Raw genomic sequence first — 56875 nt, 5'->3', positions numbered from 1 at the left:
ACGCCGCGCAGATTGATCCGCTCGTCGACATAGCGATGACCGAGCCTGACCTGGCGCACCGCCTTCGGCAGCTCGTCCGGCGCCGAGTCCTTCAGCAGATATCCGATGGCTCCCGCCTTGATTGCGGACGCGACGATGCTTGCGTCCGCATGCATGCTGAAAACCAGCACGCGCGCGAGCGGTGCATCCGAGGAGATCCGATGCAGTAGGTCGACGCCGCCCAGTGCTTCTCCGGGAAAGGTCAGATCCAGGATGACGACTCCGGGCCGGTGCTCCAGGAATGCCTGATAGCCGCTCGGCACATCACGCGCAGCGACGACGTCCTCGACGTCGCCCAGCACGACGCGGCACGCTTCTGCGATGATTGGATGATCATCGACGACGAGTATCGGGCTCAAATGGAACTCTCTGGTCTGCATCGCGCCTGATTGATGCAACGTTAGGCTTGAAACCATCTCCGCCGGCTGCGGCAATGCCTGCCGCAGCCGTGTCGCCGCGTCACTTCTTCGGCCGTATCGCGTCGGCCGTGCCCTGGATGAAAGCCTGAATCTTCACGACATCGGCTTCCGTCAGCTTGCCCGTGAAGTCGGGCATGCCCTTGTCGCGGAACGGTCCCTTGAAGACGATGTTCTTCAGGTTGGCGATCTCCTCCGCCGGCACGTAGCCGAGATTGCGGACGTTGCCGCCCTTGTCGACACCGGGCACGCCATGGCAGGTGGCGCAGGCGGCGACATAGAGCGCGGTTCCTTCCGGCACGTCCTTCGGATCGTACTTCACGCCCTGGAGCAGGCCTTCGGTCTGGTACTTCACGAATTCCGGCAGCGGCGCCTTGCCGTTGAGCGCGAAGGTGTAGACCGTTCCAGGGCTTTGCCGCTCGGTCGCCCGCTGCGCCATGCCGTAGACGCCGCCCCAGCCGACGGCAATCGAGACATACTGCACGCCGTCGAGCATATAGGTTGAAGCCGCAGCGACGACGCCGGTGCCGGTCGGTGTCTCCCACAGCGCTTTTCCGGTCTTGGCGTCATAGGCGACGAACCGACCATCCGCCGTGCCCTGAAACACCAGGTTTCCGGCCGTGGTCAGCGTGCCGCCGTTCCATGGCGAGGGGTATTCGACGCGCCAGGCTTCCTTCTGCCTGACCGGGTCCCACGCGATCAGACGCCCGAACGGAAGACTCTTGGGCGGCTCTCCGTTGAGGACGAAACCGACGTTCCAGCCGGTGGCGCCGCCGAACTTGCCCGGCGTTGCGGCATTCTGCTTGAACATCTTTTCCGGAATGAGGTTCACCGGCACATTCTGCGCTGGCAGATAGACCAGCCCGGTCTGCGGGTTGAACGACATCGGATGCCAATTGTGGGCGCCGTAGGGCCCGGGGATCGAGTCGTAGGCCGCATCGCCGCGCGCGGCCGGCACCTCGATCGGGCGTCCGTTGGCATCGTAACCGGTGGCCCAGTTCACATCGACGAAGTTCTTCGCCGAGATGAACTTGCCGTTGGTGCGGTCGATCACGAAGAAGAAGCCGTTCTTGGGCGCGTGCAGGATGACTTTGCGCGGCGCGCCGTCGATGCTGATGTCGGCGAGGATCATCGGCTGGGTCGAAGTGTAGTCCCAGTGATCGCCGGGCGTCTCCTGATAGTGCCAGGCGTATTTTCCGGTGTCGGCGTTCAGCGCCACGATCGAGGCGAGATAGAGGTTGTCGCCGCCGGCGGGGCTGCGCACATTCCGGTTCCAGGGCGAGCCGTTGCCGGTGCCGATGTAGACGAGGTTGAGCTCGGGGTCGAAGGTGATGGTGTCCCATGGCGTGCCGCCGCCGCCGTTGAGCCAATATTGGCCGGCGGGATCCCAAGTCTTGGCCGCCTTTTCCATCGACTCGTCTTCGAACGGCTTCGACGGATCGCCGGGCACGGTGAACCAGCGCCAGAGTTGGTTTCCGCTCTCGGCATCGTATGCGGTGACGTAGCCGCGCGCGCCATATTCGGCGCCGCCTTGTCCGATCACGACCTTGCCGTTGAAGACGCGCGGCGCGCCGGTGATGGTGTAGGAATGCTCGTGGTCGATCAGCGTGTCCTTTTCCCAGACCTTCTTGCCGGTTGCCGCGTCGAGCGCGATCAGGCGGCCGTCATAGGCAGCTACGAACACCTTGCCCTTATAGAGCGCGACGCCGCGGTTGACGACATCGCAGCAGCCCTTGTAGCCGAGTTCGCGGTTGACTTGCGGATCGAACGTCCAGATGCGCTTGCCGGTGCGCGCGTCGATCGCATGCACGATGCTCCAGGAGGCCGTCTGGTACATGATGCCGTCGACGACGACCGGCGTCGCCTCGACTCCGCGCGAGGATTCGAGATTGTAGGTCCAGACCAGACCGAGGTTCTTGACGTTGTCGCTCGTGATCTGATTGAGCTTCGAAAAGCGGGTCTCGGCGTAGTCCAGGCCGATCGTCGGCCAATTGTTGGATGTCGCCGCATTGGCTTTGATGTAGGCGCTGTCGACCTGGGCAATCGCGGCCTTGATGCTGTCGGGCGTCAAGCTCTTGGTCGTGTCCTGCGCGCCTGCGGCGGCGATGGACGCGGCGACGCCAAGACTCGCGGCGAACCCCGTGACGAGGCGGCGGCGGACGCGCCGGACAAATAGATCTCGAACGGAAATGCGTTCCCGCAGCCTCATCGTTTCCTCCGACTTTCTTTTGCGTCCCGTAAAGGCACCCCGCCACGAAGGGCGGGGTGTTGAGTCTACGGATGAATGACTCGCGACGAGGTCGCGATGTCGCGTCAAGGATTGCACAGAGACCATCGGTCGGGTTGAGCATAAAGTCTCGCCGGCACCGGGAATAGTTCCCGAGAGTCGAGGTAAGTCGACGATCGCGTGGCGACCGGATCGGGAAGAATTCCCGATTTGATCGGGATTTCCTGCCGTGGAGAGGGCGGACCTTTTACGGCTGGCGTGCCGCGGCTTTTGGCCTGTACGTTGGCTTGAACGGCGGGGAACAAGATTGCCGGAAAATGTGGGTGGAGACGGATGGGCGTTCGGGGTCTGGTCGTAATTTCAATCTGTACGGGAATGGTCGTGGCGACCGAGGCGGGCGCCGCGCCGGATGAGCAAACCAACATCCAGAATTTGCCGCCGGTCGAGGTCGAGGCACCGCCGCCGGCCGTGCGGCGCAGTGCTCCGTCCCGGCCCGTCGCGCGCATCGGGGCCCCGTCGTCCGCCGCGCCGAGGACCCGCCTTTACGTCTATCCGACCTCGCCGGGCAGCGGCAAAGGTCTCGACGTCGACAAGGTTCCCTCGGCGATCAACGCGGTCGACGCCGGCCAGATCAGGCGCACCAACTCGCCGAACATCGCCGATGCCCTGCAGCAGCACGTGCCCGGCGTCAGCATCAATGAGGTGACCGGCAATCCCTTCCAGCCCGATATCCAGTTTCGCGGCTACGTCGCGTCGCCGCTTGCCGGGACGCCGCAGGGTCTCGCCGTCTACCAGAACGGTGTCCGCATCAACGAGGCCTTCTCCGACATCGTCAATTGGGACCTCATTCCGACGGCTGCGATCCGATCAGCCGTCGCGGTGACCAACAATCCCGCCTATGGGCTCAATGCGCTCGGCGGTGCCATCGATCTGCAGATGAAGAACGGCTTCAACTATCAGGGCGCCGAGATCGACGTCATGGGCGGCTCGTTCGGCCGCATTCAGGGCTCCGCGCAATGGGGCAAGCAGATCGACAGGAACTGGTCCGTCTACGGCGCGCTCGAAGGCATCCACGACAACGGCTTTCGCAACTTTTCATCGTCCGACGTGCGACGCTTCTATGGCGATGTCGGATATCGCTTCGAGGGCAGCGAATTCCATCTCAATGGCGGCGTCGCCAACAACTCCTTGGCAGGCCCCAGTACCGTTCCGGCCGAATTGCTCCAGCAATATTGGGGCGCCACCTATACGACGCCGCAGACCATCTCCAACAAGGTCGGCTATCTCAACTTCACCGGAAAGGTGGAGGCAACGCCGACCTGGACCTTCGAAGGCACGGCGCGTTTGCGGCACTTCAAGCAAAGTACCGTCGACGGTAACCCGACCGATACCGTGCCTTGCGCCGACCCGACGCTGCTTTGCTTCGACGACGACGACGTCCCCGCGTTCGGCCTGAATGGCGTGCAGCTCGCCAATACCTTCGGCCCCGATGCCATCCTGAGCCAGATCGATCGCACCTCCACCAAGTCGACGTCGTTCGGCATATCCGGGCAGGCGACCAACACGGATCAGCTGTTCGGTCACGGCAACCGCTTCGTGGTCGGCGCAAGCTACGACCTCAGCAAGACGCATTTCACGGGCAGCACCGAACTGGGAACGATCGGCACGAACTACGTCGTCACGGGAAGCGGCATATTCCTCGGTCAGTCGGGCGAGCCGACGTCGATCGGTCCGGTGTCGCTTCGCACCGTCAACCAGTATCAGGGCCTCTATGCACTGGACACGTTCGACGTGACGGATCGTTTTGCGGTCACTGGCGGCGGACGGTTCAATGCCGCCCAGATTTCCCTGATGGACCAGCTCGGCACCGCGCTCAACGGCGATCATGCCTTCTACCGCTTCAATCCGATCGTCGGAGGCACCTTCAGGATCACGCCCGAAGTGACGGCGTATGCCGGCTATTCCGAGGCCAACAGGGTGCCGACGCCGCTCGAGCTGGGTTGCGCCGATCCGGCGAGGCCCTGCATCATCGGACAATTCCTGGTCGCCGATCCTCCGCTGCGGCAAGTCGTGTCCAAGACCGTTGAAGCGGGCTTCCGCGGCACCAAGGAACTGCAGATCGGTTCGCTCGGATGGAAGATCGGCGCTTTCCGGGCCACCAATTACGACGACATCGTTGCGACGCCGATCCCCGGCTTGACCGGCTTCGGCTTCTTCCAGAACATTGGTCGCACGCGCAGGCAGGGGCTCGAAGCCGAGGTGAGCGTGAAGTCGAACGTGCTGCAGTTCCAGGCGAGCTATGCATTCCTCGATGCGCGCTTCCTCGATGCGCTAACGCTGGGCTCGGATAGCCCGTTCGCAGACGCCGACGGCAACATCCAGGTCCTGCCGGGCAACCAGATTCCGCGCTTGCCGCGGCACCTCATCAAGGCCAGCGTCGAATATGCGGTGACTGACGTCTGGAAAGTCGGAGGCGACGCGCTCTTTGTTTCGAGCCAGTATTACGTCGGCGACGAGTCCAACCAGTTTCCACAGCTCCCGTCCTACGCCGTGTTCAATCTCCACAGCTCCTACCAGATCACCCGGAACATTCAGCTCTATGGGCGCGTCAACAACATCTTCGACAATCGCTACTCCACGCTCGGCACGTTCTTCGACAGGGAAGCGCTGCCGAACTTCGCCAACGGGGGAGCCGAATTCACCGACCCGCGCTCGCTCAGCCCGGCCAGGCCGCGCGCGTTCTATGCGGGGATGCGGGTGACGTTCTAAGGCCTGATCCGGAGAAGTGCGCAGCGGCTTTCCGAGAAGCTCATGCTGAAACAATAGCCTGGAGCGTGATGACGATGCTTCCTCGTCTCATCGCGCTCCGGATACTTTGGAAGTGCTGTCGTCTTCCCGTGATCGACCGTCCGTGCCGGATACACACCGGCGCAAACCGTCGCCTTCACTCCGCCTTCAGTTTCTCGATCGGTGCGGCCGCGGCGCTCGTCTGCCCTCGGCCTTTGGTCGCCCCGACGCGGCTGCGTCGCTGCACCAGATACTGATCGCCGAGCACTCCGGCCAGGATCACCGTTCCCATCACTGCGAAATTGAGCGAACTCGGAATGCCCAGCAGGTTGACCAGATTCTGCAGCATCTGGAGCAGCACGGTGCCGAGCACGACGCCGATGATCGAGCCTTCGCCGCCGCGCAAGGAGCAGCCGCCGAGCACAGCGGCGGCGATGGCGTAGAGCTCGTAGAACGAGCCGTGCACGGCCGGCGAAATCGAACGGGTGTACATCGCGATCAGGATGGCTGAAAATGCGGTCAGCCCACCGCAGATTACATAGGCCGAGATGATCACGCGGCTGGAGCGGATGCCGGAGTAGCGTGCCGCCTCCTCGTTCTTGCCGACGGCATAGAGGTAGCGGCCGAATACGGAGCGGTGAAGCACCACCCAGGCGATGATGGTCACCAGGCCAAGCGCCACCACGCTGTGCGGCAGCGGAAAGCCGAGGACATTTGTGCGGCCGGCGGCCAGCCATTCCAGCATCGGAAAGCTCGCGCCGAAGCCGAACCCCGCCGTCGAGTCCTCGGTATAATAGCGTGCCGCGCCGCGATAAATCAGGAGGCCGCACAGCGTGACCACGAAGGCCTGGATCCGCATCCTGGTCACCAGCGTGCCATGAATCAGGCCGATCAGGAGCCCGGCCGCAACGATCATCGCGGTTGCCGCCAACCAGTCGACGTCGTGATTGACGATGAGGTCGATGAACAGGACGCCCAGCAGCGCGATCACGGAACCAACCGACAGCTCGATTCCGCCGATGATGATGACGAAGGCTTGTGCGATGGAGAAGATGCCGAACAGCCCGACCTGGTTGGCCGTATTGGAGAGGTTGCCAACGTACAGGAATCTCGGATTGATGAGGGCGACGACGGTTCCGACCAGGAGGATCAGGACCAGAAGGCTCAGGTCTTTCTTGCTCAAGGTCCCTCCGGTCCAATTGCGTGACCGACGGCAAGCTGCAGCACATTGTGCTCGCTGAACTGGCTGCGATCAAGGAAGCCCGAGATTGCGCCTTCATGCATGACCGCGATCCGGTCGCTGATCCCGATCACCTCCTCCATGTCGCTGGAGATCATCAGGATCGCGACGCCGGCGTCGGTGAGGCGGCGCAGCATGTCGTAGATTTCCTGCTTGGCTCCGACGTCAACACCACGCGTCGGCTCGTCGAAGATCAGGACCTTCGGCCGCATCGACAGCCATTTGGCGAGCACGACCTTCTGCTGATTGCCTCCCGACAGCGAGCCGACGACGGTCTCGACGTCGGGGGCGCGGATATTGAGACGCTCCCGCTGGCGCATCGCATTCTCGTGCTCGCGCGCCGTATCCACCAGCCAGAAGCGCGAATAGGACGCCAGATCCGGCAGCGAGATGTTCTCGCTGATCGAGACGTCGAGCAGCAGGCCCGAGCCCTTGCGGTCCTCCGGGACGAGATAGATGCCTTGCTCGATGGCGGCCCGCGGGTTTGCGATACGGATCGGCTCGCCATCGAGCCTGATCGCGCCGCCACGCAACCGGTCGATGCCGAAGACGGCGCGCGCGAGCTCGGTGCGGCCGGACCCGACGAGGCCGGCAAGTCCGAGGATCTCGCCGCTGCGGACCGACAGGCTCACGGCGCGGTCGGGGTAGGTGTCGGTGACGGCTTCGACGATCTGGAGCACGTTGTTCCCAGGTGGTGCGGCCGGCGGAACGTAAAGCGACTTCAGGTCGCGGCCGATCATCAGGCGGATCATTGCCGCCGGCGAGAGTTCTGCGCGTGTCAGTGTGCCGACCACGCGGCCGTCACGCAGCACGACCGCGCGGTCGGCGCACTGCATCACCTCATTGAGGCGATGGGTGATGAAGATGACGCTGACTCCGTGGGCTTTCAGGCTGGCGACGATCCGCATCAAGCGGTCGGTCTCCGTGAGCGTCAGGCTCGATGTCGGCTCGTCCATGATGACGAGGCGAGCATCGAGCGAGAGCGCCTTCATGATCTCGACGAGCTGGCGCTGCGCCAGCGACAATTCGGCGAGCGGTGCATCGGCCGCGAAATCGCAGCCCAGCCGGTCGAGCAGCGGAGCGACGTCGGCATGCATGCGCTTGCGGTCGATCAGCCGCAAGGGCCCGCCGCGCACGGGCTCGCGGCCGATGAAGACGTTGGCGGCGACATCCAGATTGTCGAACAGGTTCAGTTCCTGATGGACGAAGGCGATGCCCGCCTTGATCGCATCCGTCACGGTGAGCGAGCTTCGCGCGGCGCCGTCCACACGGATGACGCCGCCGCTCGGCTCAACCACCCCGCCAAGCACGCGCATCAGCGTCGACTTGCCGGCGCCGTTCTCGCCGATCAGCGCAATGACCTCGCCGGGCGACACCTGCAAACCGACGCGATCGAGAGCGACCACGCCTGGATAGCTCTTGCTGATGTCAATCAGCTCGAGGAACGGCTCCGACATGGCAGGCTGCGGCCCGGGCAGCGGGGATATCTCCTATTTCTTCAGCATCTGCTTCATCGAGGCCATGAAGTCGTCGACATTCGCCTTTTCGATGACCTTGCCGGGCACGATGATGATGCCGTTGGCCGGAACACTAGACTTGTTGCCGCCGATGTAGTTCGCCATCAGCTTCATGCCCTGATAGCCCCACTCGAACGGCTGCTGGACCACTGTGCCGACGATGCTGCCTTCCTTGACGCCGCCGAGCGTGATCGGATCCTCGTCGAAGCCGATGATCTTGATCTTGTTGAGCTTGCCGGCTTCCTTGAGCACCTCATAGATGCGCGGCGTATTGTAGGAGTAAAAGCCGACGAGGCAGCTCACGTCGGGCATCGCCGCAAGGATGTCCTCGACGTTGCGCTTGGCGCGGGTCTGGTCGATCTCGTCGCCGCGGACGTCGACGAGCTCGACCTTCGAGCCTTTAATGGTCTCCTTCACGCCTTCGATACGCTCGCGTGCATTGTCGGCGCCGGGCAGGCCGACGAAGCCGACGCATTTGCCGCCGTTCGGCAGCGCCTTGATCATCAGCTTTCCTGCTTCCTTGCCGAGATCGGTGTTGGAGGAGCCGATATAGGCCACGCGCTTGGATTGCGGCGCGTCGCTGTCGGTGGTGAACAGCACCGTCTGGGACGCAACCTTGTTGAGGTGACCGGTCTGGTTCTTCGGATCGACCGCGCTGACCATGATGCCGGCGGCGCCGGCGGCGACGAGGTCGTCCATCACGCGCTGCTGCACGGCGGCCGCAGCCTGTTCCGGATATTTGAACTGGAGGTCGTAGTTGGGCAGCTCGCCCTGCGCCTTCTTCATGCCGGCCTCAGCGATCTTCCAGAAGTCGGATGCGCCATTGACGACGAAGGCCAGGACTTTCTTGTCCGCTGCGCCGGCCGAGCCGACACCCGCTGCTACCGCGAAGGCAATAGAGACACCTGCAACCAAGAGACGCTGCATATCATCCTCCCTAAGGCGGTCGGCCCTTGATGCAGGCCAACTCTGCTTGTGCCCAAACGCCATTCCCCGACGTGGGGTCGGCGAGGTAAAATGAGGCACGTACCTCAAAGTAGCAGAAGCACACCCGGCGTGCAATCGGAAGCAGCCGCCGGGGCGTCGACGGCGAAGCCTTGCCCAATCTCGCCAATAGTGGGGCGCTCGCCGACCTGAGCTCGCTGAGCCTGGCCAGGCTGGGCGCCTTCCGACGCCGCGTCCGTTGCTCTTGCCGGAGTGCTCGCTGAGCTTGCAGAATATGCCGCCTCCGTCATGATAGGTTCGGAGGCCTGCTTTGCCGTGTCGTTGAAGAATCCGGATGCCGTCGCTGCGATCGTTGCAGCGCTTCGGCATGTCTACGGCGACGAGATCGCGCGAATGATGCTCGTCGAGGGCATGAGCCTCGCCGACCTGATCGATGCGATGTTTTCCGCGCCCTTGACGCACCGTGAGGCCGTTCGAGATATCACGGACGCATTGGACGATTTTGTCGTTTCACCGGACCTGGGCCTGATGTGGCACCTCAAGTACATCTATGGAGACGAGCCCGGTTCCCTGCACGTCGTGGATATGGAGATCGCGACGCCCAACGGCACGCTGGCGAGCAGGGACGTCTGGCTTCGCCTGTCCACCTAGAGACGATGCCGCCTTCGCGACGACTTGGCCCCGCTGCCGCGCAGCGCCGTCTTTACCAATCAGAAACCATCAAGAATGATCTGAAAACTTTAACGAAACTGCCCGGCGCTCTCCGCGTCAATTCGCCGGAGGGCCCGTGTGATGACAGAGCACCAATTGAGAGAGCAGGAATGCCGGATCGCCCGTTATCGGCGTTTGGAGCGGGAGGTGACGGATCCGCTGGCCGCGTGTCTGCTTCACGGCATCGTCGAGGAGCTCGAAGCCGAGCTGCGCAAGGACAGGCCGGAATGGCACGGGCCGCGTGATTAACGCTTTCTTAGCGCTGATCGTGCGGATGATCGTGAGGGAATGCCAGGGGAGACTGCTCCCATGCTGAAGGACGGGACATATGCGGCGTGGTACCAGACGCCGCTCGATCAGGGGACCGGGATCGTCCATGTCGCCGACGGACAGATCTGGGGCCGCGACAGCCTGATGACCTATCACGGCTCCTGTCAGGTCGATGGGGATCGCTTCACCGCCACCGTCTCGACCAAGCGCCACACCGACGGTCGTGCAACGGTGTTTGGCGTGGAGGACGAGCTCGTTTTGGACATCGAGGGAAACTGCCCCGGCAAGATCGCCACTTACACCGCGACGGCACAGCAAGTGCCGGGAATGATTCTGCAGGGAACGCTCATTCTCAGCGAACCGCCGCTGCCGGCACGTGAACAGCGAGCCGAGTCGCGCCCGGCGTTCAACCTCGCCAAGTTGCCAAAGTTGCCCAAGCGTCCGCGCTGAGCCGGGAAGCACGCGGGGCAGTTGGCCCGGCAACCCAATGTCGGCCCCCGGACCGCGCGATTCTGCATCCGGTTTCTCCCAAAGCTTGCTTCTCAAACTGCCCTGAACTCGCCATTGTGCGCCCGCAACAGGATTGGAAGCGGAGAAGCATCAATGTCGGACAAGGTCTCGCGTCGCCGTTTCGCGAAACTCGCGGGGCTGTCCGCGACCGGCCTGACCGGTTCGCTCGATGCAGCCGAAGCGAGACCGGCAGCGCCGCGCGCCGGCTTTCCGGCCGGCTTCGTCTGGGGAACAGCGACCTCGTCCTACCAGGTCGAGGGCGCGGTCAACGAGGACGGGCGAGGGGCCTCGATCTGGGACAAGTTCGTGCGCATCCCCGGCAAGATCGAGGACGGCACCACAGGTGACCGCGCCAACGAGCACTATCACCGCTACAAGCAGGACATTGCCCTCATCAAGGAACTCGGCTGCAAGGCCTACCGCTTCTCGGTGGCCTGGCCGCGGTCGTTTCCGGACGGCGACGGCAAGCCCAATCCAAAGGGGCTCGACTTCTACAACCGGCTCATTGACGAGCTCCTGAAGAACGGCATCGAGCCGTGGCTGACGCTCTATCATTGGGACCTGCCGCAATCGCTTGAGGATCGCTTCGGCGGCTGGCGCTCGACGGAGACCTGCAAGATCTTCGGCGACTACGCGGCCTATGTCGCCAAGCATCTGACCGATCGCGTCAAGAACGTCTTCACGCTGAACGAGAGCGGCCGCTTCGTCTATTTCGGCTACGGCACCGGCATCGACGCGCCGGGCTTGCAGCTGCCGCAAGCGGACGTCAACCAGATCAGGCACAACAGTGCGCTGGCCCACGGGCTCGCGGTGCAGGCAGTGCGCGCCCACGGCCGCCGCGGCACGAGGGTCGGGCCGGCCGAGAACGTCGATGCCTGCGCGCCCGCGATCGACACGCCGGAAAACGTTCGCGCCGCCGAGATCGCGCTGCGCGAGATGAACGCGGGCTATCTCAACGTCATCATGACGGGCCGCTATACCGATGCCTTCCTGAAATTCGCCGGGCCCAACGCGCCGAAATACACCGATGCGGAGCTGAAGATCATCTCCTCAAAGGTCGATTTCCTCGGCCTCAACATCTACGCGCCGCAGAACTACGTGGTGGCGTCCGATCAGGGCGCCGGCTTCATGCCGCTGCCGATTCCCAAATCGTTTCCGCATATGAACTCGGACTGGCTGCGCGTCGGACCCGAGACGATCTACTGGGTGCCGAAGCTCGCGGCAAAGATCTGGAAGACGGATGCGATCTATATCAGCGAGAACGGCGCCTCCGGCGACGACGCCGTGACGCCCGACGGCAAGATCTACGACACCGACCGCATCATGTACCTGCGCAACTATCTCGCCCAGCTCCAGCGCGCCACGGCCGAAGGCGTGCCGGTGCGCGGCTATTTCCTCTGGAGCCTGATGGACAATTTCGAATGGGTCTACGGGCTGAACAAGCGCTTTGGGCTCTATCACGTCAATTTCGATACCCAGGTGCGCACGCCGAAGCTCAGCGCCAGCTTCTACCGCAACGTGATCGCGAAGAACGCGGCGGGGGCGTAGCGGTTTTCTTCCATCTAGAGCCACTGAGAGATCGTCATGCCCGGGCTCGTCCCGGGCATCCACGTTCTTCGTGCGACGTTGCAAGGCGTGGATGGCCGGGACAAGCCCGGCCATGACGTCGCGGGGGCTTTCGCGCAGCGGAAAATCCGGCTGCGGGGCTTAAACGCCGCGCATTGACTCTCTTCTCGCGCTTATCCAAAACCGTTCTCAACATCCATAAACGAGAGGACAACGCCAATGGCTGACGCACTGATCATCGATGCCTGCCGGACCCCGCGCGGCGTCGGCAAGGCCGGCAAGGGGGCACTCTCGGGCATTCATCCGCAGCAGCTCGGCGCAACCGTTCTGCGCGCGCTCGCCGACCGGACCGGCATCGATACCGCCGACGTCGACGACATCGTCTGGGGCTGCAGCGCGCAGGTCGCAACGCAAAGCGGCGATCTCGGCCGGATGTCGGCGCTCGATGCCGGCTACGACGTGCGCGCCAGCGCCGTGACGCTGGATCGTTTTTGCGGAAGCGGCATCACCAGCGTCAACATGGCGGCATCCTCGATCATGGCCGGTGCGGAAGACCTCGTCATCGCCGGCGGCTGCGAGATGATGTCGATGGAGGGCCGCCGCGGCAGTGGCCCGATGATGATGGACAACGGCAATCTGCGGCTGCGCGCGCGGCATCCGCAGTCGCATCAGGGCGTCTGCGCGGATGCAATCGCGACGCTGGAAGGCATTACCCGAGGGGATGTCGACGCGCTCGGGCTGGAGAGTCAGAAACGGGCCGCGCACGCGATCGCGAATGGCTACTTCAAGAAGAGCCTCGTGCCTGTTCACCGCGAGGACGGCAGCCTTGCACTCGACCACGAGGAATATCCGCGGCCGCAGACCACGATGGAGGGGCTCAGCAGCCTGAAACCGGCATTCCCGGCGATCGCCGACTATGCGCTCGACGACAAGGGCACGACCTATCGCGGACTGATCCTCCAGGAATATCCTGATCTCGAGATCGACTTCGTGCACCACGCCGGCAACTCGTCCGGCGTCGTCGATGGCGCCGCGGCGATCCTCCTGGCCTCGCCCGCTTACGCCAAGGCGCATGGCCTCAAAGCACGCGCCCGCGTGGTGGCGATGGCGAATATGGGGGACTCGCCGACCCTGATGCTGAACGCGCCGGTGCCGGCCACGCGCAAGGTGCTGGCGAAGGCGGGCTTGACCGTGGACGACATCGACCTGTTCGAGATCAACGAGGCGTTCGCGGTGGTGGCGGAAAAATATATCCGCGACCTCGAGCTCGATCGTGCCAAGGTCAACGTCAACGGTGGCTCGATCGCGCTCGGTCATCCCATCGGCGCCACCGGCTCGATCCTGATCGGCACCGTGCTCGACGAACTCGAACGGCGCGATCTCAAGCGCGGTCTCGTCACCATGTGCGCCGCCGGCGGCATGGCGCCCGCCATCATCATCGAGCGCGTCTAGCCGATCGCCCCTCACTTTCTCCCTGCTTTTACGGGGAGGAAGACCGGCGATATCGATCCAGCCCTTATTTTTCAGGGTGAATCGCGCGCTTCCCGTCAGAAAGAGGCCGGTCGTCGCTTGTCGAAAGCGGCGAATCAGTTCTAGCAAGATGTCGTGCGGGCCTTTGAAACAAGGCAAAATCCGCTGCTCAAGGCTTCTTCCGCACTGGAAGTGGCTAAAATGCAGGGTTTTTTGTCACATGGGGCCAAAAAAGCCCGTAAAACCGCGACAAAACTGTGCAGAAGGCTATAGGCCTTCGCCGGTTGGTCTAATATGCAGCCGTCACGAATCAGAGGAGACACGATGGCCACCCAAATGTCCAAATCGCAGTTGATCGAAAAGATTGCGACCGCCACAGAGCTTTCCAAGCGCGACGTCAAGAACGTCATGGAGACGCTGACCGACGTCGGTCACAAGGAGCTCAAGAAGAACGGCCTGTTCCTGGTGCCGGGCTTCGCCAAGTTCGTCGTGATCAAGAAGCCGGCGACCAAGGCACGCAAGGGCACCAACCCGTTCACGGGCGAAGAGATGATGTTCAAGGCCAAGCCGGCCCGCAAGATCGTCCGCGCCCGCCCGGTCAAGGCGGCCAAGGACGCCGTGGGCTAACGACGCAAGGCCCCCTCGGATAAGGGGGCCTTTTGCTTGGGGCAGCCGCGAGGACTTGAGACGGAGGGCTCAACCCTTGCGGCGCTTCACCCTGACCGGAACGGGTTGAAGCTGCGGCCTCGGGGCCGCCAGCGCATCGCGAAGCCGGTCGATCGCGCGATCGAGCATTTGGCGCAGCCGCTGCGCCTTCCGCGATCCCTTCGCTTGCTCCAGCAATTTCTTCATCGCCTCACTCCGCCGCTTCGACCTTCGCGTTGACTTGAGCTTCGACCGGTTCGAGCGCTGCGGCGATGGCTTCGTCGACGTGCTCCAGCCAGATGAATTCGAGGTTGTCCCGCGCGCTCTTCGGGATGTCGTCATAATCCCGCTTGTTGCGCGCCGGCAGCATCACCCGCTTCAGGCCGGCGGCCGCGGCTGCGACCACCTTCTCCTTGATGCCGCCCACCGGAAGCACCAGGCCGCGCAGCGAGATCTCGCCGGTCATGGCGGTGTCGCTGCGCACGGTGCGGTTGGTGAGCAGGGACGTCAGCGCCGTGAACATCGCAACGCCCGCGCTCGGTCCGTCCTTCGGGGTTGCTCCCGCCGGCACGTGAACGTGGATGTCGCTGTTCTCGAACGCCTGCGGATCGATGCCGAGCTGCGAGGCGCGGCTCTTCACCAGCGTCATCGCAGCCTGCACGCTCTCGCGCATGACGTCGCCGAGCTGACCGGTCAGGATCATGCCGCCCTTGCCGGGCACCTTTGATGCCTCGATGAACAGGATGTCGCCGCCGACCGGCGTCCAGGCAAGGCCGGTGGCCACGCCCGGAATGCTGGTGCGCTGGGCGATCTCGCCTTCGAACCGCGGCTGGCCGAGCACGGTGACGATGTCCTTCGCCGCGATCACGACCTTTTCGGCCGTGCCCTCGGCGACTTGCACCGCAGCGTGCCGGAACAGCTTGCCGATCTCGCGCTCGAGGTTACGCACGCCGGCCTCGCGGGTGTAGCCCTTGACCACCAGCTTCAGCGCCTCCGGCTCGATCTCGGCCTGCTCGGCCGAGAGGCCGTTGGCCTCGAGCTGCCGCCGCACCAGATAGCGCTTCGCGATCTCCAGCTTCTCGTCCTCGGTGTAGCCGGCGAGGCTGATCAGCTCCATGCGGTCCAGCAGCGGGCCCGGGATCTGGTCCAGCATGTTGGCGGTCGCGATGAACACCACGCGCGACAGGTCGAACGGCACGCCCAGGTAATTGTCCCGGAACGTCCCGTTCTGCTCGGGATCGAGCACCTCCAGCATGGCGGCCGAGGGATCGCCTTGCACGCCACGGCCCATCTTGTCGATCTCGTCCAGCATCATGACGCAGTTCCGGCTGCCTGCCTTCTTGATGCCCTGGATGATGTTGCCCGGCAGCGCGCCGATATAGGTGCGCCGGTGGCCGCGGATCTCGGCCTCGTCGTGCACGCCGCCCAGGCTGACGCGCACGAAGGGACGGTCCATCGCGCGGGCGATGGATTGGCCGAGCGAGGTCTTGCCGACGCCGGGCGGACCGACGAAGCACAGGATCGGCGCCTTGCCCTGCGGGGCGAGCTTGCGGACCGCCAGATATTCGATGATCCGGCCCTTGATCTTCTCCAGGCCGAAATGGTCGGCGTCGAGGATGGCCCGCGCCTCCTTGATGTCGATCGGCTTCTCCGCGGGCAGCGCCCAGGGCAGCTCGATCAGCCAGTCGAGATAGGTGCGGACCATGCCGGCTTCGCCGGCGGCCTCCGGCATGCGCTCGTAGCGGCGCAGCTCCTTCTTGGCGTGCGCGTCGGCCTCGGGCGGCATATTGGCCTTGGCGATGGCAGCCGTCAGCTCGGCGACCTCGGCCGCCTTGCCGTCGCCTTCACCGAGCTGGCGCTGGATGGTCGCCATCTGCTCGCGCAGGATCGCCTCGCGCTGCCGCTCGTCGAAGGAGGCCTTGGTCTTCTGGCCGATTTCGTTGGAAATGCGCAGCACCTCCAGCCGCTCGGCCAGGTGCTTGGACACCCTCTCGACGCGCAAGACGAGGTCGATGGTCTCCAGCACCTCCTGCTTGTCCTGCGGCTTGATGTCCATGAACGAGGTCGCAAGGTCGGCCAGCGCGCCGGGCGCACTGGTGCCCTGGAACATCGCGGCCAGCTCGGGCGGCGCCTGCGGCAGCAGCTCGATCGCCTCGATGGCCTGACGCTGCAGGTTCAGGGCGCGGGCCTCGATCTCGGGCGAGGTCGTGGTCGGCTCGGGGATCTGCTGGAAGCGCGCCACGGGAAACGGCGTCCCCGGCAGGAAGTCGAGCAGGCGTGCGCGCTGCACGCCCTGGCAGACGATGTGGTGGGTGCCGTCGGGCGCGGTGATGTAGCGCACGATGTTCGCGATGGTCGCGACCCGGTAGAGATCGTCGGGCCCGGGCGCGTCGGTCTCGGGGCTGCGTTGCAGGACGATGCCGACGGGCCGCTGCTCGCGCAGCGCCTGCTGGGCGGCGGCGATGGACTTCGCCCGGCCGATCGTGATCGGCGCGATGGCGCCGGGAAATAGCACCATCTCGCGCACGGGGATGATGATCAGCGCGTCGTCGGGGATCTTCACGTCGTTGTTGGTCTGTTCGTTGTTCATCTGTTCGGTGGCCATGATCGACCTCAGGATTTGGCGAGGCGCAGTGCGACGCAGCCGTCCATCACGAAGCGGCTGATGGCGTAGCGGCCGATGGGTAATGCAATGCGGCGTTCAAAACGCCCCTGCGGCAGCTCGAGCCGGTGGATGCGGGCGTTGCGGAGCTCCGGCGGCAGGGTGCGCTGCCCGGAGATGACGAGCACGCCGTCATGAATGACCGTCTCGACATTGTCCGGATTGACGCCCGGAAGCGCCACCAGGATCAGGAGCTCGTGCTCGGTTTCCAGCACGTCGATCGGCGGCTCCCAGCAGGCTTCCTGGCGGCCGAACTGCTGGCGCAGCCGGTCGGCGCGGGTCAGCGAATCCAGGGCTTCGGACAGCATCCAGTCGAGGGGATTTTTGGGTTGCATGTGGAAGGCTCAGGGGTGGGAAAGCCTGCATATGGGGCCGGTTCCCGGAAAATCCAGTGCGCCGGCGCCGGCGTGCCATGCGCTGTCGTGTAATCCAAAAACAAACGCCGCGGCCTTAGCCGCGGCGTTCCGTCATCGAGAGCGGCGCGGGTCAGGCCGCGGCGCGGTATTCTTCCTCCGCTTCGAGGTTGATCACGGACGTCGCGAGCTCCGTCAGTGTGTGATCGGTCGCCTCTTCTTCGTCCAGCGTCGCCTGAAGCAGCCTTGCCGCGTCCTGCATGCCGAGTTCCTCGGCCCAGGTCCGCAAGGTGCCGTAGCGGGAGATCTCGTAGTGCTCGACCGCCTGGGCGGCCGCGAGCAGTCCGGCGTCGAGCGCCGGTGCGCCCTTGAAGTCCTTCATGATCTCGGCGCCCTCGTCGGTGATGCCGTTGATGGCCTCGCAGGGCTTGCCGCGTGCCGGCTTGCCCAGCATCTTGAAGATCTGATCGAGCCGCTTGACCTGACCCTGGGTCTCGCGCAGGTGCTTGTTGAAGGCCGCGGCCAGCTCTTTCGATTGTGCTGCCTTCGCCATCTTGGGCAACGTCTTGATGATCTTGTTCTCGGCGAAATAGATGTCCTTCAGCGTCTCCAGAAACAGGTCGCTGAGCATCTTCGGTGCCTGACGCGGCCGGCGCGCCGCGGTCTTCCTGGTCGTGCGTTTCTTTGCTTGCTTAGCCATAGGTCCTCCTCACGAGGTGACACGGGAAGGCCTCGCCCTCCTCAATCCTCAGGCGATCAAAGCCGCTTCATTAACGAAAGTTCCAATCTGCAACCGGTCTACGCTCAGGTCGGGCGCTTATACGGATCTTCCTGGCGTTGCCGCGCCTCGGTGTTGCGATCGAGCTGCGCCCGCTCGCCGCGCCTGAGGTGGCCGGCCTTCATCACGCCAAAGACGAGGATCCCGCCGAGCACGAATGCTCGATGAACCAGAGCCAGAGCAGGTTGGCCGAGAGCTGGCCGAGCAGCATTCCGATTCCACTGTCGCTCATCGATCGTCTCCAGTGATTTTGCAAAAACGGTCCTGCCGGGCTAAGTCAGTCCGCCCGCCATCGTTCCAGCGTTCCGGGATCCCGGCGAGACATGCTCGGATTCGCCCTGTCCGCTGCGCCCACCATGATCGCGGCCTCGATTTTGGTGGTGATTGCGCCGCTCGGAAACCGACTGCTGCACCGGCTCGGGATCGGCATCCCGCCCTCCAGATTGCCGGCGGGCTGCTGCTGTTCGGCGCGTCCTATCAGATGACCTTCCGCGATCGCACGCACTCTCGGACCCACCGGAAATGCCGTGCTCTTGCGCGTCCCCGGCATGCTGCTCGCGGCCTGTTCGGGCAGTTCGTGATCAACGCGGTTGCGGCCTACCAGGCCGGCCTGCCATAGCGTCGCGACAGCAGTGAATCCATTGATTTTGCCGTCCGTTTCGCGGTTTTGACACCCGATCCGGGCCGCTTTCGCTTGCACTGCCATATTGCTTTGACGTACTTCCGGTCTAACAAGACCATCGTCGGGAAATCGGGATGTCGATGACAACGGACGAGCTCGCCAAGCGACAGGCCATCATCGACGCTTGCCGGCGCATGAATGCGCTCGGCATCAACCAGGGCACCTCGGGTAATATCTCTGTCCGCCATGTGGACGGGCTTCTGGTCACGCCGACCAGCGTGCCCTATGAGGCCATGACGCCCGAGCAGATCGTGTTCATGACCATGGACGGCGCACACGGGCCCGACCAGAAGCCGTCGAGCGAATGGCGGTTTCATCGCGACATCCTGAAGTCGCGGCCCGAGGTCAACGCCGTCGTGCACGCCCATCCGACCTATTGCACCATCCTGGCGATCATGGGCATGGAGATTCCGCCGGTGCATTACATGATCGCGGCGGCCGGCGGCGACAGCATCCGCTGCGCGCCCTATGCGACGTTCGGAACGGCGGAGCTGTCCGAACATGCTGTGCGGGCGCTGGAGGGCCGGCTTGCCTGTCTGCTCGACCATCACGGCATGATCGCGATCGGCAAGACGCTGGACAAGGCGATGTGGCTCGCCGTCGAGGTCGAGACGCTGGCGCGGCAATATCACGGCTGCCTCCAGATCGGACAACCGCCGCTGCTCCCCAGCGCCGAGATCGAGCGGGTCCGCCAGCGCATGGCCGGCTACGGCCTGTCGGAAGGGTAGGGCAGGCAGAGGGTGTTCGTACGGATCAGGCATCTCGTCGATCGCAAGGGGACGAACCGCACCATGGTTCGGCTGCGCGCCCTCTTGCGCAGCAACGAGTTCTACCTGATCCCGCTCGCGCTGGTGATCGGCACGCTCGCGGGCTCGGTCGTGACGCTGATGGCCCACATCGCCCAGATCGCGCATGTGGTGATCTACGGCATTCCCATCGATGTTCATCTTTCGGCTCACGAAAGCGTCAGTCCGTGGGCGGCCCTGATCGCCCCCGCGCTCGGTGGGCTGTCGCTCGGAATCATGGAATGGTCGCGGCGGCGCATGAAGATATCGAACGCGGTCGACCCGATCGAGGCGAACGCGCTGCGCGGCGGCAATCTCTCGATGCGCGACAGCGTGGTGGTGTCGAGCCAGACGCTGATCTCAAACGGCTGTGGTGCCTCGGTCGGCCTCGAGGCGGGCTACACCCAGATCGGCTCTGGAATTGCTTCGCTGCTCGGCAAGTTCTTCAATCTTCGCCGCAACGATCTCCGCCTGATGGTCGGTTGCGGCGCTGCCGCCGCGATCGCGGCGGCGTTCGGCGCGCCGATCACCGGCGCCTTCTACGCCTGCGAGCTGATCGTCGGCGTCTATTCGGTCGGCAGCGCCGCGCCGATCCTGGCCGCCTCGCTCGCCGGCGCGTTGACCGCGCAATGGCTCGGCGGTGCGCCGTATTCGCTGGAGATTCCCAAGGTCAGCGCCGTCGGCGTCGAGCAATATCTGGCACTGATCGGGCTGGCGCTCATCACCAGCGGCGTCGGCATCGCCGTGATGCGCTCCTCGCCGATGTTCGAGCGCCTGTTCGCCTGGCTGCCGGTCTGGCTGCGCCCGGTGATCGGCGGCCTGATCGTCGGCGGTTTCGCGATCATCACGCCGCAGGTGCTGGCGGCCGGCCACGGCGCCATGGTGCTCGACCTCTTTCACGACATGACGATCGGACTGATCGCGCTGATCATCGCCTTGAAGGTGACGGCCTGCCTGATCTCGCTCGCCTCGGGCTTCCGCGGCGGCCTGTTCTTCGCATCGCTGTTCGTCGGCAGCCTGATCGGCAAGTTCTTTGCCGCGGTGCTGCTCCTGATCAGCCCGAACTTCGCGATCGATCCGCTGGTCGCGATGCTGACGGGCATGGCGACGCTCGGCGTCGCCATCGTCGGCGGTCCCCTGACGATGTCGTTCCTCGTGCTCGAGATGACCCGCAACGTCGACGTCACCGCCGTGGTGCTGGCCGGCTGCATCGTCACCTCGATCTGCGTCCGCTTCATGTTCGGCCATTCATTCTCGACCTGGCGCCTGCATCTGCGCGGCGAGACCATTCGCAGCGCCAACGACGTCGGCTGGCTGCGCAATCTCACCGTGGAGCGGCTGATGCGCTCCGACGTCGGCAAGGTGCCCTCGACCACGACGATCGCCGCCGTCCGCCGCGAGTTCGCGCTGGGCTCGCGGCCCGGAATCGTGATCGTCAACAACGCGGACGAATATGTCGGGCTGGTCATGCTGCCCGACTTGTTCTCCAATGATCTCGACAGCATCGCCGACGACATCCAGGTGGTCGAGCTCGCCCGCCTGATCGACATCGTGCTGATCCCGGAAATGAATGTGAAGTCGGCGATGGCGGTGTTCGACGAGGCCGAGGCCGAGATGCTGGCGGTGGTCGATTCCACCGACAGCCGCAAGGTGATCGGCTTTCTCACCGAAACCTTCGCCCGCCGTCGCTATGTCGAGGAGATCGACAAGGCGACGCGCGGCGTGCTGGGGGCGTTGTCGTAGGCGCGTCTATCGGCGGGGTGGGGGTCGCAACGAGGCAGGTCACGATCCGCCAAACCAGCGGCAGCACTATGAGCAGCGTCGGAAAGGCGGCCGGACAGGATAGCGCCCAGGCGCCGGGCGGCGACCGCCAAACGTCGCGGCTGTTCATGATCCGCTCAGGTTGGATGGTTCAAGCTGGGATTTGGTCGCTCGGTCTATAATCGTTCAAAGCGTGGCGGATTGCCGCGATCGAGAAACCATTTCAATGGTTTGCGCATTAAACAGGGTTTGCATATCTCTACGTCGTGAGAGAACATAGGCAAGAACATAGGAGGTCAAAATGAATGCGAGACCGATGATTTCTGCAGCCGGTCGCAACATGGTGCTGGCCGCGTTCACGAGCCTGGCATTGGTCGCAACCTCCGCATCGCCCTCGGCTGCGGGGCCGGCCGAGGCGCCATCTGCAAAGCCTGTCACGGCGGGGCAGGGCTCCTCCGAAGTCACCGATTTCAGCGCCCACCGTCGCCGCCATTATCGACGCGGGTCGAACGCCGCAGGTCTCGCCTTCATGGGCGCAGCGGCCGGTATCATCGGGGGCGTGATCGCCGAGCAGCGGCGCCGCGATTACTACGAGAATCGCTATTATTATGGCGGGCGTCCCTACTACGGCGGTCCCGGTTATTACGGCGGACCCGGCTATTACGGCGGTGGCGGTCGGTTCTATTACGATCCGGGCTACTAGGGATCGTATCGCGCCATCATTTTCGACGTGGCCCGATTGGACTGGTGAAGGAGGGCGGTGCTTTGTACCGCCCTTTTTGTTGCGTCGGTGCTCTTGTAGCCCGGATGGAGCGAGAGCGTAATCCGGGGCGTTCGTCTGGTATCGCGCACTCTCCCGGATTGCGCTTGCGCTCCATCCGGGCTACGGCACCGTGCCTGTGTCGGCCTCTGTCAATCCGTTCCGCTGAAAATATTCCACTTTACCGAAATTCGGTTTTGACGTATGTGTCGCCCATCCCGGCTCATCCAGGAGGGGCGATCTCGAGGTCGTCTTGATCGCGAGCCGGGCTTGCGGTGGACGCGGCAGCGTCGGCACGAGAGGTGCGGGCAGGGCGGGTAGTCCCTGTGAGCCCGTAACCGCGTGCGGACGAAGGGCGCTGCTAGGCTTCGTCTCGCTCGTAAGTTTCCGGCTTCGTCGACGAGGCACGGGAATACTGCAGCGACATGGCGGGCCGTGCGTACGGCAAAACCGTGTGGTCCTGGCCGTCGTTGCTACGGTCAAGCCTGTCGCGGAGATGTGCGCGAGCCCAACCGGGCAGACGGCATCGTGAATTCGCGGGGTGAGGGAGGCCAGAAGGAAAGTTCGGCTCCCGGGAGAGCACGGCATAAGCCGTCCGACCATCGCGCAGGGAAGGCCGAGTGATCGGCACCACCTGTATGCTGCTGTGCGGTTCTTCCTGCGTGTGCATTTTGCGCAGCAGACCGCGGGTGCGTTGTCAGCACCCGGCCTTCCCTGCGCCCTCTTGGCTTCCAGAGGCGCGGAGACGAAGCAAAACTCGGGCGATTTCAGCCGCGAGAACGGAAAGACGTGTCTGCAAGCGAGATGGTCCGGGACGAGCGATGCCGTTGCGGCGTCCTCCGTCATTGCGAGCGAAGCGACTTGTCCGCCGAAGCCTTGGCGAAGGCGGAAGCAATCCAGACTGCCTCCGCGGAGGGATTCTGGATTGCTTCGTCGCAAGGGCTCCTCGCAATGAGGGAGTATGCGCGCCACCCACCGCTCTCGTGCCCCGGACGCAGCGCAGCGCTTCCCCGGCGATGCGAAGCATCGTCCGGTGCGGTGCGCTGCAGAGCGGGGGCCCATGTCGCGGCGTTGGACCGTGTCGCCCTGGGTCCCGGCCCGGCGCCGCAACGCTCGCGCGTTGCGACTTGTCCGGGACACGAGAGCGAGTGGCGATGACGCGGTCCGCTCGCCGGCCCGGCCCATGCCGGCTAAATATTCGGCAATCATGCCCACTGGCGCCGATGGACTTGCCTCTCCCAATCCGGTTCAATGGAATCCATTGCGGCATACACCGCGGCGAGGAGACGCCGCGGCCTGCGCCGAGCCGGAACCGGCGCCGCGGCGGCGCGCCATGCTCGGTTGGTCCTGGGACCGCCGATGATGCGACCGCGCCACTTGCGCGAAGTCGTCGGGAGTGCTCTTGCTTGAGCCGGGGCGGCCGGCCCCGATCCAGAGAGATGAGATGAGCAAGCTCGTTATCCGCGCCGGCGATTTCACCTTCGATGCCCGCTTCGAGGAGCAGCTGGCACCCAAGACCGTCGCCGCCTTTCGCAAGGCGCTGCCGTTCGAAAGCCACATCATCCATGTGCGCTGGAGCGGCGAGGGCGTGTGGATGCCGCTCGGTGATCTCGATTTCGGCGTCGGCTACGAGAACCACACCAGCTACCCCGCGCCCGGCCAGATCATTCTCTATCCCGGCGGCATCAGCGAGACCGAGATCCTGCTGGCCTATGGCGGCGTGCATTTCGCGAGCAAGATGGGCCAGCTCGCCGGCAACCATTTCATCACGCTGACCTCCGGCCTGGAGAATCTGGCAACGCTGGGCAAGAGCGTGCTGTGGAAGGGCGCCCAGCCGATCCGCTTTGAGGAAGTTTGAGTGACCGATAAGAGCTACCCGCGCGATCTCCGCGGTTACGGCCGCAACCCGCCCCACCCGCAATGGCCCGGCGATGCGCGCATCGCGGTGCAGTTCGTCGTCAATTTCGAGGAAGGCGGCGAGAACAACATCCTGCACGGCGACCCGGCCTCGGAGGCGTTCCTGTCCGACGTGCTCGGCGCTCAGCCGTGGCCCGGCCAGCGCCACGCCAATATCGAATCGATGTTCGAATACGGTTCGCGCGCCGGGTTCTGGCGGCTGTGGCGGATGTTCGGCGAACGCAACTGGCCGACCACGGTGTTCGGCGTCGCCACCGCGCTCAAGCGCAACCCCGAGATCGTTGCGGCGATGAACGAGGCGGGCTGGGACATCGCCAGTCACAGCCTGAAATGGATCGAGCACAAGGACATGACCGAGGCGCAGGAGCGCGCTGAGATCGCGGAGGCGATCCGCGTCCATACCGAAGCCACCGGCGCGCGGCCGCTCGGCTGGTACACCGGACGCTCCTCGATCAACACCAACCGTCTGCTGATGGAGGAGGGCGGCTTCCTCTATCTCTGCGATTCCTATGCCGACGATCTGCCCTATTGGATCAAGGGCGCGAACGGCAAGCAGCTCGTCATTCCCTATGCGCTGGATGCCAACGACATGCGCTTCATCAACCCGCAAGGGTTTGCCGAAGGCGAGCAGTTCTTCACCTACCTCAGGGATGCCTTCGACGTGCTCTATGCCGAAGGCGAGACCGCGCCCAAGATGATGTCGGTCGGCCTGCATTGCCGGCTCGCCGGCCGACCCGGCCGCGCTGCGGGCCTGATCCGCTTCCTCGACCATATCGGCAGGCACGAGCGGGTCTGGGTGCCGACGCGGTTGCAGATCGCGCAGCACTGGCACGCCAGGCACGCGCCTCTGGCCGCCGACGCATTTGAGATCGGTTGACGATGTCGCAGCTTTCCCTCTCCGATCTCAATGCCGCTGCCAGGGCCGATTTCGTCGCCGCGCTGGCCAACGTCGTCGAATATTCGCCGTGGATCGCCGAGCAGCTCGCCGACAAGCGGCCGTTCGCCGGCATCAACCAGCTGCACGCGGCACTGATGGCGGCGATCCAAAGCGCCGACCCCGATGTGCAGCTCGCGCTGATCCGGGCGCATCCCGATCTCGCCAGCAAGGCCCGGCGCGCGGAAGGCCTCACGGCGGACTCGACCAATGAGCAGAGCAGCGCCGGCCTCGATCGCCTGTCGGCTGCCGAATACGCCGCCTTCGAGCGCGTCAACAACGCCTATCGCGCCAAGTTCGGCTTTCCCTATATCGTCTGCGTGCGCCGGCACACCCGGGATTCCGTGCTGCGCGATTTCGAGGTCCGGTTGCGCAATATCGCCAAGACCGAGACGCGGCGTGCGATCGAGGAGATCGGCCGGATCTCGGCGCTGCGGCTCGATCAGCTGGTCATTGCCGACGACGTGTTGAAGGTGCATGGCCAATTGTCGACCCATGTGCTGGACAATCACATCGGCAGGCCCGCGGCGGGCATCCCGGTGGAGCTTGTCGAACTTTCCGCGCTCGGTGACAACCGCGTCATCACGCGCGCCGTCACCAATGCGGACGGCCGCACCGAACAGCCGCTGATCGGCGCCCGGCCGCTGCCGATCGGCCGTTACGAGCTCAGATTCAGCATTGCCGGATACTACGCCGAGCGCAACGTCCAGCTCACCGACCCGCCGTTCCTCGACGAAATCCCGCTGCGCTTCGCGATCAGCGAGCCGGAAGGCCACTATCACGTGCCGCTGCTGGTCACGCCGTGGAGCTATTCGACCTATCGCGGCAGCTAGGCGCCGAACTTGTCGAGCAGCGCCGGAAACAGCCGGTCCGGCTTGAACGGCGGTGCGGTGAAGCGGATGCCGGTGGCATCGGCAATGGCATTGCCGAGCGCGGCGGCGACCGGATTATACGGGCTCTCGCTCATCGACTTCGCGCCCAACGGACCGATGCTGTCGGACGTCTCGGCGAAGAACACCTCGGTGCGGGGCACGTCGGCGAATGAGGGCAGGTGGTAGTCGCGGAATTTCGGGTTGATGACGCGCCCCTCGGCATCGATCACCATCTCCTCGTAGAGCGCGGCGCCGAGCGCTTGCGCGACGCCGCCTTCGACCTGGCTGCGGCACTGCATGGGATTGGCGACGACGCCGGCGTCGGCGGCGTGCACGCTCCTGAGAATCTTGAGCTCGCCGGTGCCCCGGTTCACGGCGACGCGAAAACCTTGCACGTTGAAGCCGACCGAGCGCGGCGTGCCGCCGGAATTGCCGCTGCCTGTGAATGATCGTCCGCGTTCGCCGCCGAGCTTCGCCAGCTCCACAAAGGACATGCGCCGTACGCCGCAGACGACCGCATTGTCCTCGAGCACACAGGTCTCGACGTCGCACAGCCACGCGCCGGCGGCGGCCGCCTTCAGCTCGGTCGCGAGCTGCATCGAAGCCGCATGGGTCGCCTTGCCGGCGACGAAGGTGCCGGCACTGCCGTAGGCGCCGGTGTCATGGCCGCCATGGGCGGTGTCGGACTGGCGCAGGTGGATCCTGTCGACGGTGGTCGCAAGTGTGGTCGCCGCGATCTGCCGGTGCACGGTGCTGGTGCCGTTGCCGAACTCGGCCGTGCCGACGGTGAGCTCGAAGCCGCCGTGCTCGTTGAGCACGATCGTGGCGTCGGCGATATGTCCGGCCGGCGGCACCGTGTGGATCATGGTCAGCGCGACGCCGTCGCCGATCAGCCATTCCGGCGACAGATCCGGCTGGGGACCATCGGCCTGCATGGCGCGCTCGACGAGGTCGAGACACTGGTCGAGCCCGTAGGAGCCGTAGACGACGTCGTGATACTCGGACGGCGGTGGCGACAGCATGGGATCGCCGGGCCTGACGATGTTGCGCCGGCGCATCTCGTAGGGGCCGATGCCGAGTTGGTTCGCCAGCTCGTCGATTGCGGCTTCCACGGCGATGAGCGCCTGTGGCAGGCCGTAACCGCGAAACGCCCCCGCCGGCACCGTGTTGGTATAAACCGCAAAGCCATCGACCCGCTTGTTCGGGCAGTTGTACACGGCGATGGATTCCGCCAGGGCGTGGAACATCACGGGCCCGGCGTGATTGCCGTAAGCGCCGGTGTTGGACAGCAAATCCAGCTGGAGCGCGGTGAGCTTGCCGCCGGCGTCGGCGCCGGCCTTGATGTGGATCCGCATCGGGTGCCGCGTCGAGGTCGCGATGAACTGCTCCTCGCGGGTGAACTCCAGCGTCACAGGGCGGCCGGTCTTCAGCGCAGCGAGAGCCAGGATGTCCTCGACGAACATCTCCTGCTTGCCGCCAAAGCCGCCGCCGACGCGCTCGCAGAGCACACGGACCTTGTCCATGGGGAGCTCAAAGATATTGGACAGGGCGCGGCGGGTCAGGAACGGCACCTGGGTCGAGCTGCGGACATTGAGTACGCCGGACTCATCGAGCCAGGCGAGGCCGCCGTGGGTCTCCAGCGCGGCATGCTGCACGCGATGACTGTGGAAAGTGCCCTCGTAAGTCACGGCGGACGCGGCGAGCGCCGAGGCCACGTTGCCGAATTCGCCATGCGTCTCCGCCGCGAGGTTGCGCCGGGGATCGGCGATGCGGTTCGCGGTGGTTCGATCGGGATGAATGACGGGCGCGCCCGGCGCCATCGCCTGCTCGGGATCGATCAGCGCCGGCAGAATCTCGTAGTCGATCTTCAGCCGTCGGCACGCCTCCTCGGCGGCGGCCTCGCTGTCGGCGACGATTGCGGCAACCCGCTGGCCGATGAAGCGGACGACCTCGTCGAGAACGCGGGTGTCCTCCGGGTCCATCCAGTCCATCTCGTGCCGCGCAGTCGACATCAGGACCGAAGGTGCATCCTCGTGCGTCAGCACCGCGTGCACGCCGGGAATCTTCAGCGCGTCCGACTTGTCGATCGCGACGATCCTGGCGTGGGCGTGAGGCGACCGCGCCAGCTTGACGTGGAGCAGGCCGTCGATTGCGGTGTCGAGGGTGTAGCGTGTCGTGCCGCGCACGATGTCGGGGCCGGCAGGCGCCGGCAGGCTGCGGCCGAAGGCGGCGCCGGCCTCGACACCTGTCTCGACGTTGGTCTTGCCGAGCAATGCATCCTCGATCGAGCGGTAGCCGGTGCAACGGCAGATATTGCCCTTCAGCGCCGCGCCGAGATCGGTGCGCTGGGCCTGGTTCAGCGAGGCGCAGGTCAGGATCATGCCGGCGGTGCAGAAGCCGCATTGGAAGCCTTGCGCGTCGAGGAAGGCCTGCTGCATCGGATGCGTGCCGTGGTCTCCGCCAAGACCTTCGATCGTGGTCACGGGGCGTCCCTCGGCGCGGAATGCCGGGATCAGGCAGCTATGCACCGGCTCGCCGTCGAGCAGCACGGTGCAGGCGCCGCAATCGCCGGCATCGCAGCCTTTCTTCACGCCGAAATGGCCGAGCTCGCGCAAGAAGGTGCGCAGGCATTGGCCGGCGCGCGGCTCCTGCGAAAATGCCTTCCCGTTGACCTCGAAACTCATGGCCACATCGCTCCCAGGAGTTCGCGGCGAATTTCCTCGGCGAGCCGCAGCGTCATGTGCTTGCGCCAGAGCGGCTTGCCGTGGATGTCGTTGTGGTACAGATCGTCCGTGATCTGCTGTGCGATCGCCGCGTGCAACGCACCCCCGTCCGGGACGCCGCGAAAGGGCAGCCGGATCGGCCGTACCGTCGATGCGGTAACCGTGAGCGTCAACGTGCCATCGGCATCGAGGCTGCCGATGAGGAGCGCCGCCGAGCGGCCGACCGGTGCCAGCGAGATCTGGCGAAAGGCCGTGCGGCGTTTCAACGCGGCAATCGGAACATCGATCCGGCGAAGCAGATCACCCGGCGTCAGGCGATTGCGCTGGTTGCCGGTGATGAAGTCGATGACCGGAATCTTCTGCTCGCCGCCACCGGCCTTCCAGATGGTGCAGACGCCGTCGAGCGCGGAAGCGAGCGAGATCATCGGCCCTGCCGGCAGCGACATGCAGAGATTGCCGCCGATGGTCGCGGTCTTCCAGATCTTGAACGAGGCCAGAAAGGCCCGGCAGCATTGGCCGATCAGCGGCGCTGCGCGCCAGTCAGGCGGGCAGACGAAACCATCGAGCTGTGCGATGGTGCAAGTCGCGGCGATGCTGAGATGGGTCTCAGTGACCGACAGCGCCGGCCATTTCAGATCGGTGAGATCGATCAAACGTGTCAGATGAGTCTGCGGCTCCGAGAACAGCCAGGTGCCGCCTGCCAGCCATGCATCCCCCGCCGTCCAAACCGGCAGCTGTGCGCGCGTTTGCGGATGGGCGACCGCTGTGATGGTATTCAAGTCCATGGCTGCGCCCAGCTCGCGTCGGGTGAATCGTCCGACAGAGAGTCTTGCAAGACCGGAGCCAAGCCGCAACAAGAAGTCGCAACGACAAGTCGCAGCAAGACGGCGATCGGACCCGCCTCCGCCTTGCGGTCCTGTCGTCAACGAATGTGAGGAGAAGCGGGATCATGAGCGACACAAGGCCGATCTGGATCAGGGATCCTCTGGCGATCCTCGCCGACGGTGCCGAGCGCGGAATTGTGGTGACGGACGGCCGGATCGCCGAGCTGGTGCCGGCCGGCGGCACGCCTGCCACCGCCGATGTCGCGGTGTTCGATGCAAGCGAGCACGCCGTGCTGCCGGGTCTGATCAACACCCATCATCATTTCTACCAGACGCTGACGCGGGCGCTGCCGGCGGCGCTGGACCGCGAGCTGTTTCCCTGGCTCCAGGCCCTCTACCCGGTGTGGGCGAGGCTGACGCCTGAGGCGCTCGAGCTCGGCGTCACCGTGGCGATGTCCGAGCTGCTGCTGTCGGGCTGCACCACCACGACCGATCATCATTACGTTTTCCCGACAGGACTCGAAGGCGCCATCGACATCGAGGTCGGCGTCGCAAAGCGGCTCGGTGTGCGCGTGCTGCTGACGCGCGGCTCGATGAACCTGTCACAGCGCGACGGCGGCTTGCCGCCCGACAGCGTGGTGCAGGACGAGGACACGATCCTCGCCGACAGCGCGCGCGTGGTCGCCGAACATCACCAGCGTGGTCCGGATGCGATGGTGCAGATCGCGCTGGCACCGTGCTCGCCGTTCTCGGTGACGACGTCCCTGATGCGCGCGACGGCCGATCTCGCCGGCAAGCTCGATGTGCGCCTGCATACCCATCTCGCCGAGACCGAGGACGAGAACAAGTTCTGTGAGCAGATGTATGGATGCCGCCCGCTCGACTATCTCGAACAGTGCGGCTGGCTGAATGCGCGAACCTGGCTCGCTCACGGCATTTTCTTCAACGCCGACGAGATCAAGCGGCTCAGCAAGGCCAGGACGACCATCAGCCATTGCGCGTGCAGCAACCAGTTGCTGGCGTCAGGCTGCTGTCCGGTCTGCGAGATGGAGGAGGCCGGCGTCGGGATTGGGCTCGGCGTGGACGGCTCGGCCTCGAACGACGGATCGAACCTGATGCAGGAGGTGCGGGCTGCATTCCTGCTGCAACGGGCCCGCTATGGCGTCACGAAAGTCAGCCACAAGGATGCGTTGCGCTGGGCCACAAAGGGCTCGGCGGCCTGCGTCGGCCGGCCGGAACTCGGCGAGATCGCCGTCGGCAAGGCCGCCGATCTCGCGCTGTTCAAGCTGGACGAGCTGCGCTTCTCCGGCCACGGCGATCCCCTGGCCGCGCTGGTGCTGTGCGGGGCGCATCGGGCCGACCGCGTAATGGTAGCTGGACAATGGGTCGTGATCGACAGTGCGATTCCGGGCCTGGATGCCGCCGATCTCATCCGTCGCCACAGTTCCGCGGCGCGGGCCATGCAGGCGGGATAGGGGCAGAAATTGAAAGAGGGGGCGACCACAAGTGCCGGGTGCTTCTGGCCACCCCCTCCGGACCTCCTCCGGGAGGAGCAGGTGATTTGGGCAAAGCAAGAAGCGTGCTACTTGCTCGGCAGCTTGTCGTCGATGCCCTTGACGTAGAAATTCATGCCGAGGATCTGGCTGTCATCGAGGTGATCGCCGCCCCTGCACTCCACCGGCTTGCCGTCCTGCCCAACAATCGGGCATTTGAACGGATGCAGCTTGCCTGAGGTGATCGCGGCCTGGGCATCCTCCGCCATTTTCTTCACCTCGTCGGGCATGTTGGTATAGGGCGCCATCGTGAACATGTGGCTATCGAGGCCGCCCCAGGTGTCTCCGGACTTCCAGGTGCCGGCGAGCTCGGCCTTGACGCGCTCGATGTAATAGGGGCCCCAGGTGTCGAGGATCGAGGTCAGCTGGGTCTTCGGCCCGAACTTGATCATCTCGGAGTCCTGGCCGAAGGCGAGCTTGCCGCGTTCGCTGGCGATCTGCATCGCCGCGGGCGAATCCGTGTGCTGCATGATGACGTCGGCGCCTTGGTCGATCAAAGCCTTGGCGGCGTCGGCCTCCTTGCCCGGATCGAACCAGGTGTTGGCCCAGATGATCTTGACCTTGATGTTCGGGTTGATGGTCTGCGCCGCCAGCATCGTCGCGTTGATGCCGGAGACGACCTCCGGAATCGGGAACGAGCCGATATAGCCGAGCACGCCCGACTTCGACATCTTGGCCGCGATCAGGCCCTGAATGTAGCGGCCCTGATACCATCTGGCCGAATAGGTCGACATGTTCGGGTTGCGCTTGTATCCGGTGGCGTGCTCGAAATGTACGTTCGGATATTTCTTGGCGACCTTCAGCGTCGGATCCATGTAGCCGAACGACGTCGTGAAGATCAGCTTGTTGCCGGCGCGGACCAGCTGCTCGATGGAGCGCTCGGCGTCGGGGCCTTCGGGCACATTCTCGAGATAGGTGGTCTCGATCTTGTCGCCCAATTCCTTCACCAGAGCCTGGCGCCCCAGATCGTGCTGATAGGTCCACCCCAAGTCTCCGATCGGGCCCAGATAGATGAAGCCGACCTTCAGCTTGTCGGCGGCGGAGGCTGCACCAATGCTCCCGGCGAGCAACAGTGTGGCGGCCAGCGCAAGAAGTGATTTCCTCATCATCGATCTCCAAACATCAGGGGAAAGCCACGATCCGCAACCTGCGCGCCCCATCGCGCCCGTCGCGAAAATGTAAATCAGCGGTCAGGTACGAACACGGTCCCGAGCGCGGCCGGTGCGGTCGAGCCGCCGCTGCGCGCGCGGGAGAGCAGAACCAGAACGACGATTGTCGCAAGATAAGGCAGCGCCGACATGAATTGCGAGGGAATGCCGACGCCCCAGCCTTGTGCATGCAGCTGAAGGATCGTGACGGCGCCGAAGAGATAGGCGCCGACGACGAGCCGGCCCGGCCGCCAGGACGAGAACACCACCAGCGCCAGCGCGATCCAGCCGCGGCCCGCGGTCATGCCGGGAATGAAGAACGGCGTATAGGCAAGCGGCAGATAGGCGCCGGCAAGCCCGGCGCAGGCGCCACCGAACATCACTGCGAAGGTGCGGATGCGCAACACGGGATAACCCAGCGCATGCGCGGAGACGTGATTGTCGCCGCAGGCGCGCAGGATCAGTCCCGCGCGCGTGCGGTACAGGAACCACCAGACGGCAACGACGAGCGCAATGGAGGCGTAGACGAAAGCGTTCTCCCCAAACAGCACGCGGCCGACCAGCGGGATATCGGTGAGGCCCGGAATCGAGAGATGAACTGCCGGCGTGATGCGCTCGCCGACGAAGCCGGCACCGACCAGTCCGGACAGCCCGACGCCGAGGATAGTCAGCGCAAGCCCCGTCGCGACCTGGTTGACGGCGAGCCCGAGCGCCATCAATGCGAAGATCAGCGACATCATCGTGCCCGCGACGATGCCGCACAATGCGCCCATGAAGATCGATCCGGTGAGCCAGGCCCCGGCAAAGCCGCAGGCCGCGCCGACGATCATCATGCCCTCGACGCCGAGATTGAGCACGCCGGAGCGCTCGGTCACGAGCTCTCCGGTCGCGGCGATCAGGAGCGGTGTCGATGCGGCGAGCACCGAAAGGACGATAGCTTCAACGAGTTCCACGGGCCACCTGACGGTTCGGGAAGACCAGCCTGAAGCGATAGAGGATCAGGGAATCGCAGGCGAGCACGTAGAGCAGCAGAACACCCTGGAAAACCTTGGTGACATCCAACGGGATCTTCATCGCGATCTGCGCTTGCTCGCCGCCGATGAAGGTCAACGCAAGGAAAAGGCCTGCAACCAATATTCCAAGCGGATTCAGCCGGCCGAGGAAGGCAACGATGATCGCCGTAAAACCATAGCCGGGGGAGATGCCGGGCTGGAGATGGCCGACGGGACCTGCAACCTCGATGATGCCGGCAAGGCCCGCGAGCGCGCCTGACACCGCGAAGGTCAGGATGACCAGATGGTCGGCTTTGAAGCCGCCGAACCGCGCCGCACGGGGGGCGGCGCCGACGACGCGGATCTCAAAACCCTTGATGGTTCGCCCGAGCAGGATTGCAGCAGCCGCCACGACGAGAAGCGCGATGACCGCGCCGAGATGCAGCCGGCCGCCCTCGATCAGCAGTGGAACGGTCGCCACCGGGTCGAACTCGGCCGTGGTCGGGAAGTTGAAGCCGTGCGGGTCGCGCCAGGGGCCGCGCACGAGATAGTCGAGGAGGAGGTCGGCCACATAGACCAGCATCAAGCTGGTCAGGATCTCGCTGGCGCCGAACTTCACCTTGCAGATCGCCGGGATCAGCGCATAGAGCGCACCTGCGGCGGCGGCAAGGACGAACATGGCCGGCAATACCCAGGCGCCGGCGTCGGTGCCTTGCGTCCTCACCGCGATCCAGCTTCCGGCCACCGCGCCGATCAGGAATTGGCCTTCGGCGCCGATGTTCCAGGCATTGGCGAGATAGCAAAGTGACAGTCCGATCGCGATCATCACCAGCGGCGCGGCCTTTACTGCGATCTCCTGGAGCGAATAGCCGTCGGTCAAGGGCGCGATGAAATAGGCGTGCAATGCGAGCAGCGGATTCTTGCCGAGGATCGCTAGCAGGATCACCATCGTCACGATCGTGAGGCCGACCGCGATCAGCGGCGAAACCAGCGCGATCGTGCCGGAGCGCTCGGCGCGCTTCTCAAGCACCAGCTGCATGCGCCGCCTCCTTCGGCTCCAGGCTGCTGCCGCCCATGAGAAGGCCGAGCCTTTCGCGCGTCGCCTCGCTGGCGGCGAGCGGCGCTGACAATTTGCCGTGGAACATCACGGCGATACGGTCGGCGATCTCGGCGAGTTCGTCCAGATCCTGGCTGGTCACGAGCACGGCGGCGCCGGCGGTGGCGAGATCAAGCAGCGCCTGGCGAATGACGGCAGCGGCGCCGGCGTCGACGCCCCAGGTCGGCTGGCTCACGACCAGCACTGCAGGCTTGCGCAGGATCTCACGTCCCACGATGAATTTTTGCAGATTGCCGCCGGAGAGGGATGCTGCTTCGGGATCGCGCTTGGCCTTGCGCACGTCGAACGTCTCGGTCGCACGGTCGACGGTCTTCAGCGTGGCGGCGGTATCGATGAAGCCGCGATGCACCATGCCGCTTGCGGCATGTCCGGTGAGCAGCGCGTTCTCCGAGAGCTTCATGCGCGGTGCCGTGCCGTGGCCGAGCCGCTCCTCGGGAACGAAGGCGGCCCCCAGTTTGCGCCGTTGCGTGATGGAGAGATGGCCGGCGGAAATGCCTTCGATCACCACCGTGCCCGGATCCTTCGACAATCGCTCGCCCGACAGCGCGGCGAATAATTCGTCCTGACCGTTGCCGGCGACGCCGGCGATGCCCAGAATCTCGCCGCCCTTCAGTTCGAACGAGATGTGCTCGAGCCGCACGCCATGCGCCTCGCTCGGTGCGAGCGACAGATCGTTGACGACGAGCCGCGGCACGGTCGTCGTCCGGCGGGCCGCCGCCTTCACCTCCTTGATCTCTCCGCCGACCATCATGCGCGCGAGCGAAGCGGCGGTCTCGCGCCGGGGGTCGCAGGTCCCGACCTTCCTGCCGCCGCGCAGGATCGTGGCGGTATCGCAGAGCCGCTTCACCTCCTCGAGCTTGTGGCTGATATAGAGGATGGCACGGCCCTCGGACTTGAGGCGTTCCAACACGATGAAAAGCTGATCGGATTCCTGCGGCGTCAAGACCGCGGTGGGCTCGTCCAAGATCAGGAATTTCGGGTCCTGCATCAGCGCGCGGACGATCTCGATGCGCTGGCGCTCGCCGACCGACAATTGCCAGGCCTCGCGCCGGGGATCGAGCGGAAGACCGTAAGTCTTCGACACCTGCGCCAGCCGCGCCGACATGTCGTTGAAGGATTCCCGTCCGTCGAGGCCGAGCGCGACGTTCTCAGCGACCGTGAGATTGTCGAACAGCGAGAAGTGCTGGAATACCATGCCGATGCCGCGGCTGCGGGCTTCCGAGGGGCCGGACAGCACGATGCGTTGGCCCTGCCAGTAAATTTCGCCGGAGCTGGGCTGGATCAGCCCGTAGATCGCCTTGACCAGCGTCGACTTGCCGGCCCCATTCTCACCGAGCAGCGCATGGATTTGGCCGGGCCAGATATCGATGTCGATGGAATCATTGGCGAGGAAATCGCCGTATCGCTTGGTAAGCCCGATCGTCCGCAGCAGCGGAGATTCGCCGGACTTCAGGCCGTCAGGTAACGGATCCAACATTCGCTGATGCGCTTGCATGGGTGAAGGGCTCGATAGTGGGCCAGTTTGGAGCCCGGCGTAAGGTGGGAAAATGCGTCATCCCTTGCTTAACGCTTCGGCAGGAAGCGGGCGCCTGTTGCAGATATGTGACGGTCCAGGCCAAATTGGAACCCGCTATGCACGACCCGACGTCGCAGTGAGCGAAGTTGCGCGATCACGGCAGTGCCGACGCCGCTGCGCGGCTGCGCTCTCGGTCAGTGGGAAGCATCGCCCGGGTTGATGCAAGCCGGCAGCCGGCAAGTCATCTGGACGAAATACGAATCAGCCAAACTTCGGACGGTGACCGCACCGCCGGAGTTACTCTAGCTCGCATATGAATAGCGATATCTCGTTGTCTTCAGATCGCGGAAACCGATTCTACCGAGGTGTGGCTGCGACGTTTTTCGCCAACGCCCTCCAGGCGGTCAATTTTCTCGGGGACCGATTCCTGAGAAAATCGCAGCATTCGTTGTCGGCCATCGAGGACCTCTACCGGCACGCGATGGACAGCGCATTTTCGGTGACCGAAGCCTTCCTCGTCACCGGCGCACCCCACGCATCCGCCTATTACCCACGCGACTTCGCCTGGTTCTATCCTGACGTCCTCGACCCCGAAACCATCATGGATGCGCAGGACGCGGTGCGGCGTGCGCGGCTTCTCGATAGGAGCATCCGCTTGTTGCTGGAGGCGGTTCGCGCCGATGTGGTCACGACGACCATCGTCCCGGCCGGGCGCGGTCGTTACCTCGGCGTGAACTACTTCTCGCGCCCGTCGGATACGCTGCTCGGCATTCTGGCCGGTCTGCAGCAGATGATCTTGGCCGACCAGAGGGCGCCGTCCTATCTGGCGATGTCACAATGCGCGCATGCCGGGCACCTGTTGCTGGCTGAATATGGCGGCGACCTGAGGCGCGCAATCCTCAAGCTCGCAAGCGAGCTCGAGCCGTTCGATTATGACGGCAGCTCCTATCTGTTGTGCGACGCTCGTGGTCCTCGCTCCGCCGCAACGGATACCCGCGCCGAGCGCCGGCGCTTCGTCACCAACGCCTGCGTCCACACGACCTTCGTGTGGAGCGTGCAGCTCGGAATCGTCGATGAGAGCGAGCTGAAGCGGCTGCTCGGGCGCGACCTCGTGCAGTACAAGGAGGATCTGCTCCGTCTGTTCGGCAGGGACGGATATATCAGGCATTCTCTCGACGGGCCGGAGGGCCCGCCGGCGTCATCGGTTGCGCTGGATTTCGTCAGCGTGCATCGCGGCTTCTGGAATCTGAACGATGCTGGCGAGCGGGCGCTGTTCGCGGCCACGGCGGATCTGATCATTGCCGAGCCGCGCTTTCGCATCCCCAGCACGTTCCACTTCCTGGTATCTGCGGATAACCCGCGGAACAAGCTGATCCACAAGATTGCGGCGCCTGCCTACCAGGGACGTACCTCCTGGCCGACGTTCAACGTGGAATTCGCGGATCGCATGCTGGACTATGATGAATTTTCGGGGAGCGACACCTACCGTTCCTGCGCCCAGGGAATCTTGAAGGACATACAAGCTGCGACTGAGCTGCACGGCGGATATCAGGAGCTGATCTCCGAGCAGGGGCTGAAATATCGCACCTGGGCCTATAAGGGCGCGGTAGCCCACTCCTGGTTTCCGCGCTTCCTGTCTGTCTGGAGGAGGGCATATGGATCGCCGCTCCTGCAATGGAACGACTGATCTGCGCGGCGATATGCCGGCAGGGATGTCGTCGAGGGTCAGCGCAAATCTGTCACGCCGCTAGATCAAGCAACCGGCACGATCCGCGCACGAGCACCTTGCGTCCGGCCGGCGTTATCGCAGGTACGCCGTCGTTGATGGCAACGAGGCCGAGCTCGACGAGGCCTTCGACAAGATAGGACTTCGCCAGGCGGCCGTTCGGCAGCGGGTTGCGAAGTGTACGCAGCGCTTCCCACTGGTCCGGCGCAAGTTCGAATTCGAAATCGTTGCTCATGTTGCCTCGAGAGATCGTGCCGTTGGCGCCCTGTTAGCGGCGCCGCATGAAGACCATGCGACGACAATGAGTCGGGAATTCGGTAGGCCGTTTAGAACACCTCTTCACAAATTGCCGCACTTCGTTGCGACAACAGAAGAAGATCGCCTGATCGGGAATAGATCCGTGGCTCGATCACCAATTGATGATCCGCAGTTGATGTTGCGCTGCGGGGCTGTTGCAGTGCACGGGAAGCATCGCTGTCCCATGATGCGTCGCGATATGCACAGAAATGGTGAAGCGAGCAATCTGGGATTCTGTTAGGTTGATTCGCGGGGAATGACTTCACGCGGCAGGAGTGGAGTGCATGAACAGGCTGGTCGAAATTCGCAGTCAGGAATCCCTGTGCCGGGAGCGTGCGGCCCTCGATTTGGATCGCCGACTGTTCTGGCTTGCGCAAGCCGAGGAATGGGAGCAACGCGCGCTCGACGAAATCGCCTATCACTTCCGGGAGTGCAATCTCGGCCAAGCGGAGCTTGCGCGAAACTGACGTTTCGCAAACGAGGTTGGCCGCGCGCGGATCTACTGATAAGTCGCCACGATGTCGGACACGGCGCGCTCGAGCTGCTGCGCGGTGGCGCATTGGCGCACGACGCTGCAGAAGGTCGCGTAGCGCGGCATCTCGGAATCGCCGAAGCCCCAAGCGAGCCGCCCTTCGGGATTGAGCCAGACCAGCCGCTTCGAACGTTCGGAGATGCGGCGCAGGATGTCGGCGCGCGGGTCGAGATTGTTGCTGCGGGCATCGCCGAGCACGATCACCGTGGTTTGCGGCGTCAGCGCGCTCATGAAGTCCTTCTCGAAGTCGACCAGCGAAGAGCCGTAGTCGGACGAGCCGAAACCGACCTTGGACATGATCTCGGCCATCGCCTCTTCCGGCGATTTCGCCTCCAGGATGTCGCTGACCTCGATCAGATGCGAGGAAAAGGCAAAGGAGCGGACGTCATCGACGACTTCGTGCAAGGAGTGGATCAGAAGCAGGAAGAAATCCGAGACCTGGGCGACCGAGCCGGAGACGTCGCAGAGCGCCACGATCTTCGGCCGGTCGCGATGCTTGCGCTTCCACGCGGTCAGGAACGGCACGCCGCCCCAGGCCGCGTTGCGGCGCAGCGTGCGGCGGACGTCGAGATGGCCGCGGCGCTGGCGCTTGCGCGGCTTGGAATAGCGCTCGCGCAGCCGGCGCGCGATCTGGCGGATGAGGGCGCGCATCTCGGCGACCTGGCGCCGCTCGATGCGGGCAAGCGGCGCGTTGCGCAGGATTTCGTTGCGAAGATTTTCGGCCTCCTCGCGGGCATAGAGCGCAAGCCCCTGCGCGACCGTGTCGCGCACCGCCTCGCGCAACGCATCGAGCGCGGCGCGCAGGCGCTCGGCCAGCGCGGGATTGGTCGCGGTCAGTTGGTCGAGATCGTCGCGCAGGCGCTGCAGGCCCATGGCGTCGAGGATGCGGCTGGAGAAGATGCCGCGCTGGGTGGAGTAGCGGATCTCAGACAGGGAGGCCGCACCGGAGGCGCTGGCGATGGCGGCTGCGATCGCATTGCGGTCCTGCGATAGCAGCATCTGCGCAAGCGGGCCCAAACCCTCAGGAGGCTGCCCTTCGCCCGGCTCGCTGGCCGAGCTGGAAGCGGGCGACTCCGTGTCCTGCGAGGGGTCGTCGTCGGTCGCCTCGGGCTGGTCCTGCCGCAGCTCCGGCTGGCTGAAGAACAGATCGAAACAATCCCCGAGCGCGAGCTTCTCGTCCTTCGACTTGGCGAGCGTCAGCAGCAGCGCGTCGCGCAGCACGGCACGGTCGGAGATGCCGACTTGCGCGACCGCGCGCATCGCATCGATGCTTTCGGCAGGCGAAACGTGAACGCCGACGCCCCGCGCTGCCCGAAAAAAACGATGGAGGTTCTCGCGCATCGGCGTCAACCGAAGACGTTGGACCGTGCCGCCTTGGCAATGAAGGTCGTCACCTGCGGCGATGCGGCCTCGATGTCGGCTTCGTATTTCAGGAGCACGTTGAGGGTGTCCTTGACGATATCGGTGTCGAGCTCGGCGGCCTGGAGCAGCACCAGGACCCGTGCCCAGTCGATGGTCTCGCTGACCGACGGCAGCTTTTTCAGGTCCAGCGAGCGGATCTCGTGGATGAAGCCGACCATCTGCCGGCGCAGCGCCTGCGAGATGCCGGGCACGCGGCTTTCGACGATGCGCTCCTCGAGCCGCTGCTCGGGAAAGCCGATATGCAGATGCAGGCAGCGTCGCTTCAAGGCGTCGCCGAGGTCTCGCTCGCTGTTGGAGGTGAGGATCACGGTCGGCGGCGTGATGGCCGAGACGGTGCCGAGCTCGGGGATCGTGACCTGGAAGTCGGACAGGATTTCCAGCAGCAGCGATTCAAATTCCGCGTCCGACTTGTCGATCTCGTCGATCAGGAGCACGCAGCCGCCCGGCTGCTCCAGCGCCTGGAGCAGGGGACGCGGCTCGACGAATTCCTTGGAGAAGAACACGTCGCCAAAATCGTGGAGCTGGGCGAGCGCGGCATGCAACGTTTGCGCACCGCCGAGGACTTCGCCGAGCTTGTCCTTGAGAATCTGCGTATACAGAAGCTGCTTGGCGTATTTCCACTCGTAGAGTGCCTTGGCCTCGTCGAGGCCTTCGTAGCATTGCAGGCGGATCATCTTCATGCCGCGCCAGGCGGCGATCGCCTTGGCAAGCTCGGTCTTGCCGACGCCCGCGGGGCCCTCGACCAGGATCGGCTTCTCGATCTGCTGCGACAAATAGACGGCGGTCGCGATCTGCCGGCTCGCGATGTAGCCCTGCGCGGCGAGGCCGCTCTCCACTGCCTCGATCGAGGTCGAGGCCTTCTGATCAGCCACGAATGGGCGCTCCCAAGGTCTTGCTTGAGGCTTGTTCTGCCTGCGTTCCCGGCAAAGAACAAGCCTCGTTTGGGAGACATCAGACCCGCATCAGCGGCGTTTTTTCCGCTGAACGCAAATAGTTGAGCGGTCCGCCGTGCGCGGGATCAGTGCCGCAGCACTTCCGGCTTGCGGATGGTCTGTCTGACCTCGGCGCCGCAATCGGCGCATTCATAGACAAAGTCGATCTTGGCAAGGCTCCAATGCGGCTCGACCTCGCGCACATACATCGGCAGGAACCCCATGCAGGCGGGGCAATTCACGGGCGCGATCTCGACGTCCTGATGATGCTGTACATAAGCTGGCATCTCGGCTCTCCTTCGCAGGCGACCACCAAACCCCGCGCGGAAGCTACTGCCGGTCGCTTCATGCGCGTCATCAACTTTTTCGAACGGAGGTCGAACGGCGGGGGTTTGTCGCTCGCTGTGACATTCTTGTTACGTGTCTGTACTGTAACGGGCAGACGGAATGCCTATTTCTGCGGCCAATCCGGCTTTCTCGGACCTTCACCAACGATAAAGGGAGCAACGCCCATGACCCATGCCATTCGTTTTCACAAGACCGGCGGTCCGGAAGTCCTGGTCTGGGAGGAGGTCAGCGTCGGCAAGCCCGGGCCGGACGAGGCGCGCATCCGCCACACCGCGGTCGGACTTAACTTCGTCGACATCTACAACCGTTCGGGCCTGTACCCGGCGCAACTCCCGAGCGGGCTCGGCAGCGAGGCGGCCGGAATCGTCGAGGAGGTCGGGCCCGGTGTCACCGATCTGAAGCCAGGCGATCGTGTCGCCTACGGCGCCTCGCCGCTCGGGGCCTATTCCGAGGCGCGACTGATCCCTGCCGACCGTTTGCTGAAGCTGCCGGACGGCGTCGACGACAAGACCGCGGCGGCGATGATGCTCAAAGGGCTCACCACACAATATCTGATCCGGCAGACCTATCGGGTGAAGGCCGGCGACACAATCCTGCTGCATGCGGCGGCCGGCGGCGTCGGCCTGATCCTGAGCCAATGGGCTAAGCACCTCGGCGCCACCGTAATCGGCACCGTCAGCAACGACGAGAAGGCCAAGCTCGCCAAGGCGCATGGCTGCGATCACGTCATCATCTACACCCGGGAGGACTTCGTGAAGCGGGTGGACGAGATCACGGGCGGCAAGAAGGTGCCGGTGGTCTATGATTCCGTCGGCAAGGACACGTTCCTGAAATCGCTGGATTGCCTCGCGCCGCTCGGCATCGCCGCGCTGTTCGGCCAGTCCTCCGGTGCGGTCGAGCCGCTCAATCTCGGCCTGCTGGCTCAGAAGGGCTCGCTCTACGTCACCCGCCCGACCCTGTTCACCTACGCCGCGAAGCGCGAAAATCTGGTTGCGATGGCCGGCGAGCTGTTCGACGTCGTCAAGTCCGGCGCGGTCAAGATCGAGGTGCACCAGACCTATCCGTTGAAGGATGCCGCCAAGGCGCATGCCGATCTCGCCGCACGCAAGACGACGGGATCGACCGTCCTCACGGTCTGATCCGCTCCGGGACGTTGGCGCAGGCTCTCCTGCGTCACGCCCGTTCGTGCTTGCGCAGATCGCGGGCGTGGTCGAGGCGGGCTGCCTGGAGGTCGACCTCTTCCGGTGGAATCTGGGGCAGGGTCGCCTCCGTCAGGATGGCCTCGGTGACGTCCTCGACCGAGTTCTCCGCGATCTCGTGGATGAACGAGACATTCTGGTATTCGCCCGAGGCGATGCGGGAGACGACCTCGCGCCTGGTGATTTCGGGATCAACGACCGCCTCGCGGCCGCGCCGCCCATAATCGATCATCACGACGAAATATTGCATGAAAACGATCCTGCCGCGCTCCCGTCACCGGGAGCGCGGCAGAGTATTTCCGAAAAACGGAATAAAGTCAAGGATTGTTTCTGAAAAACGGAATTTGGTCTTACTTGCTCTTCTTGCGCGGCCGCGCCGACTTGGCGCGCAGCCGCTCGAGCTGCCCTTTGGGCATCGACAGGCAGATTTCCCCGACCCAGTCGAGCTTGACGCCGACGATCGGCTTGGCATTGAAGCTGGTAAGATTGACGACGGACGGACTCTTCCCCCGCTCGATGGTCTTCAGATAGCGCTCGCCGGTCTTGAGCCGGACCACGGCCTCCTCGCCGTAGAAGCTCGACAGCGGATGGCGCTGATCCTTGTAGACCACGATCACGTCGCCGCTCTCGTATTTGGGCAGCATCGAATCGCCCACGATTTCGAATGCGACGGTTTCTTCCATGATCGGGAAGGGCAACGTGATGTCGCCTAGCCCCTCCGGCGGAACCTGCTCGTAGTCCGGCTCGATCACGGCGCCGGCGCCGACCCGGCCCATGATCGGCGCGAGATTGAGCTCGAGATATTCCATGATCGGAATGATCTCCGAAGCCTTCACCAGACGTTCGCCGCCGAGGATCTCCGAGACCGCGCCGGGGCGCACGCCCATGGCCGCCGCCAGGCCGCCCTTGCTCTTGCCCGTCTTCTCCAGGCCCCGCTCGATCATTGCAACGTCCAACATGGTGATTCCCTCGATTGCGCACCGTCCTGGCTCTTGTAATCCGAAATTCGGAATTGATGCAATTATGAATATCAGAATTATTGCTTGACTCTCGCTTCGGAATACCGGAATGTGTGTTTCGCCTCCCGGTCGCTCGACGAGGGAAGCGCATCACAGGACAGCATCATGGAACCGGGCTATTGGCCGTCGGAGCATTCCGACGCGCTTCGCGACTATTTTCGCAAGGGCATGTCTTATGCGGAGATCGGAAGACAAATTAATGCAAGGTTTGGAACGGCTTATACTCGCAATGCGGTAATCGGCCGCGCCAAGCGGCTCGGGCTCGTCGTCCCGGAATGGATAACGAGCCCGTCGATCACGCCATATTTGCCGGGCGAGGCTCCGGTTTCGCCGCGCCGCGCGGTGTTGCCGAACCTGAACGTGCCGCCGAAATCCGCAATGAAGCCTACGGCGCCGGTGAAGTTGCGCTGCGTCGGCGTTCAGCCGCGCCTGATCCAGCTGGTCGAGCTCGAGCCGGCCGATTGCCGCTATCCCTATGGCGGCGACAAGGACGGGGAGGAAATCGCCTTCTGCGGTCATCCCTGCCGGCCAGGCTCCAGCTATTGCGCGCCGCATGCGCGCCTGACGCGCCGCTCCGGTGCGGCGTCTGCCCGCGCCCCCGGTCCCGTCGTGCTGAGGCTGGTCTCCGCTGCCTGAGCTCCCATCCGTTCCGTCGTCAATTTCGCAAGGAGTATCCGAGTGGCTCGTGTCCGACGCAGCAAGTCCTACAAATTGGCCAAGATCTACGATCGGCGGTCCCGCGAGGTGCCGTTCAATGCCGAAGTGGCAGAGGTCGAGATCGACAATCCGCTGGCGCTCGATGCCGGTGAGAAGATCCTGGCCATCCGGTCGATCCGTGGCGACCCGCTGGGGCGGCTGCACGCACACCACCAGATCGACGAGGCGCAATACCGCGGCGGGCGTGCCTTCCAGAACGATTGGGAGAGGGCAGAGCGGGGGCCTCAGGCGGTGGACCCGACCCGGGAATATGTCGACGGCACGCGCACGCGCGACCCCGTCACCGAGAGCCAGCGCCAGGCGGTGTTTCGGTTGAATCGGGTCGAGCGCGAGCTCGGCACCGACGGCGCGGCGCTGGTGCACGACGTGCTGATCCTGGGCCTGACCATGGATCAGATCGGCGCGCGTCGCGCCGTTCGGACGCAGCGCTGGAACGATTATTTTGCGCGGCGCTTTCGCGAATGTCTGGACCGGCTGGCGCTGATCTACGGCTTTGCGACGGAAACGAGCGCCCGACGGGCAGAGCGGCGCGGGTGAAGACCGTCGGTCGCTTATGGGTGCGGTACGATCCGATAAGGCGTCGTGTACGGCTCGACGCGCAGCGAGGCATTGGCCAGAAGCCCGATCTTGGCGGTCGGCGCCTGCTGCAATTCGCCGTTCGGGCCACGATGCACGTTGTACTGCCATACCGTGAGGTCGCCCTTCTGCGCAAGCGCGTGCGCAACCGCGCTCGCATCATTGCCGCCGAGCCCCTGGAGCTCCTCTGTCGATAACCCGATCACGATTTCGTCCTTGACGGTGATGATCTTGAACAGGTTCATCTTGGTCTCCTGCGCCCATGCGCCTTGTATCGAGAGGGTGAAAAGCGCGACCGCGGCGCCCTTGATGAGATCGCAGCGAGAAATCATGCCGTCGTCCTTGGTGCTGAGGCGCGCCCGAATCGAAGAGTTCAGCCATGGCGCCCGTAATCTGCGTGGCCGTGTCGCACCGGCTTGGTCGCTCGCATATCGACAATGGTTCATGGGCGAGACCTGCTGACCGACGATGCGACATCCGTGTCGAGATCGGGACGCTGAGATCAGCTTTCGAGGTCGATGTTCATTTGTCGCCGATACAACCGCTGGGGCCAGACTCAACAATTACGTGTATGCGCCGAGAAGCGCACGTATGCAGCCAATGTGCATTCATGTCGGAAACAAGCCGAAACGCTGTGCCAATCGACAGCGGTCGGGACTGTTTGGCGTGATGGATGCCGCTTCTTGACGCAGGTGGGTGACGGCAACCGATATTCCTGTTATCCGGAATTGCCGCGCTGCGATGCAGACGAAGCATCTCTGCGCTCGCTGTCGGACTTGCCGGACGGGTTGTTCCCTGACATAATTGCAACCAAGTGGTTGAGCGTTGTTGGGGCATGTCGTTCAGCATGCCGGCTGGTCGGGGCCACCCGGCCGACAGTTTGTCGCCATAGGTCCTATTGTGGCGTCTTGCTGCGGCGTTCGGTCTCGCGTAGATCACGAAGGCTGACGCTTGTCATAGGTGCGAGATGAAGAACCTCAATTTCGCGGCTGAATTGCACCTCAAGCTCGGCGCGCCCGCAAGCGGCACGGTCGAAAGTCTGCGCCTGCTCCGCGCGTTCCTGAAGCTCGCACCGCGACAGCGTTTCGAGGTGATCAAGCTGGTCGAAGATCTCGCCACCGAAGAAGCCCTTCCCGAGCGCCCGTTGTCCTGAGTCCGGCCTCGTGCCGTCATTTCCTGCCTTAAAGCGCGATGAGATTCGGGCGAATTGTCATAGCGCTTCAGGCTTTTCGCGCATGATCTTTCCGGAAAGCCGCTGCGCACTTTGCCGGATCACGCCCTAGCCGGGCCCCCCGGCGAGGTTTCCCCGAGGCTGGCCGCTGGAAGGCGATCCGGCAAGTGTGGTATTCAGTCGGGAAAGCGGGAGGAGTGCGACCATGATCGAACCGAAGCTGGAAGTTCCGGCCGAACTGCGCGACCTGGCCGAGAAGACGATTGATCAAGCCGAAAAAGCGTTCGGCATGTTTTTCGAAGCCGCCAGCAAGTCAATGTCGTCCGTTCCGGGCGCGGGGACGGAGGTGTCGAAGCAGGCGTTGAATTTCACTGAGCAGAATATGAAGTCGGCCTTCGAGCATGCGCGCAAGCTGGTTCATGCCAATGACCTTCAGGAAGCGATGCGAATCCAGTCCGATTTCCTGCGCAGCCAGTTCACCAGTGCTGGAGATCACATGCGCCAGATGACCGGCAGCCTTATGCAATCGGGCAAGGACAAGTCCTGATTCTCATTCTGTACGCAGTATGCCCACAAATTGAACTTGCGTGGCGCGGCGATCCGCTTTTCGATGCGGGCGCAGATCCATGACGGGCCACCGAATGACCTTGTTCGCCGTCCGTCATCTCTTCTGCTGATCCCTGTCGGTCCTCCGGCAGGGATCTTTATTTATATATGTGGCAGGTGTTGTGGTCGGCGCGGCACTCAAGCGCGATGAGATTAGGAACAATCGTCATCGCGCTTTGGATTGTTGTTTGAGCTTTTCGGAAGACCGCCGCGCACTTTTCCGGATCATCCATTAGCGCAGCGATGCGATGTAAGCCGCGATGTCGCCCGCTTCGGTCCGGCTCAAGGGAAAATTCGGCATCTTCGGGTGAGGATCGAGCAGGAAGAAGGCGAGCTTCTCCGGGCTGAAGTCCGGCCTGCGCGCGATCGAGGCAAAGGAGGGGACGTCGGCGCTCGCCTGGGTCTGGCCGTTCGCGACGATATGGCAGCTTGCGCACCAGCGCTTGGCAAGGTCGGCACCGTGATCGGCATCGGCTGCGAGCGCGGGCGACGTGCCAACGCTCGAGGTTACGGCAAGCATCAGGCAGAGTCGTCTCAAATGCTGGTGCATCGGGTAACCTTCATGCATTCCGTCGGCCAAGCCTATCCGCAGCACGATCCCGGAAATTGTGAGAGATCAATGCGGGCGATGATCGACCGCAGCAGCTTGCGGACCGAACGATAGAGATGCCGTACGCCTGCCGGCATTCTCGCCGCCGGTAGGCTCAGGCTTCTTGCATCGAGCCCCTTCGTATCAAGACTTTCGACGGAATGCGACACCTGTCTCTCCGAGGCCATATGGCTTTTCTATCCTGCCGTCTCGGAGCCGCCTTGATCTGCCGCAAAGCGTTCCCGGCTAATAGTCACCCGGATTCATGATCATCGGACTTTTCATATCGGCTGGCGCGAGCGCGCTGCTGGCACTGTCACGCAGGAAGCGGTCGAGCGTTTCCTGGATCTTCTGCTTGACCGCGTTGGGGCCGCGATCGCTCATGTCCGTGTGCTGTGCGCCGGTGTGCACGATGTCGATGCCGTGCGCCTTGGCTTCTTCCGGCGTCGGCAGCACGCCGGGATCGGTCACAAAATGCGGGTCCTTCGACCGGAACGACAGGATCTTCATGCCGTCGCTGGTCACGAAAGGCACCCGCAGATTGTCGAGCGTGATCACCTTCGACACCAGTTCCGGGTGCTGATGGGCGACATACATGGAGACGTCGCCGCCGTTCGAGTGGCCGACGAGGGTGATGTGATCGTAATCGACGTTCTCCTGCTGCCTCTTCAGCTTATCCAGCACGAAGAGAATGTTGGCCTCGCAGCGGATATAGACCTCACGCCGGCCGACATATTGCTGACCGGCATGGGTCATGAGCGGCGGGTCAGTCGGCAGGTCCTGCTGGATGCTGGCAACCAGATAGCCGCGCGCGGCGAGCACATTGGCGAGGAAGGAATATTCGGTGGCCTTGACGGTGTTGCCGTTACTGATGATGGCGAGCGGGAGTTTCCAAAGGCCGAGATTGGCCTTGGTCTCGTAGTCGCGCCGCACCGCCAGTTCGACCGAGATCGGCCGCTGCCGCGAGGCGTCGAACAGCTCCAAAGTCTCATGGCGGATGGCGAACCGGCTGACGACGAAATATTCCCCGACGCCGAGGACGCAGAGAAACGCCAGGATCGCAAACACCCTCTTCATGGCTTCGTCTCAAATCACGTTCGGCTGAATATGGTCATCGGGAACTCTCCGATCGAGCGATCGTGAGCAGGTTACGGGATTAAATCTTGGCAACTCTGTGAGCAAGGCCGCAATGGCCGGATGCCGGGGTCCAGTGGCGCAAACGACCGGCTGGTCAGAGACACCCCGACCTGCCGCGTTCGGGACAGAGCCGGAATGCGCTCGACAGTGTAAACAAGAAGCGGGGGCTACGACGTTCATTGTCCGGCGCCCGGTAGCTCAACGGCACGGCCACGCCGAGATCGGCCTGGAGATCGTTTGGCAGGAAGAAGCGCACACCGGCTCCGGCCGATGTCAGCGATAGGCCTTCACTCAAACGGTAGCCGTCGTTCCAGACGGCGCCAGCGTCGCCAAAGGCATAGAGCTGATAGCCGGTCCAGTAGCGGAAATCGAGCTTCTGATCGAAGCGCAGCTCAAATGAGCCGGCGAGGCCATTGTCGCCGCTAATTTCGGCTGCGCCGTAACCCCTGCCGAAGGCCGCACCGCCGAGATAGAACTGCTGCGAGGTGAACAGCGGCCGCGACGCCGTCTGGCTCGCTGCCGCGAGCTTGAGCGACCAGGCATCGCTGAGCGTCTGGTAGCGCGTGAACCAGAGGTTCAGCACCGAGAAGTTCGATGAGGCGCCGTCGCGCGACAACAGATCGTCGTCGAAATGCGAGGCACCGAAGACATCGAGGCCCTGGCGGTAGATCAGCGTCGCGAAACTGGTGCCGCCGAAGCGGTCCTGCAGCCTGTAGTCGGCGGTCAGGCTCGCGGTCCTGATGTGGTCGTTGTACCAGGGGCCGTAAAGGTCATGCTCGGACACATTGCTGAAGCTCGTCGCCGCAGTCAGCGTGAGCGTGGAGGATTGCGACTGCAGCGGAACAATGCTGGCGCGCAGCTCGAAGGCCTCGGTCGTCGTGATGTCGCTGTCGAGGCGGCGGGCATCGCCCGGCCGGACCGCGCTGTAGAGCACGGAAGCGCCGAGACGTAGGCCATCGACGCCGACGGGCGCGTCATACGACAGCCGTGCGAAGCCGAGCTGGCGAGGATCGTTGGCAATGGTCGACAGGTTGACGGCCAGCGTGTCTCCGGGCGTGAGGTAGGAGTTGAACGCGCCGGTGGCGTAGGTCTGCCACGGGCCCACCGAGGATGATCCGAGATTGTCCAAGCCGAACGAGGAGAAGACGTGCCAAGTCTTCAAATAGACGGTGAGACGGAAGCGTCCGGACCCGCTGCCGATCTCCTCCAGCGCGCTGTCGGTGATCCGAACGCCCGGCCTGGCGTTGATGAGGAAGAGCTGGCGCTCGAGTGTCGGGAGCCGCGACGGCTGCTCGGCGAGAACCGGCCCGAGCATCGGCCTGACGCCGAACTGCTCGGCGCCGTCGCCTTTCAGCTCGACCTGCACGATGGCGCCCTCGATCACCTGGATCCGGACCCGGCCGTCGGCAATGTCCTGCGGCGGCACGATCGCCCGGCTGAGATGGAAGCCGTCGGCGCGGTAGAGCTCGCTGATCGCGCCGGCGATCCCGGCGAGATCCGCCTGCGAGACCCTCTTGCCGAGATACGGCTGATAGACTGCGGCAATACGGTCGCGGGAAACCGCGTGGGCGCCGCTGACGTTAACGCCGCGCAGGACGAATTGCGGCTTGGTATCGCCGCGGGTATCGGGTTGGCCAACCGTCGGCAGGCTGACCGGCGGGCGGTTCAGTTTTTCCCGTTCGGTTTGGTTTTCAAAGTATTTCTCGGGCTGGCGCGGATCGAAGCCCGGCTGGTTCGCCTGTTGTGCGAACGCTTGGAGAGCTCCGGCAAAAATCAGGACCAGCAAGGCCATTGCGGTAACGAGATGCCGCTTTCCGGCGCGCGCGGCGAAACTTTCCCCGTAGTTTGACGGAGGAATTGCCGAGGGACGGGAGGGGGTCGTTAGCCTCATGATTTTTCATAGTTTTTTAAGGTCAATGATTGGTTAATGGCGCCGCTCCACTGGCCGCTTCCTGCTAATCCTCTCTTGAGTGATTTCGGATACCCCTCAGATCTGGCTGTAACGCAGACTGAGGATCGTCATGCTCGACAGAATTGGAATGCGGTGTGCCGTCGTGGCGCTGGCTCTTGGAACGGCTCCCGGCGCGTTCGCTGCGGAGGACGGTGTCTGGTCGATCAGCAAGGCCACCGGTGAAGTGTGGGTCGCGACCGACGGCGCGCAACAGGTCGCGCTGAACCGGGACGAGACGCTCAAGCCCGGCAATACCATCCGCACCGGCCGCAATGGCCGGGTGCTGCTGGTCCGCGGCGAGGAAACGATCCTGATCTCTCCGAACTCGGTGGTCGGCTTGCCGGCCGAGAAGAAGGAGGGCCTCTCGACCACCATCATCCAGCAGGCGGGTTCGATCCTGCTCGAGGTCGAGAAGCGCAACGTCAAGCACTTCGAGGTCGAGACGCCTTATCTCGCGGCCGTGGTCAAGGGAACCCAGTTCAGCGTCACGGTGGAGGCGGGCAGCACCAAGGTCGGCGTGCTCCGCGGCCAGGTCGAGGTCTCCGACTTCAGGACGGGGCAGATTGCCCAGGTCATGCCGGGACAAGCGGCTACGGTGTTCGAACAGGGCAAGCCGGGCCTTAGTCTGAGCGGCCCAGGAAAGCTGAGTCCGATCGAGCAGGGCAAGCCGCGCGCCCCGACGATCGAGCGTGTCCAAGTGCCGAGATCGGGACTGACGGCGCCGCGCAATGCCGCGAGCGGTCAATCCATCCATGCACTCGGCCCGGTCGACAAGGGCGGCAAGGCAGCCGGTGCACCCAAGGCATCGGGGCAGGCGGCCGCGGGGCATGCCCCCAGGGCGGGAGCCGTGCGCATTTCGACCGCGCTGGGGGAGGTCAAGCTGAACGTCCACAAGGCGACGCGCGGCCTCGCCCACGGCGGCGTTCCGCCAGGGCAGGCGCGTAATGCGAATGCCAGGGCGGACAGCCAGACGGTCTGGAACGATGGCAAGGCCAGCCCGGCCGCATCCAGTGGCGCGGCAGCTGGCGGGCCCGCCAGCGTGAACGCCACGATCGCCGCAATGACAGCCGGCGCATCCAGCGATGCCCCGCGCGCCAACAACGGAAACGCCGGTGGCAACGGCAATTCCGGTCACAACAACGGCAATGGCGGCAACAACGGAAACAACGGAAACAACGGAAACAACGGAAACAACGGCAATAACGGCAATAACGGCAATAACGGTAACAACGGCAACGGCGGCAATAACGCTCACGGCGGCAGCGGCCATGCCAACAACGGCGCCACCGGCAACGGCAGGGGCAACAACGGGAATGGCGGCGGCAATGGTGGCGGCAATGGCAGCAATGGTCACGGCTACGGCAGACGCTGAGGCGATTTCCTAGGGGATGAGGGGCGTGCCCGCAGAAGCGGGGACGGGGGAGGATCGGAGTGAAACGCTATCGGCCGCATATCCTGGTTGTGATCGCGCTTGCGATCGTGCTGTCCACGGGATGGCATGGCGCACTTCGCAACGCGCTCACCGATCTGCGGTTCGCCTGGCAGCCGCGGGACGCCAGCGGCAAGGTCGTGGTGGTGGCCATCGACGCACCATCCATCGATCAGATCGGCGTGTGGCCCTGGCCGCGCCGGCTTCACGCGGACCTGTTGAGGAGACTCGAGGCGGCGGGCTCGGGAGACATCGCGTTCGATGTCGATTTCAGCACGCCGTCGGATCCAGCCTCCGACGAGGCTTTCGTCAAGGCCCTTCGCGATGCCGGCGGCTCGACGATCCTGCCGTCCTTCAAGCAGCCGACGCCGAACGGCGGCGCGGCCCACGTCAATCGTCCGCTGAAGCCGTTCAGCAACCAGTCGTGGCCGGCGGTCGTGAACGTCGCAGTCGAATCCGACGGGCGCGTTCGCCGCTACCCGGTCGCCGAGAAGCTCGGGGATGAGTTGTTGCCCTCGATGGCGGTCGTGCTGGCCGGCCAGGACGCCAACCGACGGCCGCCCTTCCTGATCGATTTCAGCATTCGCGCGGCCTCCATTCCGACCGTCTCCTATATCGACGTGCTGCGCGGCGATCCTGCTGCGCTCGACAAAGTGAGAGGCAAGAAGATCATCGTCGGGGCCACCGCGCTCGAGCTTGGCGACCGCTTCAGCGTTCCCAACGGCAAGATCGTCTCGGGGCCGGTGCTCCAGGCACTGGCCGCGGAATCCATCCTTCAGGGCCGGATGCTGCGCTGGACCTCGGATATCGGCATGATCCTGGGCTTGGGCGTGCTCTGCCTGCTGATGATGTATTCGTGGCGGCGCTTCGGGCCGGGGATTCGCGTCGCAGCGCTGGTCGCTTCCGGGGCAGCCATGGGATTGGCCGCGATCCTCGTGCAGGCAAGATGGCCCCTCGTCATCGACACGTCGCTATTTCATATTGCGATCATCGCTTATCTGACCGCGATCGCGCTGGATGAAATCGATTTCCGTGGCCTGCTGGGGCGTATCGCCGAGAGCCGCTTTCACCGCATCGCGATGTCGCTTGGCGATGGTCTCGTCTGCACCGACGAGGATCACCGGATCACAGTCTGGAATCCCGGCGCGAGCGCGATCTTCGGCTACACGCCGGCCGAGATGATTGGCCGCCCGTTCGAAACGCTGTGCGCTGTGCCGGTGGACGGCGATGCCAGATCGTCCATGCATGACGCCGCGCGCCAGGCGCTCCTGGTTCCAGGCGGGGCGGTCGTGGTCGAGTTCGAGGGCCGGCGCAAGAATGGTGAGACTTTTTCCGTCGAGGCGAGCTTCTCGGGCTGGCAGGGAACGGACGGCTTTCAATACGGCGCGATCCTGCGCGATATCTCGGTCCGCAAGCGCGAGGCCGAACGCATTCAATATCTGGCCGAACATGACGTGCTGACGGGTCTTGCCAACCGGAATATGCTGCACACAGGCCTCACCGACCTGATCGCTGCGGCGGAGCGGCAGTCGTCCGGCGTTGCTCTGCTCGTGCTCGGGCTCGATGGCTTCCAGGAGATCAACGACATGCTCGGGCACTCCTCGGGCGATCTCGTGCTGCGCGCAGTCGCCGAGCGGCTCCGCGCCGAAGCCGATGGCAAGGCGACCATCGCCCGGCTCAGCGGCGACGAATTCGCCATCGCGCTCGCTTGTGCGGATATCGACGAACCGGTCGCGACCTTCGCCGAGCGCATCGCGCGGGCCTTCGAGGCCCCCCTCGCGGCCGGCGCCCGGCAGCACCGCATCAGGATCAGCGTTGGCGTCGCCGTCTATCCGGAAGGCGGGCAAACCGCCGACGATCTCCTGAGCAACGGCCATCTCGCGCTGAGCCGCGCCAAGGCGACGCGGCGCGGCGGCCATGTTCTGTTCGAAACCGCAATCAGGCAGGAGCTGGAGAACCGGTTGACGCTGGAGAGCGAGCTGGCGCTTGCCGCCGATCGCGGCGAGTTCGAGCTGTTCTACCAGCCGCAGGTTCGCCTGGTCGACGGCAGCCTGGTCGGAGCCGAGGCGCTCATCCGCTGGCGCCATCCGGTGCGCGGCTACGTCTCGCCGGCCGAATTCATGCCGGTGGTCAACACATCGGCCCTGTCCGAGCGGATCGCGAACTGGGTGATGGAGACGGCCTGCCGTCAGGCGCGAGCCTGGGAATTGTCCGGCAACAACGTGCGCGTCGCCATCAACCTCTCGCCCTCACAACTCCAATCCGGCGATCTCGCGCATTCGGTCGCAGCACTGCTCGAGACGACCGGGCTGACGTCGTCGCTTCTCGAAATCGAAGTCACCGAGGACATCCTGCTTCATGACGAGCGCCGCGTGCTGGCCATGTTCAAGCGGATTCAGGATCTCGGCGTCCGGGTCCTGTTCGATGATTTCGGCACCGGTTACGCGAGCCTGAGCTATCTGAAGAAGTTTCCGCTCGACGGGCTCAAGATCGACCGGTCGTTCGTGTTTGGTCTGCTCGCCAATTCCGACGATGCCGCGATCGTCGGCTCGACCATCGGTCTCAGCAAGCAGCTCGGCCTCACGGTCGTGGCCGAAGGCATCGAGAACAAAGCAACGGCCGACTTCCTGGTCAGCTTGGGATGCGAGGAAGGGCAGGGCTATTTCTTCGGCCGTCCGATGCCTGCCGAGGCGTTTGAGAAACAGTGCCTGGTGGCTGAACTCCAGACTGTCAGCGCCGCTTGAGCGAGCGGCTTTCGCCTGCGCGCTGACGCCAGCACTGCGAATGGAGGCTGGATGTTTTGGCGAGCACGTCGCGCGGGTCAACATCTGGTATTCGGCGTCCAATGACGGTGCGCGCTCAGCTACTACTCCTGGTCCACTACCGACTCTTGGGCCACGACCGAGGCGAGCCAGGCGCAGTTCGGGTCCGGGACCCGGATGCCACGGGCTGCAGCATCCAGTCGCATGTTGCGCATGCGAGCTCGCTGCTCCTCCGGAAGGTGCAGTCGCTCATGCCCCCATAGGCTCGGGCCATCAAAGGTTTCGAAAGGCTGCCATGTCGCGGGGTCGATCACTTGCGCGCCCCAGCCGTACTCCACGAAGAAGTCGGACGGGGTGTGCGCATAGAATGATGTCATGTGATCGTTCGTGTGCCGACCGAGCGTATAGGCTATGCGCCCCTCTTCGAGCTGGGCGAGATCATAGCCTTGCCCCACATCGTCGAAGCTCTGCATCTCGACCATGAAGTGGTGGAAACTGCGTTTGCCCGAGCCGACCATGGCAAAGCTATGGTGGCGTCCGTTGATATGCAGGAAGTAGAGCGGGTATGGCGACAGGCCATAATCGGTGATGCGGAAGCCCAACAGATCGCGGTAGAACGGCAACAGATCGTCCACCGTGGCGACGTTCATCACGACGTGACCCATCCCGAGAGGGCCGGTCTTGAAGCCCGAGATGGGCCGACCTGGCTTGAACGGGTCGGGCGAGATCTCCTGCCCGTGAAACACTTCCACCCGGTGGCCCCCCGGATCGCGAAACGTGATGAGATCCGCGACACGGCGCTCGTCCGCAAGAGCGCGCGTGCCCTTGGCGACAGCCACGCCGGCGTTATCCAGACGAGCTGCCAACTCGTCGAGATCCGCCTTGCTTTCGGCCTCCCAGCCAAGGAAGCCGAGACCGTCACTTTCAGCGCCGGTCACGACGAGCCTCTGCTGTCGATCGTCCATGCGAAACGCCCGAACCTTGGCGGCTGCGTCGACCTTCTGCATACCGAGCAGGCGCGTCGCGAAGCCCTCCCAGTCCTCAAGCCTGGTCGATTCTACGCCGACGTAGCCCAATGATTCGAGTGCCATGAACCGTGTCCTCCGCCGTTTCCCAAGTTCGATGCGTTGCCTAATTTTCGGCGCCGGTCGCGCAGGCCTAAAGGGCTATTCCTTCTGCTGCGAATACGCGTTGCGTGGATGGCCGGGACTTGAATTCGCTCCACCGAGCGGCGCACGCCGCCGGGACTTCGAGCTTGAGACGCTCGCAAGCCCAGAAAAGAACGTAGAAGAGCGCGCCATCGGCGAATGACGGCGCTGTGTTCTGTCGCAGGTGACGATCGACGACGAGAAATCCCTCTTGGATGATCTCTCGCCCACGCGCCCGCGTCGCCTCGTGGTCTTCTTCAGCCATCGCAAACTTGTCCGGACGAAACGCGCGCGAGAAGCCCTGCATGTGGATGGTCGAAACGATGAACTCGGTCAGCTCACTTGCGCTCAGAAGCGTCTCCGGGTCAGACGGCACCAGGCCCGCGGAAGGCGTCTGTTCGGCGAGATATCGCGCGATCACCGGGAATTCGGTGAGCACCGAGCCGTCTGCACGTTCGAGCGCGGGCACTTTGCGTTTCGGATTGACTGCCGTGTACCAGGCCTGAAAATTCTCGCCATTGCGGATATCGACTTTCCGCAGTTCGAAACGGCACCCGATTTCTTGCAGCAGATAGTGAATGCCGATCGAGCAGGCGCCGGGCGCAAAGTAGAGCTTCATCATTTGTCTCCCGATTAATGCAAAACGACATCCTGATCGACCGGACGCCACGCAAGACATCGCCGCTGCAAGGCCATAAGCACTGCGTCGGACGCGAAGACGATGAGTACGATCAAGGTTATGCCGGCATAGACGCCCGCAATGTCCACAGAGTTGTAGGATTGCTCGATGTAATGACCCACGCCGTTCTCGGCCGCGAGAAACTCGCCGACAAGCGCGGCATTGATGGCCCATGGAAGCGCGGCCCGCAGCGCCGCCCACACAAACGGCTGGACACTATTAAATATCACCTCGCGCGCCACTTCGATCCTGCTTGCGCCGAAGATCGAAACTGTCTGGACGAGGTTCGGGCCGATGGATCGTATTCCGGCGGCCGTCGCGACGAACACCAGGAAGAACGTCATCAACGCGACGAGCACGATTTTCGAACCAAGGCCAATGCCGAACCACAGGATGAGGATGGGACTCAGCGCCAGCTTGGGAATTCCGACGGCGGTTCGGGCGAACGGCTCGACGACCATCCGAAGCCGCTCGGACAGTTGGACGAGAAAGGGAAGGACGACACCGAGACCCGCTCCCAGCATGAGGCCTATGCCGGCCTCTGCGGCGGTCGTCGCCATCATCGGGAAAAGTTCTCGATTCGAGATCAGCTCGATAACCCTCTGCAGAGTGGCTTGCGGCGTCGCCACAAGCGTCGGATACGCCCGCGCGGCGGCGAGCCACATGCCAACCAGCACGACCGCGACCGCCGTGCGCGCGATGATTAATGGCGACGGAACGATCGCCATCTGCGACCGACCTGCCGAGATAGCTGACGAATTCGGCATCAGACTTGCGCCCTGATTCGGCTAAACAAGCCCGGGAACTGCGGTGCGGTCACGATGCTATCGAGTGCTCTGGGGCGTGGGATATCGATGACGTGTTCGCCTCGAACGCAAGCGGGCGACTTCGTCAGCGTGATCGTCCGGTCTCCAA

53 protein-coding genes and 1 pseudogene (2 of these 54 running past the window's edge) are annotated in these 56875 nt (G+C 64.0%); 23 read left to right on the top strand and 31 right to left on the bottom strand.

The features are described from left to right. Positions 1 to 419, bottom strand: the 5' portion of a protein-coding gene (locus K410_RS37320) for a response regulator transcription factor (RefSeq protein WP_049820334.1). The gene continues 241 nt to the left of window position 1, outside the view; 419 of the gene's 660 nt are visible here — the first part of the coding sequence; its start codon is at positions 417 to 419; the stop codon falls past the left edge of the window. Positions 420 to 498: 79 nt separating this feature from the next. Then, positions 499 to 2664, bottom strand: coding sequence for a PQQ-dependent dehydrogenase, methanol/ethanol family (locus tag K410_RS0127065; protein WP_049820333.1), 2166 nt, complete (start codon positions 2662 to 2664; stop codon positions 499 to 501). Positions 2665 to 3057: 393 nt separating this feature from the next. On the opposite strand from K410_RS0127065, the gene K410_RS0127060 reads away from it, so the two are divergent. After that, the gene (locus K410_RS0127060; protein ID WP_245269545.1) at positions 3058 to 5451 is read left to right on the top strand and encodes a TonB-dependent receptor; all 2394 of its coding nucleotides are present in this window, start codon (positions 3058 to 3060) and stop codon (positions 5449 to 5451) included. A gap of 175 nt (positions 5452 to 5626) precedes the next feature. Here the strand turns inward: K410_RS0127060 and K410_RS0127055 are convergent, their stop codons facing one another. The 3 genes from K410_RS0127055 to K410_RS0127045 are packed head-to-tail and all read right to left on the bottom strand — an operon-like array spanning position 5627 to position 9153. Further along, entirely contained in the window at positions 5627 to 6652 is a 1026-nt protein-coding gene (locus K410_RS0127055; protein WP_028137770.1) for an ABC transporter permease, read from the bottom strand. Continuing rightward, entirely contained in the window at positions 6649 to 8166 is a 1518-nt protein-coding gene (locus tag K410_RS0127050; RefSeq protein WP_028137769.1) for a sugar ABC transporter ATP-binding protein, read from the bottom strand. The genes K410_RS0127055 and K410_RS0127050 overlap by 4 nt, the downstream gene beginning before the upstream one ends. A 33-nt stretch (positions 8167 to 8199) precedes the next feature. Continuing rightward, positions 8200 to 9153, bottom strand: coding sequence for a sugar-binding protein (locus K410_RS0127045; protein ID WP_028137768.1), 954 nt, complete (start codon positions 9151 to 9153; stop codon positions 8200 to 8202). Between the two features lie 411 nt (positions 9154 to 9564). Between K410_RS0127045 and K410_RS0127040 the strand changes: the two genes are divergently transcribed. The 6 genes from K410_RS0127040 (at position 9565) to K410_RS0127010 (ending at position 14325) form a co-directional block, all read left to right on the top strand. Then, on the top strand, positions 9565 to 9822 hold the full coding sequence (locus K410_RS0127040) for a hypothetical protein (protein WP_245269544.1): 258 nt from the start codon (positions 9565 to 9567) through the stop codon (positions 9820 to 9822). A gap of 369 nt (positions 9823 to 10191) precedes the next feature. Then, positions 10192 to 10602, top strand: coding sequence for a hypothetical protein (locus K410_RS0127030; protein WP_028137766.1), 411 nt, complete (start codon positions 10192 to 10194; stop codon positions 10600 to 10602). 153 nt (positions 10603 to 10755) lie between these two features. Then, positions 10756 to 12210: a GH1 family beta-glucosidase gene (locus tag K410_RS0127025; protein ID WP_028137765.1), complete on the top strand. Its 1455-nt coding sequence runs from the start codon at positions 10756 to 10758 to the stop codon at positions 12208 to 12210. Positions 12211 to 12246: 36 nt separating this feature from the next. After that, positions 12247 to 12387, top strand: coding sequence for a hypothetical protein (locus K410_RS40580; RefSeq protein ID WP_196236074.1), 141 nt, complete (start codon positions 12247 to 12249; stop codon positions 12385 to 12387). 60 nt (positions 12388 to 12447) lie between these two features. Continuing rightward, a complete protein-coding gene (locus K410_RS0127015; protein WP_028137764.1) occupies positions 12448 to 13680 on the top strand; it encodes an acetyl-CoA C-acetyltransferase in 1233 nt (410 codons plus the stop codon). 342 nt (positions 13681 to 14022) lie between these two features. Next, positions 14023 to 14325 (top strand): HU family DNA-binding protein, encoded by a 303-nt coding sequence (locus K410_RS0127010; RefSeq protein ID WP_025037698.1) that lies wholly within the window; start codon positions 14023 to 14025, stop codon positions 14323 to 14325. Between the two features lie 69 nt (positions 14326 to 14394). On the opposite strand, the gene K410_RS40575 is transcribed toward K410_RS0127010, so the two are convergent. From K410_RS40575 to K410_RS40570, 5 genes are all read right to left on the bottom strand, one after another. Beyond that, the gene (locus K410_RS40575; protein ID WP_196236073.1) at positions 14395 to 14550 is read right to left on the bottom strand and encodes a hypothetical protein; all 156 of its coding nucleotides are present in this window, start codon (positions 14548 to 14550) and stop codon (positions 14395 to 14397) included. Between the two features lie 4 nt (positions 14551 to 14554). Then, positions 14555 to 16948, bottom strand: a complete 2394-nt coding sequence (gene lon, locus K410_RS0127000; protein WP_028137763.1) for an endopeptidase La — start codon at positions 16946 to 16948, stop codon at positions 14555 to 14557. Positions 16949 to 16956: 8 nt separating this feature from the next. After that, complete coding sequence (locus tag K410_RS0126995) at positions 16957 to 17340, bottom strand: Hsp20/alpha crystallin family protein (RefSeq protein ID WP_028137762.1); 384 nt, start codon at positions 17338 to 17340, stop codon at positions 16957 to 16959. Positions 17341 to 17491: 151 nt separating this feature from the next. Next, entirely contained in the window at positions 17492 to 18058 is a 567-nt protein-coding gene (locus tag K410_RS0126990; protein WP_028137761.1) for a YciE/YciF ferroxidase family protein, read from the bottom strand. 355 nt (positions 18059 to 18413) lie between these two features. After that, on the bottom strand, positions 18414 to 18905 hold the full coding sequence (locus K410_RS40570) for a hypothetical protein (RefSeq protein WP_196236072.1): 492 nt from the start codon (positions 18903 to 18905) through the stop codon (positions 18414 to 18416). Here K410_RS40570 and K410_RS0126975 point away from each other — a divergent pair. Continuing rightward, positions 18893 to 19546 carry an L-fuculose-phosphate aldolase gene (locus K410_RS0126975; RefSeq protein ID WP_028137758.1) on the top strand — a complete coding sequence of 218 codons (654 nt, stop codon included), beginning with the start codon at positions 18893 to 18895 and terminating at the stop codon, positions 19544 to 19546. The genes K410_RS40570 and K410_RS0126975 overlap by 13 nt on opposite strands. Before the next feature lie 12 nt (positions 19547 to 19558). Beyond that, the gene (locus K410_RS0126970) at positions 19559 to 21346 is read left to right on the top strand and encodes a chloride channel protein (protein ID WP_028137757.1); all 1788 of its coding nucleotides are present in this window, start codon (positions 19559 to 19561) and stop codon (positions 21344 to 21346) included. 10 nt (positions 21347 to 21356) lie between these two features. On the opposite strand, the pseudogene K410_RS41065 reads toward K410_RS0126970, so the two are convergent. Continuing rightward, positions 21357 to 21464, bottom strand: a pseudogene (locus tag K410_RS41065) (DUF2798 domain-containing protein); the annotation flags it as partial. Between the two features lie 201 nt (positions 21465 to 21665). Here K410_RS41065 and K410_RS0126960 point away from each other — a divergent pair. The 4 genes from K410_RS0126960 to uraD all read left to right on the top strand — a co-directional run bounded on the left by K410_RS0126960 (position 21666) and on the right by uraD (position 25808). Then, a complete protein-coding gene (locus tag K410_RS0126960; protein WP_028137756.1) occupies positions 21666 to 22067 on the top strand; it encodes a hypothetical protein in 402 nt (133 codons plus the stop codon). A gap of 1501 nt (positions 22068 to 23568) precedes the next feature. Continuing rightward, on the top strand, positions 23569 to 23982 hold the full coding sequence (locus tag K410_RS0126955; RefSeq protein WP_028137755.1) for a DUF3830 family protein: 414 nt from the start codon (positions 23569 to 23571) through the stop codon (positions 23980 to 23982). Further along, positions 23983 to 24918, top strand: a complete 936-nt coding sequence (puuE, locus tag K410_RS0126950) for an allantoinase PuuE (protein WP_028137754.1) — start codon at positions 23983 to 23985, stop codon at positions 24916 to 24918. 2 nt (positions 24919 to 24920) lie between these two features. Beyond that, on the top strand, positions 24921 to 25808 hold the full coding sequence (uraD, locus tag K410_RS0126945) for a 2-oxo-4-hydroxy-4-carboxy-5-ureidoimidazoline decarboxylase (protein WP_028137753.1): 888 nt from the start codon (positions 24921 to 24923) through the stop codon (positions 25806 to 25808). Here the strand turns inward: uraD and K410_RS0126940 are convergent. Then, complete coding sequence (locus tag K410_RS0126940) at positions 25805 to 28531, bottom strand: molybdopterin-dependent oxidoreductase (protein ID WP_028137752.1); 2727 nt, start codon at positions 28529 to 28531, stop codon at positions 25805 to 25807. The two genes, uraD and K410_RS0126940, sit on opposite strands and share 4 nt — an antisense overlap. Beyond that, a complete protein-coding gene (locus K410_RS0126935; protein ID WP_028137751.1) occupies positions 28528 to 29355 on the bottom strand; it encodes an FAD binding domain-containing protein in 828 nt (275 codons plus the stop codon). Before K410_RS0126935 ends, K410_RS0126940 begins: the two co-directional genes overlap by 4 nt. Positions 29356 to 29519: 164 nt before the next feature. On the opposite strand from K410_RS0126935, the gene K410_RS0126930 reads away from it, so the two are divergent. Further along, the gene (locus tag K410_RS0126930; RefSeq protein ID WP_028137750.1) at positions 29520 to 30869 is read left to right on the top strand and encodes an 8-oxoguanine deaminase; all 1350 of its coding nucleotides are present in this window, start codon (positions 29520 to 29522) and stop codon (positions 30867 to 30869) included. Between the two features lie 107 nt (positions 30870 to 30976). Here the strand turns inward: K410_RS0126930 and K410_RS0126925 are convergent, their stop codons facing one another. From K410_RS0126925 to K410_RS0126910, 4 genes are all read right to left on the bottom strand, one after another. Next, a complete protein-coding gene (locus K410_RS0126925) occupies positions 30977 to 32053 on the bottom strand; it encodes a BMP family ABC transporter substrate-binding protein (RefSeq protein WP_028137749.1) in 1077 nt (358 codons plus the stop codon). A gap of 77 nt (positions 32054 to 32130) precedes the next feature. Then, positions 32131 to 33048: an ABC transporter permease gene (locus K410_RS0126920; protein ID WP_028137748.1), complete on the bottom strand. Its 918-nt coding sequence runs from the start codon at positions 33046 to 33048 to the stop codon at positions 32131 to 32133. Beyond that, complete coding sequence (locus tag K410_RS0126915; RefSeq protein ID WP_028137747.1) at positions 33035 to 34126, bottom strand: ABC transporter permease; 1092 nt, start codon at positions 34124 to 34126, stop codon at positions 33035 to 33037. Before K410_RS0126915 ends, K410_RS0126920 begins: the two co-directional genes overlap by 14 nt. Further along, positions 34110 to 35681, bottom strand: coding sequence for an ABC transporter ATP-binding protein (locus K410_RS0126910; RefSeq protein WP_028137746.1), 1572 nt, complete (start codon positions 35679 to 35681; stop codon positions 34110 to 34112). Before K410_RS0126910 ends, K410_RS0126915 begins: the two co-directional genes overlap by 17 nt. 352 nt (positions 35682 to 36033) lie before the next feature. Between K410_RS0126910 and K410_RS0126905 the strand changes: the two genes are divergently transcribed. Beyond that, complete coding sequence (locus tag K410_RS0126905) at positions 36034 to 37407, top strand: hypothetical protein (protein ID WP_028137745.1); 1374 nt, start codon at positions 36034 to 36036, stop codon at positions 37405 to 37407. A 52-nt stretch (positions 37408 to 37459) separates the two neighbouring features. Here the strand turns inward: K410_RS0126905 and K410_RS0126900 are convergent, their stop codons facing one another. Next, on the bottom strand, positions 37460 to 37681 hold the full coding sequence (locus K410_RS0126900) for a hypothetical protein (protein ID WP_028137744.1): 222 nt from the start codon (positions 37679 to 37681) through the stop codon (positions 37460 to 37462). 346 nt (positions 37682 to 38027) lie between these two features. Here K410_RS0126900 and K410_RS0126895 point away from each other — a divergent pair, with 346 nt between their 5' ends. Beyond that, entirely contained in the window at positions 38028 to 38210 is a 183-nt protein-coding gene (locus K410_RS0126895; RefSeq protein ID WP_028137743.1) for a hypothetical protein, read from the top strand. A gap of 32 nt (positions 38211 to 38242) precedes the next feature. On the opposite strand, the gene K410_RS0126890 is transcribed toward K410_RS0126895, so the two are convergent. The 3 genes from K410_RS0126890 to K410_RS0126880 form a co-directional block, all read right to left on the bottom strand. Next, positions 38243 to 39616, bottom strand: a complete 1374-nt coding sequence (locus K410_RS0126890; protein WP_028137742.1) for a vWA domain-containing protein — start codon at positions 39614 to 39616, stop codon at positions 38243 to 38245. A 5-nt stretch (positions 39617 to 39621) separates the two neighbouring features. After that, on the bottom strand, positions 39622 to 40569 hold the full coding sequence (locus K410_RS0126885; RefSeq protein ID WP_028137741.1) for an AAA family ATPase: 948 nt from the start codon (positions 40567 to 40569) through the stop codon (positions 39622 to 39624). 146 nt (positions 40570 to 40715) lie between these two features. After that, positions 40716 to 40916 (bottom strand): hypothetical protein, encoded by a 201-nt coding sequence (locus K410_RS0126880; protein WP_028137740.1) that lies wholly within the window; start codon positions 40914 to 40916, stop codon positions 40716 to 40718. Between the two features lie 225 nt (positions 40917 to 41141). On the opposite strand from K410_RS0126880, the gene K410_RS0126875 reads away from it, so the two are divergent. Beyond that, positions 41142 to 42116 carry a quinone oxidoreductase family protein gene (locus K410_RS0126875; protein WP_028137739.1) on the top strand — a complete coding sequence of 325 codons (975 nt, stop codon included), beginning with the start codon at positions 41142 to 41144 and terminating at the stop codon, positions 42114 to 42116. Between the two features lie 34 nt (positions 42117 to 42150). On the opposite strand, the gene K410_RS0126870 is transcribed toward K410_RS0126875, so the two are convergent. Together K410_RS0126870 and K410_RS0126865 are read right to left on the bottom strand one after the other, a co-directional pair. Then, complete coding sequence (locus tag K410_RS0126870) at positions 42151 to 42426, bottom strand: hypothetical protein (RefSeq protein ID WP_028137738.1); 276 nt, start codon at positions 42424 to 42426, stop codon at positions 42151 to 42153. A gap of 100 nt (positions 42427 to 42526) precedes the next feature. Then, positions 42527 to 43135: a S24 family peptidase gene (locus K410_RS0126865; RefSeq protein ID WP_028137737.1), complete on the bottom strand. Its 609-nt coding sequence runs from the start codon at positions 43133 to 43135 to the stop codon at positions 42527 to 42529. Positions 43136 to 43300: 165 nt separating this feature from the next. Here K410_RS0126865 and K410_RS0126860 point away from each other — a divergent pair, with 165 nt between their 5' ends. Both K410_RS0126860 and K410_RS0126855 read left to right on the top strand, forming a co-directional pair. Further along, the gene (locus tag K410_RS0126860; RefSeq protein WP_028137736.1) at positions 43301 to 43831 is read left to right on the top strand and encodes a GcrA family cell cycle regulator; all 531 of its coding nucleotides are present in this window, start codon (positions 43301 to 43303) and stop codon (positions 43829 to 43831) included. Positions 43832 to 43873: 42 nt separating this feature from the next. After that, complete coding sequence (locus tag K410_RS0126855) at positions 43874 to 44449, top strand: hypothetical protein (protein ID WP_028137735.1); 576 nt, start codon at positions 43874 to 43876, stop codon at positions 44447 to 44449. A gap of 14 nt (positions 44450 to 44463) precedes the next feature. On the opposite strand, the gene K410_RS0126850 is transcribed toward K410_RS0126855, so the two are convergent. Continuing rightward, the gene (locus K410_RS0126850) at positions 44464 to 44820 is read right to left on the bottom strand and encodes a hypothetical protein (protein WP_028137734.1); all 357 of its coding nucleotides are present in this window, start codon (positions 44818 to 44820) and stop codon (positions 44464 to 44466) included. 635 nt (positions 44821 to 45455) lie between these two features. Here K410_RS0126850 and K410_RS0126845 point away from each other — a divergent pair. Further along, positions 45456 to 45641 (top strand): hypothetical protein, encoded by a 186-nt coding sequence (locus K410_RS0126845; protein WP_028137733.1) that lies wholly within the window; start codon positions 45456 to 45458, stop codon positions 45639 to 45641. Positions 45642 to 45864: 223 nt separating this feature from the next. Beyond that, a complete protein-coding gene (locus tag K410_RS0126840) occupies positions 45865 to 46206 on the top strand; it encodes a phasin (RefSeq protein WP_028137732.1) in 342 nt (113 codons plus the stop codon). Between the two features lie 291 nt (positions 46207 to 46497). Here the strand turns inward: K410_RS0126840 and K410_RS0126835 are convergent, their stop codons facing one another. The 3 genes from K410_RS0126835 to K410_RS0126825 all read right to left on the bottom strand — a co-directional run bounded on the left by K410_RS0126835 (position 46498) and on the right by K410_RS0126825 (position 49882). Then, positions 46498 to 46815: a c-type cytochrome gene (locus tag K410_RS0126835; RefSeq protein ID WP_028137731.1), complete on the bottom strand. Its 318-nt coding sequence runs from the start codon at positions 46813 to 46815 to the stop codon at positions 46498 to 46500. A 285-nt stretch (positions 46816 to 47100) separates the two neighbouring features. Next, on the bottom strand, positions 47101 to 47931 hold the full coding sequence (locus K410_RS0126830) for an alpha/beta fold hydrolase (RefSeq protein WP_028137730.1): 831 nt from the start codon (positions 47929 to 47931) through the stop codon (positions 47101 to 47103). A gap of 154 nt (positions 47932 to 48085) precedes the next feature. Continuing rightward, complete coding sequence (locus K410_RS0126825; protein ID WP_028137729.1) at positions 48086 to 49882, bottom strand: ShlB/FhaC/HecB family hemolysin secretion/activation protein; 1797 nt, start codon at positions 49880 to 49882, stop codon at positions 48086 to 48088. A 130-nt stretch (positions 49883 to 50012) separates the two neighbouring features. On the opposite strand from K410_RS0126825, the gene K410_RS0126820 reads away from it, so the two are divergent. Together K410_RS0126820 and K410_RS0126815 are read left to right on the top strand one after the other, a co-directional pair. Continuing rightward, a complete protein-coding gene (locus K410_RS0126820) occupies positions 50013 to 51314 on the top strand; it encodes a FecR family protein (protein ID WP_028137728.1) in 1302 nt (433 codons plus the stop codon). 59 nt (positions 51315 to 51373) lie between these two features. Next, positions 51374 to 54115, top strand: coding sequence for an EAL domain-containing protein (locus K410_RS0126815; RefSeq protein WP_028137727.1), 2742 nt, complete (start codon positions 51374 to 51376; stop codon positions 54113 to 54115). A gap of 122 nt (positions 54116 to 54237) precedes the next feature. Here K410_RS0126815 and K410_RS0126810 read toward each other — a convergent pair whose 3' ends face one another. From K410_RS0126810 to K410_RS37315, 4 genes are all read right to left on the bottom strand, one after another. Then, positions 54238 to 55224, bottom strand: coding sequence for a VOC family protein (locus tag K410_RS0126810; RefSeq protein WP_028137726.1), 987 nt, complete (start codon positions 55222 to 55224; stop codon positions 54238 to 54240). Between the two features lie 67 nt (positions 55225 to 55291). Then, positions 55292 to 55903 (bottom strand): glutathione S-transferase family protein, encoded by a 612-nt coding sequence (locus K410_RS0126805; protein WP_049820330.1) that lies wholly within the window; start codon positions 55901 to 55903, stop codon positions 55292 to 55294. A gap of 11 nt (positions 55904 to 55914) precedes the next feature. Then, positions 55915 to 56688 (bottom strand): ABC transporter permease, encoded by a 774-nt coding sequence (locus K410_RS0126800; RefSeq protein WP_028137724.1) that lies wholly within the window; start codon positions 56686 to 56688, stop codon positions 55915 to 55917. 38 nt (positions 56689 to 56726) lie between these two features. Next, positions 56727 to 56875, bottom strand: the 3' portion of a protein-coding gene (locus tag K410_RS37315; RefSeq protein WP_049820329.1) for an ABC transporter ATP-binding protein. Its footprint extends 649 nt past the window's final position; only the last 149 of its 798 coding nucleotides appear in the window; its start codon lies off the right edge, out of view; the stop codon is at positions 56727 to 56729.

Origin of the sequence: Bradyrhizobium sp. 22 (assembly GCF_000482425.1) — a bacterium.
Lineage (GTDB): Bacteria > Pseudomonadota > Alphaproteobacteria > Rhizobiales > Xanthobacteraceae > Bradyrhizobium > Bradyrhizobium japonicum_B.
This window is presented reverse-complemented; position numbering and strand designations above follow the sequence as displayed.

What these genes read in the sequence shown, in the direction of transcription:
- K410_RS0127065 (WP_049820333.1), bottom strand. Translation starts at nt 2,664, where the DNA reads ATGAGGCTGCGGGAACGCATTTCCGTTCGAGATCTATTTGTCCGGCGC.
- K410_RS0127060 (WP_245269545.1), top strand. Translation starts at nt 3,058, where the DNA reads ATGGTCGTGGCGACCGAGGCGGGCGCCGCGCCGGATGAGCAAACCAAC.
- K410_RS0127050 (WP_028137769.1), bottom strand. Translation starts at nt 8,166, where the DNA reads ATGTCGGAGCCGTTCCTCGAGCTGATTGACATCAGCAAGAGCTATCCA.
- K410_RS0127045 (WP_028137768.1), bottom strand. Translation starts at nt 9,153, where the DNA reads ATGCAGCGTCTCTTGGTTGCAGGTGTCTCTATTGCCTTCGCGGTAGCA.
- K410_RS0127040 (WP_245269544.1), top strand. Translation starts at nt 9,565, where the DNA reads ATGATGCTCGTCGAGGGCATGAGCCTCGCCGACCTGATCGATGCGATG.
- K410_RS0127030 (WP_028137766.1), top strand. Translation starts at nt 10,192, where the DNA reads ATGCTGAAGGACGGGACATATGCGGCGTGGTACCAGACGCCGCTCGAT.
- K410_RS0127025 (WP_028137765.1), top strand. Translation starts at nt 10,756, where the DNA reads ATGTCGGACAAGGTCTCGCGTCGCCGTTTCGCGAAACTCGCGGGGCTG.
- K410_RS40580 (WP_196236074.1), top strand. Translation starts at nt 12,247, where the DNA reads ATGCCCGGGCTCGTCCCGGGCATCCACGTTCTTCGTGCGACGTTGCAA.
- K410_RS0127015 (WP_028137764.1), top strand. Translation starts at nt 12,448, where the DNA reads ATGGCTGACGCACTGATCATCGATGCCTGCCGGACCCCGCGCGGCGTC.
- K410_RS0127010 (WP_025037698.1), top strand. Translation starts at nt 14,023, where the DNA reads ATGGCCACCCAAATGTCCAAATCGCAGTTGATCGAAAAGATTGCGACC.
- K410_RS40575 (WP_196236073.1), bottom strand. Translation starts at nt 14,550, where the DNA reads ATGAAGAAATTGCTGGAGCAAGCGAAGGGATCGCGGAAGGCGCAGCGG.
- lon (WP_028137763.1), bottom strand. Translation starts at nt 16,948, where the DNA reads ATGGCCACCGAACAGATGAACAACGAACAGACCAACAACGACGTGAAG.
- K410_RS0126995 (WP_028137762.1), bottom strand. Translation starts at nt 17,340, where the DNA reads ATGCAACCCAAAAATCCCCTCGACTGGATGCTGTCCGAAGCCCTGGAT.
- K410_RS0126990 (WP_028137761.1), bottom strand. Translation starts at nt 18,058, where the DNA reads ATGGCTAAGCAAGCAAAGAAACGCACGACCAGGAAGACCGCGGCGCGC.
- K410_RS0126975 (WP_028137758.1), top strand. Translation starts at nt 18,893, where the DNA reads ATGTCGATGACAACGGACGAGCTCGCCAAGCGACAGGCCATCATCGAC.
- K410_RS0126960 (WP_028137756.1), top strand. Translation starts at nt 21,666, where the DNA reads ATGAATGCGAGACCGATGATTTCTGCAGCCGGTCGCAACATGGTGCTG.
- K410_RS0126955 (WP_028137755.1), top strand. Translation starts at nt 23,569, where the DNA reads ATGAGCAAGCTCGTTATCCGCGCCGGCGATTTCACCTTCGATGCCCGC.
- uraD (WP_028137753.1), top strand. Translation starts at nt 24,921, where the DNA reads ATGTCGCAGCTTTCCCTCTCCGATCTCAATGCCGCTGCCAGGGCCGAT.
- K410_RS0126940 (WP_028137752.1), bottom strand. Translation starts at nt 28,531, where the DNA reads ATGAGTTTCGAGGTCAACGGGAAGGCATTTTCGCAGGAGCCGCGCGCC.
- K410_RS0126935 (WP_028137751.1), bottom strand. Translation starts at nt 29,355, where the DNA reads ATGGACTTGAATACCATCACAGCGGTCGCCCATCCGCAAACGCGCGCA.
- K410_RS0126930 (WP_028137750.1), top strand. Translation starts at nt 29,520, where the DNA reads ATGAGCGACACAAGGCCGATCTGGATCAGGGATCCTCTGGCGATCCTC.
- K410_RS0126925 (WP_028137749.1), bottom strand. Translation starts at nt 32,053, where the DNA reads ATGAGGAAATCACTTCTTGCGCTGGCCGCCACACTGTTGCTCGCCGGG.
- K410_RS0126915 (WP_028137747.1), bottom strand. Translation starts at nt 34,126, where the DNA reads ATGCAGCTGGTGCTTGAGAAGCGCGCCGAGCGCTCCGGCACGATCGCG.
- K410_RS0126910 (WP_028137746.1), bottom strand. Translation starts at nt 35,681, where the DNA reads ATGTTGGATCCGTTACCTGACGGCCTGAAGTCCGGCGAATCTCCGCTG.
- K410_RS0126905 (WP_028137745.1), top strand. Translation starts at nt 36,034, where the DNA reads ATGAATAGCGATATCTCGTTGTCTTCAGATCGCGGAAACCGATTCTAC.
- K410_RS0126900 (WP_028137744.1), bottom strand. Translation starts at nt 37,681, where the DNA reads ATGAGCAACGATTTCGAATTCGAACTTGCGCCGGACCAGTGGGAAGCG.
- K410_RS0126895 (WP_028137743.1), top strand. Translation starts at nt 38,028, where the DNA reads ATGAACAGGCTGGTCGAAATTCGCAGTCAGGAATCCCTGTGCCGGGAG.
- K410_RS0126890 (WP_028137742.1), bottom strand. Translation starts at nt 39,616, where the DNA reads ATGCGCGAGAACCTCCATCGTTTTTTTCGGGCAGCGCGGGGCGTCGGC.
- K410_RS0126880 (WP_028137740.1), bottom strand. Translation starts at nt 40,916, where the DNA reads ATGCCAGCTTATGTACAGCATCATCAGGACGTCGAGATCGCGCCCGTG.
- K410_RS0126875 (WP_028137739.1), top strand. Translation starts at nt 41,142, where the DNA reads ATGACCCATGCCATTCGTTTTCACAAGACCGGCGGTCCGGAAGTCCTG.
- K410_RS0126870 (WP_028137738.1), bottom strand. Translation starts at nt 42,426, where the DNA reads ATGCAATATTTCGTCGTGATGATCGATTATGGGCGGCGCGGCCGCGAG.
- K410_RS0126865 (WP_028137737.1), bottom strand. Translation starts at nt 43,135, where the DNA reads ATGTTGGACGTTGCAATGATCGAGCGGGGCCTGGAGAAGACGGGCAAG.
- K410_RS0126860 (WP_028137736.1), top strand. Translation starts at nt 43,301, where the DNA reads ATGGAACCGGGCTATTGGCCGTCGGAGCATTCCGACGCGCTTCGCGAC.
- K410_RS0126850 (WP_028137734.1), bottom strand. Translation starts at nt 44,820, where the DNA reads ATGATTTCTCGCTGCGATCTCATCAAGGGCGCCGCGGTCGCGCTTTTC.
- K410_RS0126845 (WP_028137733.1), top strand. Translation starts at nt 45,456, where the DNA reads ATGAAGAACCTCAATTTCGCGGCTGAATTGCACCTCAAGCTCGGCGCG.
- K410_RS0126840 (WP_028137732.1), top strand. Translation starts at nt 45,865, where the DNA reads ATGATCGAACCGAAGCTGGAAGTTCCGGCCGAACTGCGCGACCTGGCC.
- K410_RS0126835 (WP_028137731.1), bottom strand. Translation starts at nt 46,815, where the DNA reads ATGCACCAGCATTTGAGACGACTCTGCCTGATGCTTGCCGTAACCTCG.
- K410_RS0126830 (WP_028137730.1), bottom strand. Translation starts at nt 47,931, where the DNA reads ATGAAGAGGGTGTTTGCGATCCTGGCGTTTCTCTGCGTCCTCGGCGTC.
- K410_RS0126825 (WP_028137729.1), bottom strand. Translation starts at nt 49,882, where the DNA reads ATGAGGCTAACGACCCCCTCCCGTCCCTCGGCAATTCCTCCGTCAAAC.
- K410_RS0126820 (WP_028137728.1), top strand. Translation starts at nt 50,013, where the DNA reads ATGCTCGACAGAATTGGAATGCGGTGTGCCGTCGTGGCGCTGGCTCTT.
- K410_RS0126810 (WP_028137726.1), bottom strand. Translation starts at nt 55,224, where the DNA reads ATGGCACTCGAATCATTGGGCTACGTCGGCGTAGAATCGACCAGGCTT.
- K410_RS0126805 (WP_049820330.1), bottom strand. Translation starts at nt 55,903, where the DNA reads ATGATGAAGCTCTACTTTGCGCCCGGCGCCTGCTCGATCGGCATTCAC.
- K410_RS0126800 (WP_028137724.1), bottom strand. Translation starts at nt 56,688, where the DNA reads ATGGCGATCGTTCCGTCGCCATTAATCATCGCGCGCACGGCGGTCGCG.